A 43,557-nucleotide genomic window follows, 5' to 3' on the forward strand; every position below is an offset into this window, starting at 1 on the left:
CGGTTGGGTACCATTACTGATTGGTGCGATTGCCGTGACCATCTTAATGACATGGAAACGTGGCCGTGAGCTTACTTTTGCTAAGCTTGAACACGATACCTTGTCGCTCGATTTGTTTGTAAAAAGTATTGGTAATAGCGTGCACTGGGTGCCGGGTGATGCAGTATTTATGACGGGTACGCCAAACGTTGTGCCACATGCCATGCTACATAACATCAAGCATAACAAGGTGCTGCATCAGCGTAATATCTTGGTCACTGTAGTGATTGAAGATGTGCCTTATGTTGAACCTGAAGAGCGTATTACGACAGAAACATTAGCTGAACATTTCTTCCGTATTAAAATCTTCTACGGTTTTAAAGATGAAATGAATGTACCAAAAGCATTGATGCAAGCCTATGAACAGCTTGGTCTTGAGTATGACTTGATGCACATCAGCTTCTTCATTTCCCGTGATCGTATTGTGCATTCGGTGGGCGATGGTATGTCTCCATGGAGAGAAAAACTGTTTATCTCTATGCAGCGTAATACCAGTCCGGTGAGTGACTTCTACCAGATTCCAACCAACCGTGTAGTTGAGTTAGGTAGCCAAATCGAAATATAAAAATTGATGTAATAAAAAAACCAAGACATAAGTCTTGGTTTTTTTATGGCTCTGTTTATTGAGCTTGTTGCATAGGTGCATTTGCTGGTAAAGCACCATCTTTTGCCATCGGGTCTGCCGACTGACTTGGATCTGCCGGAGGCGGTGGAGTGTTCGGATCTTGTGGCGCTGGAGGCGCTTGGTTCGGTGCAGGTGGCACTGCATCAGTTGGTGCAGCTGGAGGAGCCATTTCACCGCCTGCTGGAGGTGCTGGTGGAACATCTGCTGGAATAGGAGCACCTGTAGGCGCTGCATTTGTTGGTGCAGCAGAAACTTGCTGTACTTGTCCGCTATTGACTAAATCGCTAATAGAGCCTGGTTGGCCATTTACTGTTGTGGTTACTTTTACTTTAGACAAACTTTCTAAAGTATCTCCTGGCTGGACTGCTGGTTCAGCCAAAGCGGCCATACTACATAATCCCGTGATTACGCCAATACCAATAATCTTTGAATGGATCATTAAGTGGACTCCGATTATATTTTTATCCAAATTTGTGGAGCTAACCATGTCATAAGCAAACAGTGCTTTTCAACGAAAGATACGCAATTGACGTAATTCAATAGCCAAAGCCTCTCATAATTCCAACAGATTGTTACGTAAGGGGAAATAGAGTTACAAAAAAGATGACCATGTTTTAACCATATGAAAGATAAGAGATATACTTAAAAAAGCAGGATTGTTAAGCTGCGTCTGGACAGTAGTATTGATAGAAACATGGCAAGTAAAAAACGCAGTAAAGGTAAAAATTCATTCTCTCTAAGTGAGCATTTTGGCAAGATTATTCTTGCTTGTATTGCAGCTGGAAGCTTTGTAATTGCTTTCGGTAGTGAAAAGATTTCGCAGTGGTTTTCGCCTTTAAGTACTAACTCGACTTGTCTTAACCAGTTTTATCGAGAAGTTCCGCCTGCTTTAAATAAAGACAGCCTAAAAAAAGACAGCTATCCACTGTGCTTTAACGGTTTTAATGTCCTCTATTCAGGCATTTCTAAAACACCATTATGGTCGGCTGAGCATTTAAATGCAGAACGTTTAAGTGTCAAAATTAAACGTGAAGATAACTTCCATGAAGAAACGCGTGTTCCTCAAAAGCATCGGGCACTGTTAAGTGACTATCGCGGTTCAGGCTATGACCGTGGGCATATGGCACCTAATGGTGATATGTCAAATAAAGAATCCCAATCTGATAGTTTCTCGCTCAGTAACATGGTGCCGCAAGCACCTAAAAATAACCAAGAAGTCTGGCGTAAGCTCGAAGAAGCGACCCGTGCTATTGCCACTAAACAAAAACAAGATGTTTATGTGGTGACAGGCCCTGTTTTTGAAGGCAAACGTCTTAAAACGATTGGGCAGGGTGTGATTGTACCAACCGCAGTTTATAAAGCGGTCTATATGCCAAAAACTGGCGCGATCGGGGCTTATTACGCACCTAACAATAACTCTCTACAAGTAAAAGTCGTGAGTGTTTGCTACCTTGAGGAGCGCTTAGGCGTTAACCTATTCCCGCAGTTAACCGAGCAACAAAAGCGTAATGTCTATCGCCTACCTTTAACAGCGAGTCAAGTTAAGGCAAATCAAAAGTTAGACTATTTACACTGGGATGGTGAAAGTCAGTGTGAACAAGACTTAAATGCCGAACAAATTCAAGCGTTACAAGACCAGTTTAAAAAGCAAAAAAGTGGCTCTACAGAACCGATGGAAGCAAAAGTTCCAACGATTGACGAAGAAACACGCCAAGCTATTGTGAAGCAACTGGTTGAAGCATTGGTGAACTACTTCTTGCAAATAATGAAATAAGCAGCTTTTTTTGATTGTTATTGCAACATGGTAATTGTTTAAAATAGAATCTATAGACAGATCTGTCTATAGATTCTATTTTTTTAATAAGGACAATAACAATGTTTGCCTCGATGTTTCTTTTTTCATTTGCAATGTCTATTACCCCAGGACCAGTCAATACAGTCATTTTATCGACCAGTTTAAATCATGGTTTAAAAAGATCGATTCCCTATATTTCAGGGGCCACAATTGGTTTTACCTTACTTTTAATTTTTATGGCATTTGGTCTTCAGAGTTTATTAACTCAGTTTCCTGTTGTGCTAAAAGTTCTCGCAGTTTGCGGAACGCTATTTGTTTGTTATATCGGCATAAAAATTATTCTTGCTGCCGCTAATATTTCCATTTCAAGTGCTCCTGTAGAGCAAATTATTATTCCTAATTTTAAAGATGGTTTTTTGCTACAGTGGCTCAACCCCAAGGCTTGGTTGGCTTGTGTGTCAGGCATTACCATGTTTACTAGCATTGAAAACCCAGAGTCGTTGCCGATCTTTATCGTTATTTATTTTTTCACTTGCTACGCGTGTTTGTTCTTTTGGGGACTATGTGGTGATAAATTTTCAGTGGTGCTTAATCAGGGCAACCGTTTGAAATATTTTAATATCTTGATGGGCGCTTTCTTAATTTTATCGGCACTTTTAATTTTGATCGATTTTTTTTAAATTGATCGTATTACACTGTGAAGATATAACAACGAGACAACACTTATGTTTAAGCCATTTGAAAAGGGTACAGAGTCTTCATCGATTGAAGACTTAACATTAGAAAATGATGTCGATTGCGTCAGTATTTATGGCAACTTGCAAATTACCAAAGACAAAGTCGGTTTAGAACAGGCCAAAGCCTTACAGAACTTTTTAAAAGATGTAGTTGCAGCTTTGGAAAAAGAAGAATTGCCTGAGAAAATTGAACGTCCATCTGAACAAGAAATTAATAATCCGTTTTTGTAATAACTATTATTTTACTCAGTTTGCTATCGCGACGGCGGCATGGATGCCGCCTGTTTCACTGCGTTACATGGAAGTAACGTCAGTGAAACGAATGAGTTTTGTCACTTTTGCTCACTCAAAAGTGAGGCATTACCTACACAACTACAACTTGAGTGAAAACGGTACTTGAGGTCGTGCAGTTAATCCTTATCTCCAGCAACCACCTTATAAATAATCGCACCAATTACAGCCATAGCCTTAAAATATGAATTTTTTATTTAATTTTGATCTCGCCATTGTTGTGGTGTTTGATGAGTCCAATGTTTAAATGCTCTCTGGAAGGCACTTTGTTCTGAATAACAAAGCAAAAGCGCAATCTCTTGTAGACTCAAATGTGGATCTTTTAAATACTCGGTTGCAAGCATAAACCGCACTTGCTGAACGCGTTCCTGAAAGGTGGTGCCTTGTTGCTGTAAGTGTCTTTGGAGCTGTCGCACAGATAAGCCTAATTGAGCAGCAATATGCTCAATTTGATATTGATTCTTTTGTAGACCAGTCAAAATCGAATGCTGTAAACGCTGATCAAGTTGGGTCGAATTTGGTAATTGTTCTAAAAGTGCTTGTGCTTGCTGAACCAATAGTTGCTGTAAGGTGTGGTCGGCGCTGCTAAGTGGCTTATGAATTTCTGTAATTGGAATGAGTAACTCTGTACGGGGCTGGCTAAAACGAACGGGACATTGAAAATATTGTTCATAGACTCTGATATTTTTAGGGGCAGCATTTAAGAAACGTACTTCATGTAAATGCACGTCTTCATGAGACATAAAAAGGCGTAAAAATTGAATAACCAGAGCAATGGCAATTTCATCGGTAAGTTGGGTAGGGTGTAGCTCGGTCGCTTCCCAACGAATAGAACCATATCTCCCTTGTAGCTCAACCACTAAAGGGCTACCGTCATAAATTAGGCGGTGAAAATCATGATAGCGAATTAAGGCTTCACCTACGTTGTCGCAAGAGAGCGCGAGATAAGCAATAATCCCTAAGTGTTTGGGTTGTACATATTTGGCAATTTCTAGTCCTAAACCCGGCTTCGGGTGTAGTTTATAAATCACTTCTAATAGGTCACGCCAAACCACATAGTCAAAGCGTTCCAGATTTTGAATTTGTTCTAATTGTTCTGGAATAGCTAATTCATTGGCTTCGCAATAAGCTTTTAAAAGATGCCCCAGTCCTCCATATACCGAGCCTGTATAATTTTTTAATTGTGGCATCCCTAACCACCTCTTTCTTGTCGTGATTTGTCAATGAAACCATAAATTCTGGTCAATACCTAGCATAACGAATTTTATATGCTGAATAAAAAGAAAAAGGAGTTAGGTGATGTTAAAAGGGTTCATTGCCGGAATTGCAGTTGCAAATGCATTTGAATGGGTAGCGCACAAATATATTTTGCATGGTGTACATCGTGCTGGAAAACCACGTTATAGTCCAGTGCCGAAAAGTATGGAGTCGCATTGGGCACACCATCGCGAAGTCCGTAAACAGCAATTTCATGATGATTGCTATGTGGAAGGCGTGGGAAACTGGCGAACTAAAAATGAGTTAATTTCGCTTGCTGTAGTGGCAACCGTTTCAAGTGCAATTTTTTACCCTTTTTCAAAAGGTATGGCACTCGCAGCTTGGTACAGTGCTGGAAATTATTATTATATTCATCGCCGTGCACATTTAGAGCCTGACTGGGCAAAGCGTAAAATTCCATGGCATTACGACCACCATATGAACTCTAATCAAGACGCCAATTGGTGTGTGACCAAGCCTTGGTTTGATTATGTAATGGGAACACGGGTGGTGTCTTCGGCAGATTTAAAAGAACAAGACCCTTTGGGTATACGGTTACCTACTGCGCTTGCTAGACCATTGTCTCAAGCTGTAGAAAAAATCTTTCCAACAAAATGGGTCGAGAAAAAAGAAAAGCCTCAATTGGTTAGTGACATAAATGCGGTAGATGGCGCTGCATAAAAAAATAAAGGGGCATATTGCCCCTTTAAATATAAATAAGCTTACAAGCGCATTTCGATGCCTTGTTCAGCCAAATATTGTTTAGCTTCTGGAATGGTGAACTGACCAAAGTGGAAAATACTTGCTGCCAATACTGCATCGGCACCACCTTGTAAAATACCGTCTGCAAGATGTTGTAAGTTGCCCACACCACCTGAAGCGATCGTTGGAATGGTAACGCGGTCATTAATGGCACGCATTAACGCAATGTCATAACCCGCTTTAGTACCGTCGGCGTCCATACTGGTAATCAGTAACTCACCCGCACCGTAGTCAGCCATTTTTACAGCCCATTCAATGGCATCAATACCCGTTGGTTTACGGCCACCGTGAGTAAAGATTTCCCATTTGTTATCGCCAGTTTTTTTGGCATCAATCGCAACCACAATGCATTGTGCGCCAAAGTGCTGAGAAGCTTCTTGAACAAATTCCGGATTAAATACGGCAGCTGAGTTAATACTCACTTTATCTGCACCTGCATTTAATAACGCACGAATATCTTCAACCTTACGTACACCACCACCGACAGTTAATGGCACAAATACGGTCTCGGCCATACGCTCAACAGTACGGTAAGTGGTATCGCGTCCATGATGTGTAGCGGTAATGTCTAAGAAAGTAATTTCGTCTGCACCTTGTTCGTTATAGCGACGTGCCACTTCAACAGGGTCGCCAGCATCACGAATATCGAGGAATTGAACGCCTTTAACTACGCGTCCGTTATCAACGTCTAGGCAAGGAATAATACGTTTAGCAAGCATAGCTTTTTCCAAAAATAATCGCCGTTGGTGAAAGTTCCTACACAGGCGCTACACCTTCATGGAGGGAAGAGGTATTCTATCAAACTTCACAGATGTTTTTTGCAGGTTTTCCATGTCGGTTTATACCCCGTTGAGTTTAGATGAAGTTCGCACCTTTGCTGCACCTTATGGATTAGAGGTGTTGGAGCTGAACCCAATTCAGGGAGGTATTCAAAACACCAATTATTTTTTGGTTGATGTAAACCGCAAACAATATGTATTGACTGTATTTGAAGAGTTAGATGCACAAGGGGCAGGTGAACTCATTCCTGTTCTTGAACAATTGGGAACACACGATGTACCCGTTGCCGTGCCATTAAAGCACAGCGGCCAAGCGGTTCATTTTATTGCGGGTAAACCTGCACAAATTGCACCACGTCTTATGGGCCACCATCCCATGCAAACTACAGTAGCCCAAGTTGCTGCAATTGCAGATGCACAGGCGAAGTTACATGTAGCTTTACAAGATTTTCCGCTTGAACGTGAATATCGCCGTGATCATCAATATTGGACAGGTGTTGCAGAGCAGCTTAAACCAAGCATGACGCAAGATGACCAAAATTTACTTGAGCAGGTCTATCAAGCATTTAATGCTAAAACAGCGCAGTATTCAAATCGACCAACAGGTTTTATTCATTCAGATTTGTTCCGAGACAATACGTTGTTTGAAGGTGAGCAATTACAAGGGATTTTAGATTTTTACGAACTCAATCAAGATGAATTGCTATTTGATATTGCGATTACCATCAATGATTTTTGTACCGAATATCCAGCAGCGCATTTAAACTCAGACAAAGTAGCAGTTTACTTAGCGGCATATCAAAAAGTTCGTGCGCTTACTTCAGATGAACTTGAATGTTTAGATGTATTCTTGGCAATGGCGGCGTGCCGTTTTTGGTCAATGCGTTTGCAAGTTGCTCAAAAAAATAAAGAAGAAGGACGTACCGGCGATGACATTTTGCAAAAAGACCCGCAAGAAATGCGAGCAATGATGCAAGATCGTTTAAGCCATGTAAAAGCATAAAAGGGAATAAAGATGCGAGATCAGGGGCGTTTAGTCGAATGGTTCGACGAAAAAGGATATGGCTTTATTCAGCCAGATGATGCTGAAAAAGAGCGAGTCTTTTTGCATATCAAAGATTTTGCACGCCCCGGACCTCGGCCAATTATTGGCTGTGCACTGGAATATCGGGTGATTCTCGACGAAAGAGGCCGTTTTCGTGCTCAGCAGGTCACTTATTTAAAGGCATCTCAAACTCGGAAAGCTTCAAAAATTGCAAAAGCAGAATCTTCATTTCAAGCCAGCCCATTGTCTGTAATGCAAATGGGGATTGTGTTTTATTTCGTTTTAATGGGCATTATGAGTTTTATTCATATTCTACCAGCTTATACTTTATTGTTCGTCTTAATGATGAATGTGCTGAATTATTGGCTTTATTCACAAGACAAAGAAGCCGCACAATTAGGTAATCGCCGTGTACCTGAACAAACATTGCACATTGTTAGCTTTCTAGGAGGTTGGCCAGCTGCATGGTGGGCACAACAAAAACTGAGACATAAAACACAAAAACAACCCTTTCGTAAGATTTATTTTTGTACCATATTCTTTCATTTACTTTTGATTTTGTGGCTAATTTCTCCCTTAAACGTATTGCGGGGCTCATAAAAGTAAATCGTTTTATTAAACTTGAGAGGTATAAAAATGAATAGTTCTATCGACCAAGATCCAAATCGTACTTTAACACTTATTTTATATGTACTTTATATTGTTGCCATTTTTACAGGTGGCTTACTTGCGGTTATTGCTCTAATTATTAACTACGTGAAACGTTCTGATGTGCAAGGTTCAATTTTTGAGAGTCATTTTACATGGCAAATCAGAACATTCTGGTGGTATCTTGCTTGGAATATTATTGCCTTTTTGCCGTTTATTTTCTTGTTCTTTACGGGTGAAAATCCTGATCTGTTTGCAGGGGTTGCAATCTCATCTACCGTATTCTGCGTAGGTGTAATTGGTGCTGCGTGGATTTGGATTGTATATCGTGCAATTCGCGGTTTGATTGCGTTAAATGATAACCGTCCGATGTATCAATAAACCATGATTATTGAACATGTGCATTTGAGCATAAAGGCTGGGCAAAGTGAGGCGTTTCTTGAGGCATTCGAGCAGGCCAAACATATTGTCTATCCAATGGAAGGCTTTAATGCTGTCCAGCTGATTAGACATGCAACTGATCCTCATCATTATATTTTAATGATTTTTTGGGATGAGATTGAAAATCATACCGAAGGGTTTAGGAAGTCTGAGGCTTATCAGGAATGGAAGGCATTGCTCCATCCATTTTATGACCCAATGCCGACGGTTGAGTACTACCAACCGTATACGTTATTGAAGAAAAAATAATAGATAGTAAAAAAGAGAGCATTAAGCTCTCTTTTTTTATTCTTGAATACTTTTATTTTTTTTAATTGGTAGTTTAATTTTTAACTCACTGATTAAAACACCTAAGACCACTAACGCCCCCCCAAAAAGGGCAATCAATGGCAAACGCTCCCCTGCAATTCGACCAATGATGCCTGCCCAAACAGGTTCGCCTGCATAGATAATTGCAGCACGTGAAGGATCAACCACACGTTGAGCCCAGTTCATAACAAATTGAATAAGTGCACTTGCTAAACCTAATGCAACAGCAATGAGTACTAGGGGCCATGAAAATGCAGGAATCGTATGTTCACCTACCATAGGCATGATGGCGAAAGAAAGTAGAGACGCCACACCAAGTTGAATGATTGTGACGCGGCGTAAATTTACCTTTCCGGCAAAGTAGCTAATAAAAATAATTTCTAAAGCAATCGCAAAGGCGCCGAGTACTGTTAAAAGCTGTCCAAAACTTAAGGAAATTTGCTTAAAACCATTTCCCGTCAATAAAACAAGACCAGTAAAAGCCAAAGCTGCTCCCACCCAAGTCATGATGTGTGGAGTTTTTCGAAAGATGAGCCACATTAAAATAGGAACAAGCGGTACATAAAGCGCTGTTAAAAAAGCGGATTCACTACTCGGAATGGTTTGTAGACCAATGGTCTGGGTGCCGTAGCCTGCCGCAATTACAAGACCAATCGCGCAACCCGCACCTAAGTCTTTTAAAGTGACACCTTTCATACTTTTTAATGAAATAACAAGCAAAGTAAGAGCTGCGACAGCAAAACGGCAGCCTACAAAAAACATAGGCGATGAAAAATTCAGTGCATACTGCACAGTAAGAAATGTTCCACCCCAAATGATCGTAATCAAAATGAGTGCTAACTGTGGGGCTTTGCTTGAACTCAGAGGAATTGGTGACATACTCAAGTTAAATTAAATTGTGCAATATACTGCACATATTGCGCTATTCTTGTATTTTGTGCAATATATTGCTCAAATTTTCTTGCTAATCCATTTTATGAGCCAGTCGAGTACCGTTTTACAGCACGTAGGCACAAATATTCGTTCCTTAAGAGATGAGCGAGATTTGAGCCAGCAAGATTTGGCAGATCGGGCAGGTGTGAGTAGACGTACCATTGCTGCTTTGGAAACAGGGCAGGTTAATATTAGTTTGGCCAAACTCGATGCGATTGCGGTAGTGCTGGGTGTGGATTTTAAAACGATTGTGAGTGCACCTGAGCATAAAGAACATGCCCTAGTAAATGCACTCGCTTGGCAGGGTGAAGATGAAGAAAGTAAAGCAACCTTACTCGCTTCAGTTCCATCTCGTTCCCAAGTTGAACTTTGGATATGGTCCTTGGTTGTAGGGGAGTCTTACGTTGCAGAAGCAGATGCAGATGGATGGCAGGAAATTATTTACGTATTAGAAGGTGAGCTGACCATACAATTTACAGACAGCAAAAAAATAATATCTGCTGGTTCATCTTTCATTTTTGAAAGTTCTGTTACTTATACCTATATCAATAGTGGTAACCAAGTGCTTAAATTTACTCGTAATGTGGTGTATTGATTTTAAAGTCTTTATAAAATCACATGAGTTATTAAATTTTCTATAAAGAATTTCTCTTATTTAAAAATTTGTAAGCTTAATTCTAAACAAAAAATAAGAAGAACAATAAATAAGGCAAGTTATAATATTTCTTGTGTAATGAAATTATTTTTAATTCGGTTTAATAGAAAAAAAGATACAGAAATGAAATTTTTATTAAGTTCGCAAGATATTCAGAACTATAAATTTATATGGCAGGTTTCTAAAGAAAATTATAAGAAACAGAAGAGTAGTATGTTTCTCATGTTTTTATTAGTGATGTTTTCAGCATTCTTTACAACATTGTTGCCATACCTGCTGAAAATTATTATCGACTATTCTGCACACGAATATAACTTTTTCCTCAATATTCAAATCCCATTTAATTTTTTATATCTACTCGTACTTGCTTATGCGACTGCATGGTTGGTGAATGAGTTATGCCATTGGACGCAAAATATTTTTAGTGCTTATTTGATGGTTGATTTCAAAGGAGCATTAATTTTTGCAGGCTTAAAAAATTATTTAAATCTTAAAAAAGATGAACAAGATCAAATTGAAGCTGGAACAGTAATCAGTGATCTCGCAAGAGGAAGTTCTGCTTTTGGTGAGATTAATTTAACTTTACTTCTTCATTTGGGGCCAATTATTTTTCAATTGGCGATGATTTTTGCAGTTCTATTTACCACCATTAGCCTAGTCTTTAGTATTAGCTTTTTATTAATAGCTATCATTATTTTCCTAGTTTCATTTCATATAAATAAAACAAGCAGTTCTTTATTCGATTCGATGTATCAACAAGATAATCAGGTAAATAGCCATTTGATACATCAGATCTCGAATTCATATGAAATTAAAGTAAAAAATGCAGTACCGTTCCAATTATCAAAATTTAATACCACATTAGACTCATTCATCAAAACAGCTAAAGATAGGAACAAGAAAATAGGGCTATTGATGATTTCTCAATTGTTCCTGATCTTTCTTTTTTTACTCTTTTTTATGTTATTTACCGTATTTCTTTCAACTGAAAAGCAGCTTACACCGGGTGCTTTTGTATTGATAAGTACCTATATTATTCAACTCACCAATCCATTTCTGGCAGTTTCCCAAAGCTTGATGCGTTTAAATGGCAACTTTGTCGCCTTAGCAAAATATCGAAAATACTTTGATCTCAATAAAGAAAATTATACGCATTCTATCGTTCAAGACTCTAACGTTCTCTTTCAATTTATAAATGCTAAATTTTTACTCGGGAAACGAGCCGTAGATCATTTTAATTTAAAAATATTACCCAATAAAACGTATGTCGTGATTGGGCAAACTGGCTTGGGAAAAACTTCTCTAATGAATTATTTAATGGGTGTCTACCAGATTCAATCAGGGCAGCTTTGCTATAAGAATATTGATATTAGCCAAAATTTCTCTAAGCATATTTTTGATGAGGTTGTTTACGTTGCACAGCAACCAGTTATTTTTCCTTATTCCCTTAGAGATAATTTAGTTTATAACTCCTCGCACATATATGAGGATTCTTACTTACTTCAGATGCTTGATCAATTTAATCTATTGCATATTTTGAAAAAGCATCAACTAACGCTCGATGATGATTTAACTGAAATTTATAAGAATTTTTCAGGAGGAGAAAAGCAAAGAATTTGCATTCTTCGAGGTCTTTTAGCTCGCCCGCAGCTTATCATCCTAGACGAACCGACTGCCGCCTTGGATGTAGATACTGCAAAAAATATACTTGAATATATTCAGCAGGTTGTTCCATCCGTGATCATGATTACGCATTCACCGTATGCGATGGAAATTGCGGATGAGGTAATCGATTTAGAAAAGTTATTAAACTAAAGATAATCAAAAAATAAAAAAGAGCCTAAAGCGGCTCTTGTTTTACATCTTAAAAATTAAAGACGGTTTTCATCCAACAAAAGCTGAGCTTCACGAAGATTTAAAGTACCTTCATAAATTGCGCGGCCTGTAATCGCACCTAAAATGCCCGGTTGACCTTTTAAGTTACGAACGTCATCAAGGTTGGTTACACCACCAGAAGCAATTACTGGTAAACCTGAGTATTGAGCCAAGTTTACAGTTTGCTCAACGTTTACACCTTGCATCATGCCATCACGTGCAATGTCCGTGTAAACAATGCTAGACACGCCTGCATCTGCAAAGCGTTTCGCTAAATCAGTTGCTTTCACATCAGTAACGTTTGCCCAGCCGTCAGTTGCAACCATACCATTCATGGCATCAATACCAACAATGATGTGACCAGCAAAGCGCTTACAAGCTTCTTCTACAAATTCAGGCTCTTGAACTGCTTTAGTACCGATAATGACAAAAGTCACACCAGCTTCTAAATAGTGTTCAATTGTTTCTAATGAGCGAATACCACCGCCAATTTGAATTGGTAATTCTGGCTGAGCTTTAGCAATCGCTTCAACAACAGGCTTATGAACAGGCGTACCTGCGAAAGCACCATTCAAATCAACCAAATGCAAACGGCGCGCACCTTCATTTACCCAATGCTGGGCAGTTGCAACCGGATCGTCAGAGAAAACGGTATCGTCTTCCATACGCCCTTGTTTTAAACGCACACATTTACCATCTTTCAGGTCAATTGCTGGAATGATTAGCATGCTTCCGCTCCTTGCTTCATCATGATTATGAAATTGTGCACATCTTAGCAAAGTATTGATCAATCGCTAAGCCTTAGAAAAGACTTTTATTACTTTACGCCTGAAGCACGGTTTGAATCGTTTGTGAAATGTGGACAGGTAATAGTTTTTGGTTTCTGAGCTCTTCAAATACGAGTAATGCAGCATAAGCATCAGTGGCGGCATAATTTATTTGCTGAGATGTAAGAGGCTTTCGTGCCCAGTTTGAAGTCCCGACTTTTTTCGACTTTGCCAGATATTGTCCAAATAACAGTGCTACCGCTTTTTGTAGACCGATCTGCTGTTTAAAACCAAAGTGACTAAATCCTTTGGCAAGGTCAACACAACTTTCTAGCTCTATGCCTTTTTTATGAAAAATGTGCTTATCATTTTTAAGGCCAAAGCCAACTTTAATTTGTTTTGGGTTAGATAAAATGGGCTGCAAGAATTTTAAAGTCGATGAATTGACATGAAATAAATAGGCTTTTTGTGCTGTAGCAAGTTGAATCAAGTGTGGCCCAGTTGAGATTTCACCCACTTTAAATGTAGGTTTAGACTCAGAATCAAATCCCAAAATTGCAGCGTTTTTTAATTCTTCTTCAATATTTTTGCATTGCTTAAAATTTTCAATCACCACAATATTATGGTGGTTAAGATTTTCAAAAGGAGGAAGCTGCTGAATAGAGGCTTTATCAAGGAGGGCAACGGCTTCGGACATATTTAATAGCGTACAAATGAATTGAGCTATTTACTTTATATATGAATAAAGCCTAGAGGACTAGGCTTTATAAATGTCTTTAAAAATTATTGAGATTGAGAAGGTGTACCAATGACCACACTTTCGCTTTTCTCAACATAGCCTTCATAGGTTGGAGCCATGATTGTAGCAACAATGGCAAAAACAAAAGCAAGTGGAATTAGGACAATATAAATCCAGCCTAAAACGCGTTCCCAACCAGGGGTAGGGCGCTGCGGACCATAATCATTATTGCCTTCCGTACCTTTTGCCGCAAAGAGATAAATCATAAAAATTAGGTTTACGGCAGGGATCAGCATCAGTAACGATAGCCATCCTGTATTATTGCGGTCATGCAAACGGCGGATAGTAAAGATAAAGCTTACATACAGGCAAACAATATAAAGAATGGCGATAACAATCATGCCTGCAGTAGAAAGGCCTGTTAGTTCCTGACTAGATGTAAATCCAAAAGTGAATGCGATGGCAACAACAACGATGCCGATGACGAGTGAAAATAAGAATGTCCAAGCAGCATAAGAGAGTCGTCCAAAACGACCACTAGCTTTAAAGGGTGAATCTTGTTGAAGTGGTTGATTTTCGAAAGGTGAATTCATTTTGTTTTCCTGATCATTTGGTTTTATTTAAAAGTATAAATATTCAATATTTTGTTGAATAAAACATCATTCTATAAATGACTAGTTATTATTGTAAATAAAAAAAAGATCAGGCCATCTAGACCTGATCTTTTTTAGTTTTAAATCAGATTAAATATTCCATTCCACAAAGTTTTTAAGTAACTGCAAACCCGCAGTATGACTTTTCTCTGGGTGGAATTGAGTCGCGAATAAATTATCTTTGTGAATGGCTGTGCAGAAATTCACACCATACTCACATGTGGCAGCAACTAAGCTTTCATCTTTTGGTTCGACATAATAACTATGTACAAAGTAGAAGCGAGCATCTTGTTCGATGTTGTTCCACATTGGATGGCTTGGGTCCATTTGGTGAACTTGGTTCCAGCCCATGTGTGGTACTTTTAAACCTTCCATTTGAGGGAAATGTTTTACTACGCCGTCAAAAATACCTAATGCGTCTACACCACCATTTTCTTCTGAACTTTGTAGTAATGCTTGCATGCCTACGCAAATCGCAAGAACTGGCTTATTAAAAGCAGCTTTACGTACGACTTCATCAATACCTGCTTCACGCATGCCTTGCATACAGTCACGCATTGCACCAACGCCCGGAAAAACAATTTTGTCGGCTTGTGCAATTAACTTTGGGTCATTGGTCACATCGACTGTAGCGCCCACATGCTCAAGTGCTTTAGCTGCTGAGTGTAGATTGCCCATGCCATAATCAAGCAATGCGATACGTGTCATTAGAGGCTACCTTTTGTCGATGCAATCGTGTTTTCTGCACGTGGATCAACTTCACATGCCATACGTAAAGCACGAGCAAGTGCTTTAAAAACACTTTCGATTTGATGATGGCTATTTTTACCTTTTAAGTTATCGATGTGTAAGGTCATAAGCGCATGGTTTACGAAGCCTTGGAAAAACTCGGAAAATAAATCGACATCAAAGGTACCGATGCGTGCACGAGTAAATGGAATATCCATGAATAAACCCGGACGACCAGATAAATCTACAACAACGCGAGATAAAGCTTCGTCTAATGGTGCATAAAAATGACCATAGCGTTTTAAACCTTTTTTATCGCCTAAAGCTTGGGCAAAAGCTTGTCCAAGCGTGATACCACAGTCTTCTACGGTGTGGTGATCATCAATCTCGAGGTCTCCATCACAATGAATATCGATATCAAATAAGCCATGTCGCTTGATTTGATCAATCATATGGTCTAAAAATGGAACTCCAGTGTTTAGTGTGCCTTGACCAGTACCGTCGAGATTTAAACGAACTCGAATTTTGGTTTCATTGGTATTTCTAACCACTTCACTGATACGTTGCGTCATGGACACGTTCCTCAAAAAACGTCAAAAATGATTGGATGTTAACGACAATTTCGCTGTGACGAATTCGTGACAGCATCATAGTTTGCTCAGGAGGGTTAATCAATGCCTATTACCGTACATGCTTATAGTTCTCTAGATAATTCAGAGATCCGCGATCAGCTTGAGCGACTGTATGATACAAGTCCGGAGTTTGGTGACGGGCACGATGCGATTGAACAACTTGAACAAGATTTACAACAGTATACCACGCTATACACTGCCGAATTTAACACCAAAATTATAGGTGCAATTTGGTCTTCAGGACAAGGCGAAAGCAAGGTCCTTGAATATATTGTTGTGCACCCTGCTAACCGTGGTCGTGGGGTAGCTGAGCGCTTAGTTGAAGAAGCTTGCCGCATAGAAGAGTCAAAAGGTGTTAAAACTTTTGAACCAGGCTGTGGCGCAATTCATCGCTGTTTGGCTCACATTGGTAAATTACATCACTAAAAGTTTCTATTATTTTGTAGTTGTGATTTAAAAATAATCACTTGTTACAAAAAACGCGGAAGTTGCTTGACGTCTTCTTATAAACATTGTTTAATACGCCCACTTCGGCGTGATAGCTCAGTAGGTAGAGCAACGGATTGAAAATCCGTGTGTCCCCAGTTCGATCCTGGGTCTCGCCACCATTATTTGTGTTTTCAATCCCTGATCCCATCAGGGATTTTTTTTAAGTATAAAAAATACTCATTTAAATCAGAAACTCAGGATAATTGTTGACTATTGTTCTGAGATACGGCTTAATACAGGCCATCGGCGTGATAGCTCAGTAGGTAGAGCAACGGATTGAAAATCCGTGTGTCCCCAGTTCGATCCTGGGTCTCGCCACCATATTCGAAAAAGCCCCATTCATAATGTATGGGGCTTTTTTCATGCCTGTTTATTTAATAAAAAGATTAAGACCTTACCTGTGTATAAATCTCATTTTATCCACAAGTAAAGAGGGTTATCCTCAATATCGCCTTAACTTTCTAAAAATGGCTCAACCGAAATGTGGTTCTAATCATGAGAACTATCACGAATAAGTCGTTTTCCTAAGCACACTGCTTCTACCTCGTCATAGCCAAGTTGTTCGTAAAAATTCAATACATTCAAATTGTCTTTACGGACTAATAATTGAAGTTTTGGGCAGCCTCGAGCGATGAGGCGCTTCTCAAGCTGCTGAACGAGCGCTGTAGCGATTCCTAAGCGTTGTTGGTGCGGGTGAACAGCCAAATAGTTGATCCAGCCTCTATGACCGTCGTAGCCGCCCATAAGCGTACCAATCAGTTGCTCATCTTTAATAGCAACTAAAAACAAATCATCCTGTTGTGAGACTTTTCTGAAAATATCGGTTTCAGGATTATTCCAAGGGCGGGTCAGTCCACAGCTTTCCCATAAAATAACAACATCATCCAGATCTGCATTTGTAAATTGACGAATAATAAACATATGGATTTCTACTTTTTGTTTTGATGTGCTCAAAAGATAAAATAAAAATTCGGGCTTGAGCAGTTTTTTATTAATAATTTAAACAAATAAAAAAGCACCCCCGAAGGAGTGCTTGGATTCAACCAGTGATTTAAGCTGATTTTGCAACTGGTGCTGCTTGAAGCATTTGACCTGTTTCTTCGAAGTTTGCATGCCAAGACAATGCTTCACGAAGTAAGTGAGGGGTATGTCCACCTTTAGCACATGCACGGTCAAAGTAGTCATTTAATGCATCACGATAAAGTGGGTGTACACAATTATCGATAATTGCACGAGCGCGTTCACGAGGCGCTAAACCGCGTAAGTCAGCTAAACCTTGCTCTGTCACTAAAATATCAACATCGTGTTCACTGTGGTCAACGTGGCTCACCATTGGCACGATAGAAGAGATATCGCCGCCTTTAGCAATTGATTTAGTTACAAAGATCGCCAAGTGAGCGTTACGAGCGAAGTCACCTGAACCACCAATACCGTTCATCATTTTAGTACCACACACGTGAGTTGAGTTCACGTTACCGTAAATATCAAACTCAAGCGCAGTGTTAATGCCGATAATCCCTAAACGACGAACTAATTCAGGATGGTTAGAAATTTCTTGTGGACGAAGCACTAATTTGTCTTTGTAAGCTTCGATATTGCCAAAAACTTTTTCACCACATTTTGCAGAAAGGGTAATTGAGCTACCAGAAGCAAATTTCATTTTGCCTGCATCAATGAGTTCAAAAGTACAGTCTTGTAGTACTTCTGAGTACATGATGAGGTCTTCAAAATCAGAATCTTTTAAACCTGTTAATACAGCGTTGGCAATAGAACCAATTCCTGCTTGTAATGGACCAAGGTTTTTCGGTAAACGACCTTCTGCAACTTCTTTATTAAAGAAAGCAATTAAGTGGTTTGCAATGCCTTGAGTCTCATCATCTGGAGGAGTTACTGTTGATGGTGAGTCATGTGTATCGTTAAATACAATACCTACAATTTTTGCAGGATCGATTTGGATTGCCGTTGTACCAATACGCTCATCCACTTTTGTTAATGGAATTGGAGTACGTGTTGGACGGTAAGTCGGAATATAGATGTCGTGCAAACCTTCAAAGCTTTCGCTTAAAGATGTGTTGATTTCAACAATAACTTTTTCGGCAAAAATAGCAAAGCTTGCAGAGTTACCCACAGAAGTTGTTGGAATAATGCCGCCATCTTCAGTAATCGCAATTGCTTCAATTACCGCAACGTCTGGACGTTTAAGTTGCTGGTTACGCATTTGCTCAACAGTTTCTGATAAATGTTGATCAATAAACATAACTTCGCCGTTGTTAATTGCACGACGTAAAGTGTTGTCTACCTGAAATGGCATACGACGAGATAAAACACCTGCTTCCGTGAGTTGTTTGTCTAAGTCATTACCTAAGCTAGCACCCGTAATTAACGTGATTTTTAACGGATTTTTCTTTGCATGCTCTACAAGTGCTTGTGGAACAGCTTTAGCTTCACCGGCACGAGTAAAACCACTCATACCAACAGTCATTCCATTTTCGATGAATTGCGCAGCTTGTTCAGCACTGATGACCTTGTCATGAAGAGAAGCTAGGCGAATACGACTTAAAGACATTGGACATCCTCAATATTGTCAAAACATACGGGATTTTAGCTATGAAAAATTGAAAAGTGCATAGGTGTTAGGCTAAGGTCTAATTTTGTAAATAAATGGCGGTATAAATTATATTTATAGTTTTTATTTAATTGATTTTTATTGCTTTTATTTATCATTAAAACAAGGCTTTTAATTGCTGATTGATCAAATTAAAAGCGCTCACTTAAAGTTTGTTTTATTTTTTCCAAAGGATTCGTCGTGGTATTTTCTTCGGTACTCGGTTTTGGGATTGGTAAAGAAATAATAACCTCTAAACCACCTTGTTCACGGTTATGAATTTGAATCTCGCCATGATGAATATCGACAATACGTTTAACAATAGCCAGTCCAAGACCACTACCTTGAATGGTTCTTGCTGAGTCTCCGCGAACAAAAGGTTGCATTAACTCTTCAATTTGATCTGCCGGAATACCTTCACCATGATCAGCAACGGTAATTAAAATAGATTCATTTTCAACTTTTGCACTGAGCTCTATCGGTTCAGCACCATAGCGTTTCGCATTATTAATCAAGTTGGCAATAAGCCTTTTTAAAGAAAGACTACGTGCCGGAATAATAGGTACATCCTGCATCTCGAAGTGAATATCGAGAGGTTTAAATTGCACAACAAGTTCTTGCAAAAGCATGTTGATATTGGTGTCTTTCAACTCCTCATCTGAGCCATCGCGCATGTACGAAATAAACTGATTAAGAATTGCATCCATATCATCTACGTCATAGACCAAACCTTCACGCAAAAACTCATCAGGCAGCATCTCTGCTGTTAAACGTATGCGTGTAAGAGGAGTGCGTAAATCATGTGAAATACCTGCCAACATAATACGTCGCTCACGCTCAGTCTGATCGAGTGTGTAGACCATACGATTAAAGGCTTGGTTTACTTGACGAATTTCTAGTGGTCCATGATTGGTATCAAGGTACGGCGCGGTTCCAGATTTACTGTATTCATTGGCAGCATTCTGCAAACGACGCAGGGGGCGGTTCATCTGTCGAACCAAAATTAAAATAATGATAGCCGACAGTAATGGAACACCCACGACCCAACCCACTAAAAGTTCAGGACTATAGTTGGCATAGGTTTTTAAAGGCTCACGAACCCAGTTCCCATGCATTTCAGGAGTTTGAATCCAAATGCGTGGGCTCGGTTTAAACTGGAAATAAACGGTAACGTCTTTAGTCCCGATCTCATTTGCCAGCTTTTTTTCGACGTGATTGGTAAAAAACTCGGCAATGACCTTTTCTCGGACACTTGGATATTCTTTTGGGTTGGTAATGTATTCAATTCCAACACGATTACGTAACCACTCATCAACATCGACTTCATTTTCACGATGAAAAATTCGTATATCAGGATTGTTGACGAGCTCAAGCTCAACCGCAAGATAACGGGCGTGCTGTTGAATTTCAGGTAAATAAAGAGTGCGCCAAAAGAACCATAACGACATAAATAAGCTAAAGAATACCACCAGCAGTACCAAAATAGTGGTACGCATGGCAGCAGAACGTGGCTTTATTTTGTCGAGAAAACGTTCCCATCGAGTCCGTTTACGCTCTGAGTAGGTCACGTAATCGGTAAAGTTCTGTGGAGCGATTGGTTCTAAACTCACTCTATTTTATCTCAAGCTTATTCAGCACCATCTGGAACGAACACATAGCCGACACCCCATACAGTTTGGATGTAACGTGCACGTGCAGGGTTATCTTCAATTAAACGACGTAAACGAGAAACTTGAACGTCAATTGAACGTTCCATCGCACCCCATTCACGGCCACGCGCTAAGTTCATCAGTTTATCGCGTGTTAAGGGTTCACGTGGGTGTTGTACTAATGCTTTTAATACTGCAAATTCGCCAGTTGTTAAGGTAACGATTTGTCCTTCACGTGTCAGCGTACGAGTAGACAAGTCTAGAGACCATGGACCAAAGCTTACAACTTCAACTTGTTGGCTTGGTGCGCCCGGAACTTCACGAACTTGGCGACGTAATACTGCACGGATACGTGCTAAAAGTTCATTTGGGTTAAATGGTTTTGGTAAGTAGTCATCTGCACCAGCTTCAAGACCTGCAATACGGTCTGAATCGCTACCACGTGCTGTTAACATGATTATTGGCGTGTCAATATTTGATTGGCGTAAACGACGGCAAATACTTAAACCATCTTCAACCGGTAACATAAAGTCGAGTACGATAAGTGAAAATAACTCACGTTGTAATAAGCGGTCCATTTGCGAAGCATCGTGGGCAGTTTTTACAACAAAGCCTTTATCTTCCAAAAAACGTTGCAAGAGGGTACGTAAACGCACATCGTCATCGACCACTAAAATACGTTCGACACGATCCGTTTCGTTGTGTACGGTTTCAGGATGTTCAGCAGGTACAACTAAACTCATGATGTACTCCCTTTTAAAGTCATAATTTATATATTATTGGGTCGGATAGGCTTATTGCCAACAAGCCCTCAGTATAATGCCGATGTTCTTGTTTAGACTATGTATCAATTTGCTCAAAATTACAATTTTCAAGGTGGTTTGAAACCAAAAAACAACATCTTAAGCCCATAATTTAGCAAAGATAGATCTAAAACAACAAATAGTTAAATTTTCAATAAATTTCTAATTACTCAATAGTAATAACTAATTGTTTCAAATCAGTTATTTGAAATAAATATAATAGGCTTTTGATTGTTGAATAAGATAAAAAAACTGAGTAAATAACAAATTAGAAGAATAAAGTAGTGCTCAACCTTAATATTTTTGTCTTTTGGGCTATGTATCAATATGATCAATTTCTCATAAATTATATTAATTTTTTTCCACGTTCATGACACAAGTCATACGTTTATATTTTTTAAAGATTAAAAGGGAGGGTTCGCTCTCAAATTTTTCATACTTAAATCACTGTTTTTATGTGCTCTAGTAGTCGTAAAAAGTATAAATATTCAGAGTCAATACAAAAAAACGTTTTGAATACGCAAACAAGTGTGGATTTTATGGGCTTGGTCTTTATAATCAGTGCTTTTAAACTTTATCCTTGTGGGATCAAACACGATGACTGACTTAGTTCAGCAGTTGGCAAGTGAGCTTGCCGTACGTCCAAACCAAGTAGAAGCTGCCATCCGCTTAATTGACGAAGGTGCCAGTGTTCCATTCATTGCCCGTTACCGTAAAGAAGTAACACAAGGTTTAGATGATACGCAGTTACGCCAATTAGATACTCGTTTAGCGTATTTACGTGATTTATATGAGCGCCGTGAAAAGGTCATTCAGTCTTTGCAAGAACAGAATAAATTGAATGATGACTTGTTGGCGCGGGTGAATGCAGCCGAAACAAAAAATGCTTTAGAAGAAATTTATGCACCGTATCGTCCTAAGCGTACAAGTAAGTCTTTTAAAGCAAAAGAAGCAGGTTTAGGACCAATTGCTGAAAAAATTATTGCAGAACAAGTTGACCCAACAGAAGCATTGGCTGGGTTTAGTCATGAAGACTATCCAGATGTTGAAAGTCAGTTAGATGCGATCCAGCATATTCTGATTGATGACTGGGCACAAAATATTGCGCTTACTACAGAATTAAAAGCAACTTTTGCAAAAACTGCGGTTTTAAAAAGTACAGTTGCTTCTGAAGAAAAGAAAGAAGTCGGTAAAAAATTCCGTGATTACTTTGAATTTTCTGAAGGTTTAAATAAATTACCTTCACACCGTTTATTGGCGATGTTACGTGGTCGTCAAGAAAATGTATTAGGTTTAAAAGTTGATGGTGAAGATGATGCACCATTAGCGCGTATTGAAACTGAATACAACCTTGAGCAAATTCAACCCCAAGTACGTCAAGATTTCTTAAAACAAACTGCAAAATTATTCTGGTTGGGTAAAGTTCGTCCTCAAATTGAGCATTCATTGCTAACAGAGAAACGTCTTACTGCCGAAGCAGAAGCAATGCAGGTATTTGCTGAAAATCTTCGTCATTTATTATTATCAGCACCAGCGGGTGGTCGTACTACTTTAGGTGTTGACCCTGGTATTCGTACTGGTGTGAAACTTGCGGTGGTAAGTGATGCAGGTGATGTACTTGCTCATAGCACGATCTATCCATTCGCGCCTAAAGAAGATAAAGAAGGTTCTATTGCTGAACTTGCACGTCTATGCCGTGAATATAATGTAGAGCTTATTGCTATTGGTAATGGTACAGCTAGCCGTGAAACGGAAGCTGTAGTGGCTGAAATGATGGCTGCTAATACAGACCTTAAATTAACACGTGTGACTGTAAGTGAAGCGGGTGCATCTGTTTACTCTGCAAGTGAGCTTGCAGCGGCTGAACTTCCAGAGCTTGATGTTTCAATTCGTGGTGCAGTGTCGATTGCTCGCCGTTTACAAGATCCACTTGCTGAACTTGTTAAGATTGATCCGAAATCAATTGGTGTAGGTCAATATCAACACGACGTAAATCAAACTGGTTTGGCTAAAACGCTTGACGCAGTTGTTGAAGACTGTGTGAACGCTGTTGGTGTTGATGTAAATACGGCGTCACCAGCAATCTTGGCTTACATTGCGGGTTTAAACAAAGCAATTGCTCAGCAAATTGTTGAATACCGTAAAGAGCATGGCCGTTTTGATAACCGTCAAGCTTTGAAAAGCGTACCACGTTTAGGTGAGCGTACTTTTGAACAAGCGGCTGGTTTCTTACGCATCCAAAATGGTTCTGAACCTTTAGATGCTTCTGCTGTTCATCCTGAAAGTTATGGTCTTGTTGAGAAAATTGTTGCAGCAAAAGCGACAACTGTGAAAGACATCATTGGTAATACTGAAATCATTCGCCAAGTAAAAGCTGATGAATTTGTTGATGACAAATTTGGTTTGCCAACAGTACAAGACGTATTAGCTGAACTTGAAAAACCGGGTCGTGACCCGCGTCCAGAGTTCCGTACTGCTAAATTCCGCGAAGATATTACTGAAGTGGGCCAATTAACTGAAGGTATGCAACTTGAGGGTGTGATCACTAATGTCACAAACTTTGGTGCTTTCGTTGATATTGGTGTACATCAAGATGGTTTAGTTCATATTTCTGAATTAGCGAATGAGTTCGTTTCTGATCCGCATAAAGTTGTAAAACCGGGCCAGATCGTACAAGTGCGTGTTATGCAGGTTGATGTTGAACGTAACCGCGTGAACTTAAGTATGCGTGCTGAAGGTTCTGCACCTGTAAAAGCACAGCGCCCACCACGCCGTGAACAAAATACAGAACAGCGTTTTGAGCGTAAGCCTCAAGGTAAACGTCCTCAACCACGTAAAGATCAAGCTGAACGCCCTCAGCGTAGCAAACAGGAAAAACCACAAGAACAAAAGATTGGTGGTTTAGGTGCATTGTTACTACAAGCGGGAATTAAAGGTTCTAAATAAGAGTCTTTAATTGATAAAAAGGCCTCCAATTGGAGGCTTTTTTTATGGGTTAAAATATTACTTTTTTAATAATTATATAAAAGCGAAATAAGAAAAAAACAGTCGTAAAGATGAGGTGAATCTTAAGATCAACAAATCATTGTTAAATACACAATTAAATACACAACGTTATAGCATAACTAAACTTTAATGATATTCAGTTGTTCGACATCATCAACCCAGCCTTGAAGTATTTACTCACTTTCAGGCTGTAATAGTACAACTTTGCTTATTTCTTTTTATTATAAATGGTTGTTTTATGTCGGTTTTAAACCTGAAAAATAGATTTCATTTAAAAGACCTCTTATCCGGGGTTGTCGTATTCCTCGTGGCATTACCGCTGTGTTTGGGTATTGCTTTAGCCTCAGGTGCTCCCATCATCTCTGGTATTATTGCAGGTATTGTGGGCGGCATTATTGTGGGTTTACTAAGTGGTTCTCACATTAGCGTTGCAGGCCCAGCGGCAGGGCTGACTGCTGTCATCCTTGTACAGTTAGAACAATTAGGCGGCAATTATGCCGCCTTTTTATTATGTATTATTTTTGCCGGTGTCCTACAAATTCTATTTGGATTATTTAAGTTAGGTTTTTTTGCGAACTTTATTCCAAATAATGTCATTTTGGGATTACTAGCCGCTATTGGCGTGATTCTGATTGCCACGCAATTACCTTATCTGTTTGGACTTTCTGATTTTTCATGGAAACAGGTTTGGACTTCAACACCAGATGCATTCCTTCAACGTTTTGATGGAGGTGCTGCGCTTATTGGCTTGCTCAGTTTATTTTTAATTTTAGCGTGGGATAGCAGTCCGCTTAAAAAATTAGCTTTACCTTCCGCTTTGATTGCGGTTGTACTAGCAGCAGTTTTAAATTTTATTTTAGTGAGTATGGGCTCTTCATGGGCAGTACAAATTGATAACCTCATTCAATTGCCGAATATATTACAGGCACCCGAAAAAGTATTAATTTTCCCTGATTTTAGCTATTTAGCTGAGCCTATGATTTACACAGGGGCAATTACTCTGGCTGTTGTGGCATCTTTAGAAACGTTATTGAATTTAGAGGCAGCAGATAAAATCGATCCTCAAAAACGTTCTTCTCCGCCGAACCGTGAACTCTGGGCACAAGGTACAGGGAATATCGTTTCGGGCTTAATAGGTGGCATGCCCGTGACTTCAGTGATTGTGCGTAGTTCGGTGAATGCAAATACAGGGGCGCGTAGTAAATGCTCTACCATTATTCATGGCGTATTATTGCTACTGGCAGTTTTGTTCTTTGTGCCATTAATGAACATGATTCCTCTGTCTGCATTGGCTGCGATTTTAATCGTGACAGGCTTTAAGCTTACTCATCCAAAACTATTTAAACAGCTTTATCAAAAAGGTTGGAAACAGTTTTTACCTTTTATTATTACTTTAGTTGCAATTTTATTGACCGATCTTTTAATGGGAATCTTAATTGGCCTGTTCACCAGTAGTGCCTTTATTCTCTATGGTAATTTTAATAAAGGTATTCGTGTTTATAGAGAGAAGCGCTTACATGGCGTAGTGACTCGTATTGAACTCCCATCACAAGTTACCTTTCTTAATCGTTCTGCGCTTATTTCGGCATTAGAACATGTGCATAAACATCAACAACTCATTATTGATGCAACTCAGTGTGATTCGATCGATCCTGATATCTATCAAGTTATTCAAGATTATCAAAGTGAAACAGCTATTAAACGTCAAGTAAACCTTAAATTGGTTGGATTCAAACAGCACTATCAAGACGTTGATGATGCGGTACTTGATATTGATATTAGTACACATGATTTGCAACAAAAGCTGAGTCCACAACAGGTCGTTAACCTACTTAAAGAAGGGAACGAACGTTTTGTAAAAAATGAACGCCTTCAACGAGATATTTACCGACAAATTCGTGTGACTGCAGATGAAGGGCAACATCCGATCGCAGCAGTCCTTGGGTGTATGGACTCACGTGCTCCTACCGAAATGATTTTTGATGTGGGTATTGGTGATCTGTTCAGCTTGCGAATTGCAGGTAATATTGCTGGGCAAAAAGTATTGGGTTCACTTGAATTTGCGTGTCAGGCTAAAGGTTCTAAAGTAATCGTTGTTTTAGGACATACTGATTGCGGTGCGGTGACGAGTGCATGTCAATTGCGTTTAGAACAAAAACAAGTATCTGATGTGAAGGAAATGCCACACATTCAATATGTGCTTGGACCATTAATGCATTCGGTTGATAGCGTATATGACATTATGCAACCACGTGAATTAGGTAATGCTTTTATTAGTCAAGTCACAGCAATGAATGTTCATTACAACATCCAGTACATTATTAATAATAGTAGTGTGCTTAAAGATATGGTTGATCGAGGTGAGATCGTAGTTGTGGGTGCAATTTATGATGTAAAAACAGGGCACGTTCAGTTTCTTGATTGATCAGTTCTTTAGTTAAAAAAAGCGCCTTATTTAAGGCGCTTTTTATTCGTTATGCGATTGACTCAAAATTACCAGTGTTCACCTGGGAAAATACGTGCATATGCTTTTTGTGCCCAGTTTAATTTCTCGGTTTTTTGTCCCTTCGCTGCATCTGAACTTGGGAATAAACGGAAACCAATCGACATGAACATATTATTAATGCCTGGCGCTACAGAATAAGTCATTGAAGCTAAGCGGCCTAAGTTAGTTGCCATACGTTTTGGACGTTTCACAATTGCATAAGCAATTAGGTCAGCGGCCTGCTCAGGTGAAAGTGTTGGTACATATTTATAAATTTTAGTTGGTGCAATCATTGGAGTACGAACCAATGGCATATAAATTGAAGTAATCGCAATTTTGTGTGCATGAACTTCGGCAGATAGGCAGCGGCTAAATGCATCAAGAGCGGCTTTAGATGCGACATATGCAGAGAAGCGAGTAGCGTTTGCTAAAACACCAATCGAGCTAATATTAATGATTTGTCCGTCTTTACGCTGAATCATATGCGGCAAGATATTGAGAACTAGACGAACCGCGCCAAAATAATTTAATTGCATTGTGCGTTCAAAGTCATGAAAACGATCATAAGATTCATGTACAGCACGGCGAATAGAGCGACCTGCGTTATTAATTAAAATATCAATGTGATCAACAGTCGCTAAAATTTCTTTAGATACTTGGTCAATCATTTCCATATCGTTAAGATCACACGGGAAAATTGATGCCTTACCGCCACGTTTTTCGATATCTGCTTTTACTTCTTCCAAAGTTTCTTGAGTACGGGCAACCAGTAAAACATGGGCACCAGCATCAGCAAGTTTGTTTGAAATCGTTAATCCGATTCCACTCGAGGCGCCTGTCACCAAAATGACTTTATCTTGTACCTTTTCCTGGAACAGAGCTTCTAATTTTTTATTCACAGCATTTTACCTAAGTAGGGGCAGGGACTATTTATTCCGGTATGTAATTTTTATTTTTTACAACCGTAGGTTCATCCAAATGAACTCATAAATGTTGTTCTTATCTTAATAGATGTTTAAAAATTGTCTAGTCTGTAAATATATGAAATTTAACAATTTATTTAGAGTAAAAACTCTAAAATAGTATCTTAATCCATTAATTATTTTAGTTATATAATGAACAAAAATATGAAAAAAGCCTCTATTTCCAGAGGCTTGATAAATAGTTTAAAAGTTATACAGCTGAAAGTGCTTGTTCTAAATCGGCAATTAAGTCATCAATATGCTCAATTCCAATGGAAAGACGAACCATATCTTCACTTACACCAGCAGATTTAAGTTCTTGTTCATTAAGTTGACGGTGAGTCGTGGTTGCAGGGTGGCAAGCCAAACTTTTAGCATCGCCAATATTAACAAGACGAGTAAATAGCTGGAGTGCATCGATGAATCGAGTACCTCCTTCGCGCCCATCTTGCACCCCGAAAGATAAAATTGCAGAAGGTTTGCCTTTTACATATTTTTGAGCAAGCTGGTGCTGTGGATGATCTTTTAAACCTGCGTAGTTCACCCATTTTACTTTTGGATGGGTCTGTAAATATTCCGCAATTTTTTGCGCATTTTCAGTATGACGTTCCATGCGGAGGTTTAGAGTTTCTAAACCTTGTAAAATTAAGAAAACACTCAGTGGGCTAATTGCCGCACCTGTATTACGTAATGGCACTACGCGAGCGCGTGCTATATAGGCAGCCTCACCCAATGCTTCGACATAATTAACCCCATGATAGCTTGGGTCTGGCGTGTTCAAAACTTTAAAACGCTCTGGATATTTACCCCAAGGGAATTTGCCGCTATCGATAATTGCGCCACCAATGCTATTACCGTGTCCACCAATATATTTGGTAAGAGAATGAATAACGATATCGGCGCCATATTGAAATGGTTTTAATAAGGCAGGGGTGGCAACCGTATTATCGACGATGACAGGTACGCCATATTCATGTGCAATTTTTGAAATTGCTTCTAAATCGATTATATTTCCGAGTGGATTCCCAATTGACTCAACAAAAACAAGTTTAGTTTTATCATCAATTAAATTACGTAAGCTTTCAGGCTGCTGATAATCAAAAAAGCGAACTTCAATGCCTTGTTTTGGTAAAGTGTGGGCAAATAAATTATAAGTTCCGCCATATAAAGTTGAGACGGAGGCAATGTTGTCTCCTGCTTCTGTAATTGTTTGGACAGCATAGGTAATCGCTGCCATTCCAGAAGCCAAGGCTAAAGCACCAATTCCGCCTTCGAGTGCAGCAAGACGTTGCTCAAGCACAGCAGTGGTCGGGTTCATAATACGGGTATAAATATTGCCCTGAACTTTTAAATCGAAAAGGTCAGCACCGTGCTGTGTATTATCAAATGCATATGAAGTGGTTTGATAAATAGGGACCGCAACCGCTTTTGTTGTTGCTTCGGGTGAGTAGCCAGCGTGAATTGCTAAGGTTTCATCTTTATAAGTCATGATTACTTCATCTTCGTGAGTTAAATATTGAGCGAGTCTAGCCTAAAATTTATGTACAAAATTGCAGAAATTCTGGTTTGTTTTCTAATTTTAGGAATAAAGATAGAAAAATATACGCTGAAAAGCTGTATAAATCTTATCCATAAACATTTTGCAACTTATTGAAAAAGAAAATTGTTTGATAAATCCGTACGATGGAAATCATAACTTCAAGTTGTTGGGGTTTTCAGCGTATAATACGCGCGATTATTTATCGCTTATGCGATGTATTGGTTTTTCAATTGAGGAGTCCTGCGTGGCCCAATATATTTATACGATGAACCGAGTGTCTAAGATGGTTCCGCCAAAGCGCGAAATCTTGAAAGACATCTCTTTATCATTTTTCCCGGGTGCCAAAATTGGTGTGCTCGGTTTGAACGGTGCAGGTAAATCTACCTTGCTTCGTATTATGGCTGGCGTAGATAAAGATTTCTCTGGTGAAGCTCGTGCACAACCTGGAATTAAAATCGGCTATTTAGAGCAAGAGCCACCTCTTGATCCGACTAAAGACGTTCGTGGTAACGTTGAAGATGGCGTGCGTGAAGCTTTAGATGCTTTAGAACGTCTTGATCAGGTATTTGCAGAGTATGCAGACCCAGATGCTGATTTTGATGCACTTGCAAAAGAGCAGGAAAAATTAGAATCAATTATCCATGCTTGGGATGCACATAACTTAAATAACCAGCTTGAAATCGCGGCAGATGCCTTGAACCTTCCAGCTTGGGATGCAGACGTAACTAAGCTTTCAGGTGGTGAGCGCCGTCGTGTAGCGCTTTGTCGTTTATTGCTTTCGAAGCCAGACATGTTGCTTCTTGACGAACCGACGAACCATTTGGATGCAGAATCTGTATCTTGGTTAGAGCGCTTCTTGAAAGATTTCCCTGGCACAATCGTTGCGATTACGCATGACCGTTATTTCTTAGATAACGTTGCCGAGTGGATCTTGGAGCTTGACCGTGGACACGGTATTCCTTACCAAGGTAACTACTCTTCTTGGTTGGAACAGAAAAATGCTCGTTTAGAACAAGAGCAGAAACAAGAAGAATCTTTTGCTAAAGCATTGAAAAAAGAACTTGAATGGGTTCGTTCAAATGCGAAAGGTCAGCAAAAGAAAAACAAAGCGCGTATGGAACGCTTTGAAGAGCTTAACTCTAAAGAATTCCAGCAACGTAATGAAACGTCTGAAATCTACATTCCACCTGGCCCTCGCTTGGGTAATAAAGTTGTGGAAGTGGAAGGTATCAGCAAATCATTTGACGGCCGCGTATTATACGAAAACTTATCGTTTACTGTACCACCAACAGCAATTGTGGGTATCGTTGGTCCAAACGGTGCGGGTAAAACGACTTTATTCCGTATGATGACTGGCGAACAGCAACCTGATACAGGTACTGTGACTTTAGGTGAGTCAGTTAAAGTGGCTTACGTAGGTCAGATTCGTGACACCCTAGACAATAACAAAACTGTTTGGGAAGAAGTGTCTGGTGGTTTAGATATCTTGAAAGTGGGCGATTATGAAATTGCTTCACGTGCTTATATCGGCCGCTTTAACTTTAAAGGCCAAGACCAGCAAAAACGCGTAGGCGAATTGTCTGGTGGTGAGCGTAACCGTTTACAACTTGCGAAAATTTTACAGCAAGGTGCAAACGTTATCTTACTGGATGAGCCATCAAACGACTTGGATATTGAAACTTTACGTGCGCTTGAGGATGCAATTCTTGTATTCCCTGGTACGGTAATGGTGGTATCGCATGACCGTTGGTTCCTTGACCGTATCGCGACCCACATCTTGTCATTTGAAAATGAACAGCCAGAATTCTACACAGGTAACTATGCAGAATATGAAGCGTATCGTCAGTCACGTTTAGGTGAAGACGCTGTTCAAAAACGTACTAAATACAAAAAAATTAGCGGATAATCTCTGTTAATTTAAAAAACCAGCCTAAGGGCTGGTTTTTTTATGAAAAAGCGAGTTTACTAAAAGCTTCTTGTAAGCAATGCTCGGCATCGGGATGTCCCTGACTTGCTGCTTTTCTAAGCCATTTTTCAGCTTCGTTATAGTTTTTATCTAATCCAAATTGACCATTGAGATAACCAATACCAAGCTTAAAAGAAGCATCAGAGCTACCACGTAAAGCTGCTCGTAAGTAGCACCACATAGCATTTCGGTCATTAGGAGTTACATCTAACCAATTTTGCATACGTTCATGGTCTTGCTCAGCTAACTCTTCAAAGCGTAAACCCTGTTCAATTTCATCAACTGCTTGCGAATGCATATCAGAAGGTAAGTTTTCAAAAGCAAACAAGTGATTAAGTCCATGCTTGATTGATTTCATATTCATGATAGTCTCCCTTGTTCCTCAATTTGATTGAATTGAATCACACTTTTAAGCTAGTCCCTTATATTGAAATATTATGTTTTTTTTTGTAAATGTGATATAGCGTATTTGGATGAAAAATAGTGAAGTTTTGGCTTACATAAAAGTTACACGTGTTTTTATGCTAAGTGAAATTAATCTAGCTCTTCTCTATATACTTTATCTATAGCGGTGTTTTGATAGCTAGAAAATCCTCATTTTTTGATAACGTATCTATTTTCTTTGATCAAAAAAGCATGAGTAAAAATTATAAATAACAAACAAAAGATAAATTTTTAAACAAAACCAGCTTAAGGGCTGTTTTTTTAATTAAGGACTTGGAAATATTAATTATTAAATTCGCCACGTAAATCAGCCCACATCAGTGATGGAACGACCGTAATCACATCGAAGGTCATGGCAAATGGATAGAGCACCATACGGGTCGCCTTTTTCAAAGGATGTTTTTTGGACCTTTTTAGCTTCCTGTGATTGATAAAGCTGGCCTTTAAAGAAAATATTGATATAAGGATAAGGTGCCGTTTGTTGATTTTGAATGATATTGAAATTTTGTCTAAAGCCGAGAGACTTTAATAAATTTTTTTGCGAGTCATTTAAATCAACCATACGTGTGTTATAGCGTATTTGTAAAACGCCATGAAAATGATTGGGGGTCATCCATGGTCAGTACTAGTGGGGATGGACTGGTCAGACTCCGTTGGTCTGCCGGGATTGCATGAAGAAGTTTTGATAGCTCAGCGCTTCCCTCGGTCATTAAATAGCTGAAATCTTGGCCTACAAATACGATCCCTTGTTCTTGCTGGTTTTGAACAGCTTGCCCTAAAGCAATGATTTGATCTTTTGCTAAAATGATCTTCTCGATTCTTGTGGTTTCATTAGGAAGAGCTTCTGAAAGTAATGTCGTGGCACAAGCACTCAAATTTAAACAGACGATAACGATTAGGGTGGAAAATAGTTTATACATTGCAGGAACTCAAATAAGAAAATAATTTTTCTAAAGAAAAAACTTTTTTAAAACAGCGATAAATTGACAAAAAATTATTTTGTAATTTTATTACATTGGTATCGCTTGCTATAGTGACTTTGTACAATTTCTAATTATCACGGTGTACGGTTGCCACGTTCTACAATTTTTATGTCCGTCTTGTTTAGCTTGCTCATATTCCAAAGCTTATGGAATGTGGCAGCGGCATTTTGCGTGCATGAAAATAGGGGAGCGGCATTACAACATTTCGGTCATCATGCAGATTTAAATGTGTATCAATCTTCAGACCATATGCACACTGAACATATTGGTAATGTAGAAAATTCTGATAATGCTCCATTAAGCTGGCAGGATCATCATGATCATTTACCTTCGTGTTTTCATGTAGTGATGACTGAAAACGCGAAACAAGCTCAAGAACCTATTGTACGTGTACATGAGCTTTCACAAATCTATTACTGGTCTAATTCTTATCAGTCTCCGCATCTTGGCTCTTTAAATCCCCCTCCTGTCTTAACCCTGCTATAGGTGGGGTAGCCGAAAAATAACCCACCAGAAATTTATTTATTTCAAAGGGTTATTTTATGCTTAATTATATGTGCAAACAAAGCGCAGCAATCTTCTATGTAGATTACTCGCTTAAACATTCACGTCTTTATGTTAATGACAAGGCGGGATATAAGATTCTGTCAAATCTTTCCGGAAAACAAAAATATCATTTTAATGAATCGGTTATCTCATCTCTGATGATTCACAGTGATGGAGGTTTATGGAGATGAATATTTTATTTTCCCCCCGCGTTAGAACTGTGAGCTCCCGAGTGATTGGGTTTATTTTAGCTATTATTCTCGCTTTCAGCTTTAGTAAATGGCATTTTCAGGCAGCATTCGTGGAACATATTTTATGGTTCTTTGGATGGTTTTTTGTGGGCATTGGAGTAATGGGAAGAATATGGTGCAGTCTTTACATTTCTGGATTTAAGAATGCCAAGTTAGTAACCGATGGTCCCTATTCTTTATGTAGAAATCCACTCTATCTATTTAGTTATCTGGGTGGAGTCGGGATCATGTTGATTACAGAGACGTTTATCTTCCCAATATTATTCACGCTTTATTTTCTCTGTTACTACCATTATGTCATACGCCAAGAAGAAGCATTCCTGAGTGAAAAATATGGAACTGCATATTCAGATTATATAAAGACAATTCCACGCTTTTTACCAAGTTTCAAAAATTTTAAAGAGCCTGAGTTCTATCAGGTTTCGCCGAAGCATTTCCGCATTTTTTTGACGCAGGTGGTGTGGTTTATCTGGGTTGCGGCCTTAGTCCAACTTTTTGATGAGTTGCGACTACACGGTGTTCTCCCTTCATTGTTTAGTTGGTTCTAAAAATGAAATGAAAGTATATCCGCATGCTTCTTAGAGACTCAGAAGTTTTGTTCTGAGTTGATTAACTAAGGCATGCGAAAAATTAATTTTATTTCTGGGTTAAATCCTTAAATAAATTCGGAATATTTAGATCAGGTGATTATTATGTCTATTAAACTAAATAAAAAATCAGTTTTGATGGTTTTACTTCTTTCAACAAGTTTGGCTCATGCTGATGGAGGGTTAATATTCCTCGAAAAGAATATTAAGTCTCAGCAAGAAACAAAAGCTAAAGCTGAAAAAAGTAAGAATCCTCATTTAACTTGTAAGCGTAAATAATTTTTATTTTTTAGGAAACTAATTACTTAATAATTAGTTTCCTATGAGTAAAGATAAAAATTCTTAATGATTTATTCTTATCTTTACTCAGGCGAGATTAGGATCGCTTCTATACTGCTATTTATAGATGTAATTTTATTACATGCCGATAGCCTGCTATAGTGGCTTTGTTCAACTTCTTAGTTTAATGGTGTGCTGTTGCCACGTTCTGCACTTTTCATGTCCGTCTTATTCTGTTTGCTTATATTCCAAAGTTTATGGAATGTGGCAGCGGCATTTTGCGCCCATGAAAATCAGGAAAAGGCATTACATCATTTTGGTCATCATGCAGCGTTGAGTTATGAAGCTTCACAGCATAGCCATACGGAAAAGACAGATATCGTAGGAACTACTCATAAAGCTCCTTTAACCTTGTCCGATCATCATGACCATTTACCTTCATGTTTTCATGTTGTGATTGTAGAAGCACAAGAAAAACTTGTTTCACCGTTAATACTGTCATCTGAGCCAAAACAACAATATTATTGGTCCAATTCTTATAAGTCCCCTCATATTTCTAAACAAGACCCGCCTCCTGTTTTAACCCTGCTATAGGTGGGGTAGCCGAAAATTAGCCCACCAGAAATATTATTTATTTCATAGGGTTATTTTATGTCTATTTTTTTATACGAAAAGCGTTTCGTTAGTCTGAACACATCTTGGGTACTGAAATCATTAGTTGTTGCAGTTGCGCTTTCAACTAGTGTTGTAACAACTGTTGCTAGTGCAAATCAGAACCTCACGCAGAATACTCAATCGCAGCAGGTACAGAATGTTTTAACGTTTGAGCAGGTGCTTGATCAGGTTAAGCAATTTCAGACTCAAACAGGAATTTGGCAAACTCAACAAGATATTGCCGAGAGCAATATCAAACAGAGCCAGCTATGGGAAAACCCGACGGTTTCTGTACAGCAAACGGGTTTTAAATCTGGAAAAGATCAGGAATTAGAACTCGGAATCTCGCAAAAACTAGATATTTTTGGTGTACGTTCCGCAGCAAAAAAACTAGCAAGTGTTCAGCAAAATCAAGTTGAGTTAAATCAGGTTTTATATGAGGCTCAACTGAAGCTGGCGGTAAAATATTTATGGTCACAAGTATCTATTTTAGAGCTTGAACATGAAGTTGCTAAAGCCCAGTTAAGAACGAGTAAAAATCTTCTTGATGCTACCCGCTTACGCTTTCAGGCCGGCAGTATTGCTCAGGTTGATTTAGATCGAACTCTTATGACGCATGTTGAAAATCAGCGTTTATATCAGGAAGTTGAATTATCACTGAGTAGTGCTAAAAGAAAATTGGCTAACTTATGGGGTGAGACAGAAGATAACTTCACCTTACGCCCGGATATAAAAAGTGCGTGGCCTTTAAAAAATGAAAGTGATATCGACCAATATCTAAAACAGAATTTGTTAGAACAGTCCCTACAGCTTCAAGCAATACAACAAAATTCTGAAATTAATTATTTAAAGGCAAAAAATCGGCCTACGCCTACTGTAAATATGGGCGTGGTTCGTAGTAAAACCGCAGAAACGAGCAGTACCGAAAATCAGATTCGAGTCGGTATTGCAGTTCCTTTAAATATTTTTAATCGCCAGCAATATGCACTCAAAGTTGCTCAAAGCAAACTCGATTTAATTGACCAGCAGCAAAGCTTTTATAAAAAGCAAAGCGAGAATTCTATCCGTACTCTACAGTATGAGTTAGCGGGTTTAAAGCAGCAATATAATTTAATGAATGAGCAGCAAATCCCTTTATCAGAGACAGTACAAGAGAAAATGTTGCTTGGCTTTAAAGTCGGTAAATTTGCAATTACTGATGTCCAGCAATCTACCTTGCAATTACAAGAACAACGTTTGAAAAAAGTTCAACTACTTAAATCTGCTTGGCAAAAAGCAATTGAGGCAGAAAGTTTAGCTCTCGGGATTGATCCAAATGTGGTGATGTCTGGAGATGCATTAAATCAAATTAATCAAAATTTATGGCAAGACACCTATAACTTGCCGACAGTTGGAGGGGCAGAGTAATGTCAGTTAAAAAAATGAAAAACCAATGGTTTATTGCTATTCTGCTGCTGATTGTCTGCCTTGCTTTAAGTGCTTGGTTATTTTTCTCTGGAAAAAAACAGCCTAATACTGATGAAGGTGAAGAAGAGCATGCAGAGGGTGAAGCTGATCATGAAGAATCTGGAAAAGAGGAAGGGAGTTTAAACCTCACGTCTAAGCAACTGGTTGAATATGGAGTGAAGTTAGAGCAAGTAGGACGTGGAGAAGTTGAGCAGAATCTCTCGTATCCTGCCAAACTTGTTGTAAATACAGACCAGCAAGCACATGTCTCTTCAACTTTTTCTGCGCGTGTAGATAGTGTAAATGTTGCGTTGGGACAACAAGTTGAAAAGGGTCAGGCGCTTGCGACTTTATTTGTGCCGGATTTGGTTGATCAACAAGCTAACTTAAGCATGGCACAAGAAGCACTGACATTAGCCCAGCAAGATTATCAGCGTGAAAAACAATTGTGGGAACAAGGGGTTTCAGCACGTCAAGATTACCAGCGTGCTTACAATGCTTATCGTCAGGCGCAGATTCAGGTGCAGGCTGCAAATAGCCGTTTATCTGCATTGGGAGCAAATCGCTCAAGTAAAGGCCGATATGTTTTAACTGCACCTTTAAGCGGTGTAATCAGTAGTAAAGATATTGTCATTGGTGAGCAAATTGGTCCTGAAAAACAGTTATTTGTTATTGATCGCCTAGATCAGTTATGGGTTGAATTTGTGCTACCAAGTGCAAATACCAATATTCAGCCTAATCAGGAAATTGAATTTAAATCACTGCAAACGAATAATATTTTTAAAGCACAGGTACAAAGTTTAACTTCAGAAGCGGACAGTCAAACTGGTCGTCTACAGGTTCGTGCCAAGGTACTCACACCTTCAAAAGAATTACGTCCTAACTTAATGGTCAATGTGTTACTGAAACAAAATAATGCAGCGACTGTATTACGAGTTAACAAGACAGCGATACAACAGATTGATGGCAAGAATGTCGTCTTTATTGCAAAACAAGAGAAGGACAAAATTCATTTTGCTCCTGTTGCAGTTGAGTTAGGTAATTATTCTTCAGATGCACAATGGGTCGAAGTTAAATCCGGAATTACTGAAAAGCAGCAATATGTGACTCAAGGTAGTTTCTTGCTCAAGTCCGAACTTGAAAAAGGGGAGGCTGAGCATGGACATTAATAAACCTGATTTGCCAAAGGCTGAAGGTTTGTTTGATCGAATCATTCAGTTTTCAATTAACAACGCCATTTGGGTCATGATGTTTGTCGTGGCTTGGATTGGTGTCGGAATTTATAGCTACCAAAAACTTTCAATTGATGCCGTGCCTGATATCACCAATGTACAGGTACAAATCAATAGTCAGGCCAATGGTTTTACAGCACCTGAAGTTGAGCAAAGGATTACTTATCCGATTGAAAATGCCATGTCCGGTATTCCAAATCTGGAACAGACTCGTTCAATTTCCAGATATGGCCTTTCTCAGGTCACGATTATCTTTAAAGATGGCACAGACATTTACTGGGCAAGACAGCTGATTAACCAGCGTTTACAAGAAGCAAAGAGTGCTTTACCAGATAGCATTGATCCGCAAATGTCTCCAATTTCGACTGGACTCGGTGAGATTTATCAATGGGTGGTAAAAGCAGAGCCCAATGCTAAAAAAGCAGATGGTTCAGCCTATAGCGCGATGGACCTGCGTGAAATCCAAGACTGGATTATTCGGCCCCAGTTACAACGTGTACAAGGGGTGGCGGAAGTTAATAGCATTGGTGGATATAACAAAACCTATGTGGTCTCTCCAGATCTGACACGGTTACAACAGTTGCAAATTCCACTCACTGATTTACAGGATGCGCTTCAAAATAATAATGAAAACCGTGGTGCTGGATTTATTGAAGAAAATGGCCAGCAACTCACAGTTCGTGTTCCCGGTATGCTGGCATCGATACAAGATATTCAGAACGTTACGGTTGCCACTAAAAACGGTTTACCCATACGGGTTGCAGATGTTGCATCAGTATCGATTGGTCATGATTTGCGTACAGGTGGTGCTACCTATAATGGACAGGAAACTGTTTTAGGTATCGCCATGATGATGATGGGTGAAAACAGTAAAACCATTGCCAAGGCCATTGACGACAGAGTTCAGGAAATTCAAAAATCACTTCCTCAGGGCGTTGTGATTGAAACAGTCTATGATCGTAGTAGTCTCGTAGATAAAGCAATTAAAACAGTAGCTAAAAATTTAATTGAAGGGGCGATTTTAGTCATCGTTATCCTTTTTATTTTTTTAGGAAACTTTCGTGCTGCTTTAATCACTGCTTGTATTATCCCATTGGCAATGCTTTTTACCTTAACAGGTATGGCAGAACAAAAAATCAGTGCCAACCTGATGAGTCTGGGCGCTTTGGACTTCGGGATCATTGTTGATGGAGCAGTTGTTATTGTTGAAAACTGTATTCGGCGTTTAGCTGAAGCGCAGCATTTAAAAGGTCGCTTATTAACACGTTCAGAACGTTTCACTGAGGTCTTTCTAGCCGCTAAACAGGCACGCCGGCCATTAATATTTGGTCAGATCATCATTATGGTCGTGTACTTGCCAATTTTTGCTTTAGCAGGCGTAGAAGCAAAAATGTTCCATCCTATGGCAATGACCGTCGTTTTAGCGTTATTGGGTGCAATTATTTTATCTGTGACCTTTGTGCCAGCAGCTGTCGCTTTGTTTGTTACAGGTGAAGTGAAGGAAAAAGAAAGCCGCTGGATGATGTCACTGAAAAAAGGTTATGCAGACTTACTCGATAAAGCATATGCCTTCCGATATGTTGTTGTCACAGCAGCGATCAGCATCTTGATTTTGACAAGTGCTATTGCAACACGAGTGGGAAGTGAGTTCGCACCTCAACTCAGTGAGGGTGATTTTGCACTACAACTCATGCGTGCACCGAGCACAGGCATAGAAGAGTCACTTAAGATTCAGGAGAATGTAGAGAAGCAGTTACTCAAAGCTTTCCCTGAAATTAAAGCCATTTTTGCAAGAACAGGAACAGCCGAGGTTGCGACCGATGTCATGCCTCCTAATATTTCCGATGGCATTGTTCTATTAAAACCGCACGATCAATGGCCAAACCCTAAAGAAACGATAGATGAATTGCGTACCAGAATGCTGCAATTTGTGAACCAGATTCCTGGTAATAACAGTGAATTCTCGCAACCCATCGAACTACGTTTTAATGAACTCATTTCAGGTGTACGTAGTGATATTGGGGTGAAAGTTTTTGGGGACGATATGCAGGTCCTCAATCAGGAAGCGGAAAAAATAGCCCAACAGCTACGTAGCATTCCAGGTGCCAGTGAAGTCAAAGTTGAACAGACTGACGGTTTGCCATTACTCAATGTTGATGTTGATCATGCTCTGGCTGCCCAATATGGATTATCAGTCAAGTCTATTCAGGATATTGTCGCTGCGAGTATTGGAGGACAAAGTGTAGGGCAAATTTTACAGGGTGATAGACGTTTCGATTTTGTGATTCGTTTGCAGGAAGACATGCGTACGCCTCAGCAGCTAGCACAATTACCGATTCGCTTACCAAACGGCGGTCTGATCCAGTTACAAGACGTTGCCAAGGTTGAGAATATTCTGGGCCTTGCTCAAGTGAGCCGTGAAAATGGCAAACGCCGAGTGATTGTGACAGCAAATGTGCGTGATCGTGACCTTGGGTCTTTTGTACAAGAGATGCAAAGCAAACTGGCGCAGCAAAAGCTACCTAGCGGTTATTGGTTGGGTTATGGAGGACAATTTGAGAATCTTGCTTCTGCCACTGCAAGAATGCAAATTGTTGTGCCGATGGCGCTCATCATGATCTTTGTATTGCTGATGGCGGTATTTAGTAACTTTAAAGATAGTTTACTTGTATTTAGCGGGGTTCCTTTCGCTTTATCTGGTGGATTAGTAGCTTTATGGCTGAGAGATATTCCGCTTTCTATGTCTGCTGGAGTCGGGTTTATCGCTCTATCAGGTGTTGCGGTATTGAATGGTTTGGTCATGCTCACATTCATTAAAGAGCTAAGAGCAACTCTAGATGTTCATGCTGCAACTTGGAAAGGTGCTGTACTGCGATTACGCCCTGTATTAATGACGGCATTCGTTGCTTCCCTCGGTTTTATTCCAATGGCTTTGGCAACTGGAACGGGTGCAGAGGTACAACGACCTTTGGCAACGGTAGTAATCGGTGGCATTATTTCATCTACGATACTAACGCTGGTTTTATTGCCAGTCATTTATCGATGGATGAATGAAAGCAAGACGAATAAAGTTGAGCATTCATAATGTCATCGATTTGAGATATCTTTTTTGATGAAAAAGTTTGAGTCAGAAAAGTATTTGAAACAGGTAAAGGTAAACATGAATTCATGGTTACTTTTACCTCACCATAAAGATAAATAATAAGGAGTCCGCAAAATGGGTGGACAACATGGTCATGACCATAGTCATGCTGTAGTGACTGAAGGTAATGCCAAGAAACTAACGATTGCCTTGGCGCTTACTACGACATTTTTAATTGTTGAAGTCATTGCAGGTTTAATCACACAAAGTCTGGCATTGCTCTCTGACGCTGCGCATATGTTTACAGATGCAGCTGCTTTGGCAATTGCTCTGGTCGCAATTCAGATTTCAAAACGTCCTGCCGACAATAAACGTACTTTTGGTTATCAGCGCTTTGAAATTCTGGCCGCTTTATTTAATGCACTCATGCTGTTCGTTGTGGCAATTTATATTTTATATGAAGCCTATATCCGTTTCTCTAAGCCACCCGAAATTCAAAGTGTGGGCATGTTGATCGTGGCAACCATTGGTTTGTTGATTAACCTCATCTCAATGAAAATCCTGATGTCGAGTGCCAATAACAGCCTAAATGTGAAAGGTGCTTATCTAGAAGTATTGAGTGATGCACTAGGTTCAGTAGGCGTTATTATTGGTGCAATTATTATTTACTTCACTAATTGGTACTGGATTGACACGCTTATTGCAGTACTGATTGGATTTTGGGTATTACCAAGAACATGGGTTTTACTTAAGCAAAGTATTAACATTTTGCTCGAAGGTGTGCCAGAAGAGGTCGATATTGAGAAGCTACGTGCAGATTTACTTTCTTTAAATGGTGTGGAAAGTATTCACCAACTCAAAGTATGGGCGATCACTTCTAAAAATATCCATTTAACCGTGCACTTATTTGCGCCTGAAGCTGATCGTACCAAGTTGTATCAAGATGCTGTTGAAATGCTTTCTCATGAACATGGTATTGGTGAAGTGACATTGCAAATTGAGGACGATGCCGAGATCAATTGTCAGCACATTGCTCAGCATGCTTCGCATAAACATGATGATGCAGATAATGCACATTCACATCAGCATTGAGCTGATGTGAACAGTTTTTTTAAATTTCCCATTCGTTATTGCAGTCACGGCATTTCCAGTGTTTTTGTGACTGTATAAATGCTTGCATAGAAAATTTGAAATCAGGCAAATCACGCCAGAACATAAAACCTGCCCCTACGGTAACCACAAATGCAACTACTGTTGCGATTTGAAGAGAACTACCTGCACCATTGCCAAAAATCCACATAAAGATGCTAATGACTACTAACAGTAAAAGCACAAAAATTGCAGGAATCAAGATAACCAGACTTTTAGGAACGACAGGTTTTGCGCTGTTAACGCCTTGGCTCACAGGCATAATTTTAACACTTTGACATTTAGGGCAACGATATTGCATGGGAACTCCACATTTAGTTTGAATCTATTCTAACGGAAATGTGCAGAAAGAAAAAAATTTGTAAGATATCGATGAAATGCATTGAGTTAGCAGAAAAATTACTTATGGATAAACAAAGAAATATAAAAAACGGATGATTTATTCGTACACATAAAAAATAAAATAATATTGTAGAGCATGCTAATCTACAGAAAAATGAAGTGTGATTAGCACAATAAATGAGCTTAAATACTCGAATAGGATGTGGGATAAATATAAAAAGGAGAGAGGGACTTGGGTCAACAAGATGACAATAAGTCGCAGCCTACAACGACAGCACCGGTTTTAGCTACCCCAGATACTGCTAAACCGTCATTATCTCGTCGATTACTGCATAAGACATTGCAACATGCTCAAGATGCAGTTGGGTTTGCTAGCGACACGACACGTAATATTGCAGAGGTTGCCGATGCTGCTTTGGACGCGCTCGATCAAGTAACTACGCATACACGACGTGGAGTTGTCGGAATGACAAATCTGGCAGCAGGTACTGTAAGAGATATGGTGTCTGAAACCAGTGAAACAGCACGCCAAGTCGCATTGATTATGGCGCGAACTTTTTTGGGCAAAAGTACCTTAACGTTGTACTTACCCGAAATGTTATTAAATAATCAAATTCGTAAGCGTATTGATCGCTCCGAAATTGATGATATTAAAATCAAGTGCGGCAATGACAGTTTCCAAGTCGAGATCGATGGGCATTATCATCGCTTCATGTATCGTTTGAGTTTAGATTTTAAAGTATTGGAATGCCGTATTGGGCAGGAAAAATTCTTACGCTTGCGTCAAATGGATGAAAGTCTCGATGTGCAGATTCGTCATGGCGGTACCTTGTCAAATTGGGCTGTGCGACGTATTGGTCGAGTTGGTTTCGAAGTGGTAAATATGTTGCCTATTCCATCACTTATTAATCATTTGATTGGTGATATTCCCGGAATCCAACGCGATGGGCATCGCATGTGGTTTATTGACCTAGAGCAAGCAGGATTTATTGACTTTATTAACAACCGTTCATGGATGGTTGAAAAGCTTCTGAGTTTGACTGATTTTAGTATTTTACCGGGCTTGAATATTTTGAGAGAAAGTCGCGAGCTTGTGCAGCAGCTCGTAGATCAGTTTGAAATTAGAGGACTACGAGTGCAGTCTGGTCGTCTTGAAGTACAAGTAGGAATTGCGAGTTGATAGAGCATATAAAAAGTTAATCATAGATTGGCTTTTTATTTTTTAGGCAAGAAAAAAGCCACTGACGTTATGCAGTGGCTTTTTAGAATTTGGCGTCCCTACGGGGATTCGAACCCCGGTTACCGCCGTGAAAGGGCGATGTCCTAGGCCTCTAGACGATAGGGAC

43 protein-coding genes, 3 tRNA genes and 1 pseudogene (1 of these 47 cut by a window edge) are annotated in these 43,557 nt (G+C 39.3%); 27 read left to right on the plus strand and 20 right to left on the minus strand.

Features of this window, described 5'->3' with window-relative positions; translation table 11 throughout:
• Positions 1-604 carry the 3' portion of a potassium transporter Kup gene (locus HJG58_RS04445; RefSeq protein ID WP_170248054.1) on the plus strand. Its footprint begins 1,274 nt before the window's first position, so 604 of the gene's 1,878 nt are visible here — the last part of the coding sequence; the start codon falls outside the window, past its left edge; its stop codon occupies positions 602-604.
• Between the two features lie 55 nt (positions 605-659).
• On the opposite strand, the gene HJG58_RS04450 is transcribed toward HJG58_RS04445, so the two are convergent.
• Positions 660-1,103, minus strand: coding sequence for a hypothetical protein (locus tag HJG58_RS04450; RefSeq protein ID WP_170248055.1), 444 nt, complete (start codon positions 1,101-1,103; stop codon positions 660-662).
• Positions 1,104-1,358: 255 nt separating this feature from the next.
• On the opposite strand from HJG58_RS04450, the gene HJG58_RS04455 reads away from it, so the two are divergent.
• The 3 genes from HJG58_RS04455 to HJG58_RS04465 all read left to right on the plus strand — a co-directional run bounded on the left by HJG58_RS04455 (position 1,359) and on the right by HJG58_RS04465 (position 3,427).
• On the plus strand, positions 1,359-2,438 hold the full coding sequence (locus HJG58_RS04455; RefSeq protein ID WP_216076503.1) for a DNA/RNA non-specific endonuclease: 1,080 nt from the start codon (positions 1,359-1,361) through the stop codon (positions 2,436-2,438).
• A 101-nt stretch (positions 2,439-2,539) separates the two neighbouring features.
• Positions 2,540-3,139 (plus strand): LysE family translocator, encoded by a 600-nt coding sequence (locus HJG58_RS04460; protein ID WP_031949549.1) that lies wholly within the window; start codon positions 2,540-2,542, stop codon positions 3,137-3,139.
• Positions 3,140-3,184: 45 nt separating this feature from the next.
• Positions 3,185-3,427, plus strand: coding sequence for a hypothetical protein (locus HJG58_RS04465; RefSeq protein WP_170248056.1), 243 nt, complete (start codon positions 3,185-3,187; stop codon positions 3,425-3,427).
• Positions 3,428-3,684: 257 nt separating this feature from the next.
• Here HJG58_RS04465 and HJG58_RS04470 read toward each other — a convergent pair whose 3' ends face one another.
• The gene (locus HJG58_RS04470) at positions 3,685-4,677 is read right to left on the minus strand and encodes an AraC family transcriptional regulator (protein ID WP_170248057.1); all 993 of its coding nucleotides are present in this window, start codon (positions 4,675-4,677) and stop codon (positions 3,685-3,687) included.
• Positions 4,678-4,786: 109 nt separating this feature from the next.
• Between HJG58_RS04470 and HJG58_RS04475 the strand changes: the two genes are divergently transcribed.
• Positions 4,787-5,425 (plus strand): hypothetical protein, encoded by a 639-nt coding sequence (locus HJG58_RS04475; RefSeq protein ID WP_170248058.1) that lies wholly within the window; start codon positions 4,787-4,789, stop codon positions 5,423-5,425.
• Between the two features lie 41 nt (positions 5,426-5,466).
• On the opposite strand, the gene hisF is transcribed toward HJG58_RS04475, so the two are convergent.
• A complete protein-coding gene (hisF, locus tag HJG58_RS04480; RefSeq protein ID WP_044119127.1) occupies positions 5,467-6,225 on the minus strand; it encodes an imidazole glycerol phosphate synthase subunit HisF in 759 nt (252 codons plus the stop codon).
• Between the two features lie 112 nt (positions 6,226-6,337).
• On the opposite strand from hisF, the gene HJG58_RS04485 reads away from it, so the two are divergent.
• From HJG58_RS04485 to HJG58_RS04500, 4 genes are read left to right on the plus strand one after another with little or no spacing between them, the layout of a single operon-like run.
• A complete protein-coding gene (locus tag HJG58_RS04485; protein WP_170248059.1) occupies positions 6,338-7,288 on the plus strand; it encodes a homoserine kinase in 951 nt (316 codons plus the stop codon).
• A 12-nt stretch (positions 7,289-7,300) separates the two neighbouring features.
• A complete protein-coding gene (locus HJG58_RS04490) occupies positions 7,301-7,930 on the plus strand; it encodes a DUF1294 domain-containing protein (protein ID WP_170248060.1) in 630 nt (209 codons plus the stop codon).
• A 36-nt stretch (positions 7,931-7,966) separates the two neighbouring features.
• Entirely contained in the window at positions 7,967-8,359 is a 393-nt protein-coding gene (locus HJG58_RS04495; RefSeq protein WP_170248061.1) for a DUF4870 family protein, read from the plus strand.
• Positions 8,360-8,362: 3 nt separating this feature from the next.
• On the plus strand, positions 8,363-8,668 hold the full coding sequence (locus HJG58_RS04500) for an antibiotic biosynthesis monooxygenase family protein (protein WP_170248062.1): 306 nt from the start codon (positions 8,363-8,365) through the stop codon (positions 8,666-8,668).
• Positions 8,669-8,704: 36 nt separating this feature from the next.
• On the opposite strand, the gene HJG58_RS04505 is transcribed toward HJG58_RS04500, so the two are convergent.
• Positions 8,705-9,607, minus strand: a complete 903-nt coding sequence (locus HJG58_RS04505; RefSeq protein WP_170248063.1) for a DMT family transporter — start codon at positions 9,605-9,607, stop codon at positions 8,705-8,707.
• Positions 9,608-9,704: 97 nt separating this feature from the next.
• On the opposite strand from HJG58_RS04505, the gene HJG58_RS04510 reads away from it, so the two are divergent.
• Entirely contained in the window at positions 9,705-10,256 is a 552-nt protein-coding gene (locus HJG58_RS04510) for a helix-turn-helix domain-containing protein (protein ID WP_216076506.1), read from the plus strand.
• Positions 10,257-10,439: 183 nt separating this feature from the next.
• Positions 10,440-12,131, plus strand: a complete 1,692-nt coding sequence (locus HJG58_RS04515) for an ATP-binding cassette domain-containing protein (protein ID WP_170248065.1) — start codon at positions 10,440-10,442, stop codon at positions 12,129-12,131.
• 56 nt (positions 12,132-12,187) lie between these two features.
• Here the strand turns inward: HJG58_RS04515 and hisA are convergent, their stop codons facing one another.
• The 5 genes from hisA to hisB all read right to left on the minus strand — a co-directional run bounded on the left by hisA (position 12,188) and on the right by hisB (position 15,651).
• Positions 12,188-12,919, minus strand: a complete 732-nt coding sequence (hisA, locus tag HJG58_RS04520) for a 1-(5-phosphoribosyl)-5-[(5-phosphoribosylamino)methylideneamino]imidazole-4-carboxamide isomerase (RefSeq protein ID WP_170248066.1) — start codon at positions 12,917-12,919, stop codon at positions 12,188-12,190.
• Positions 12,920-13,013: 94 nt separating this feature from the next.
• Entirely contained in the window at positions 13,014-13,655 is a 642-nt protein-coding gene (locus HJG58_RS04525; protein WP_170248067.1) for a 3'-5' exonuclease, read from the minus strand.
• Between the two features lie 86 nt (positions 13,656-13,741).
• Positions 13,742-14,290 carry a DUF805 domain-containing protein gene (locus HJG58_RS04530; protein WP_170248068.1) on the minus strand — a complete coding sequence of 183 codons (549 nt, stop codon included), beginning with the start codon at positions 14,288-14,290 and terminating at the stop codon, positions 13,742-13,744.
• 150 nt (positions 14,291-14,440) lie between these two features.
• Entirely contained in the window at positions 14,441-15,058 is a 618-nt protein-coding gene (gene hisH / locus HJG58_RS04535; protein WP_086264771.1) for an imidazole glycerol phosphate synthase subunit HisH, read from the minus strand.
• A complete protein-coding gene (gene hisB, locus HJG58_RS04540) occupies positions 15,058-15,651 on the minus strand; it encodes an imidazoleglycerol-phosphate dehydratase HisB (RefSeq protein WP_002116767.1) in 594 nt (197 codons plus the stop codon). The genes hisH and hisB overlap by 1 nt, the downstream gene beginning before the upstream one ends.
• A 102-nt stretch (positions 15,652-15,753) precedes the next feature.
• Here hisB and HJG58_RS04545 point away from each other — a divergent pair, with 102 nt between their 5' ends.
• The 3 genes from HJG58_RS04545 (at position 15,754) to HJG58_RS04555 (ending at position 16,521) form a co-directional block, all read left to right on the plus strand.
• Entirely contained in the window at positions 15,754-16,137 is a 384-nt protein-coding gene (locus HJG58_RS04545) for a GNAT family N-acetyltransferase (RefSeq protein WP_002116928.1), read from the plus strand.
• 106 nt (positions 16,138-16,243) lie between these two features.
• Positions 16,244-16,319 (plus strand) — tRNA-Phe (locus HJG58_RS04550).
• Positions 16,320-16,445: 126 nt separating this feature from the next.
• Positions 16,446-16,521, plus strand: a tRNA-Phe gene (locus tag HJG58_RS04555).
• A 168-nt stretch (positions 16,522-16,689) separates the two neighbouring features.
• Here the strand turns inward: HJG58_RS04555 and HJG58_RS04560 are convergent.
• The 5 genes from HJG58_RS04560 to ompR form a co-directional block, all read right to left on the minus strand.
• On the minus strand, positions 16,690-17,121 hold the full coding sequence (locus HJG58_RS04560; protein WP_002116887.1) for a GNAT family acetyltransferase: 432 nt from the start codon (positions 17,119-17,121) through the stop codon (positions 16,690-16,692).
• Positions 17,122-17,251: 130 nt separating this feature from the next.
• Positions 17,252-18,766: an acetyl-CoA hydrolase/transferase family protein gene (locus HJG58_RS04565; RefSeq protein WP_002116671.1), complete on the minus strand. Its 1,515-nt coding sequence runs from the start codon at positions 18,764-18,766 to the stop codon at positions 17,252-17,254.
• Between the two features lie 35 nt (positions 18,767-18,801).
• Positions 18,802-18,924, minus strand: coding sequence for a hypothetical protein (locus HJG58_RS04570; RefSeq protein WP_081410534.1), 123 nt, complete (start codon positions 18,922-18,924; stop codon positions 18,802-18,804).
• Positions 18,925-18,957: 33 nt separating this feature from the next.
• Positions 18,958-20,415, minus strand: coding sequence for an ATP-binding protein (locus HJG58_RS04575; protein ID WP_170248069.1), 1,458 nt, complete (start codon positions 20,413-20,415; stop codon positions 18,958-18,960).
• Positions 20,416-20,432: 17 nt separating this feature from the next.
• Positions 20,433-21,197, minus strand: coding sequence for an osmolarity response regulator transcription factor OmpR (ompR, locus tag HJG58_RS04580; RefSeq protein WP_000060753.1), 765 nt, complete (start codon positions 21,195-21,197; stop codon positions 20,433-20,435).
• Positions 21,198-21,854: 657 nt separating this feature from the next.
• On the opposite strand from ompR, the gene HJG58_RS04585 reads away from it, so the two are divergent.
• Both HJG58_RS04585 and HJG58_RS04590 read left to right on the plus strand, forming a co-directional pair.
• Positions 21,855-24,203, plus strand: a complete 2,349-nt coding sequence (locus HJG58_RS04585; protein ID WP_170248070.1) for a Tex family protein — start codon at positions 21,855-21,857, stop codon at positions 24,201-24,203.
• Between the two features lie 298 nt (positions 24,204-24,501).
• Positions 24,502-26,688: a SulP family inorganic anion transporter gene (locus tag HJG58_RS04590; RefSeq protein WP_005067022.1), complete on the plus strand. Its 2,187-nt coding sequence runs from the start codon at positions 24,502-24,504 to the stop codon at positions 26,686-26,688.
• A 68-nt stretch (positions 26,689-26,756) separates the two neighbouring features.
• Here HJG58_RS04590 and HJG58_RS04595 read toward each other — a convergent pair whose 3' ends face one another.
• Both HJG58_RS04595 and HJG58_RS04600 read right to left on the minus strand, forming a co-directional pair.
• On the minus strand, positions 26,757-27,647 hold the full coding sequence (locus tag HJG58_RS04595; RefSeq protein WP_002116932.1) for an SDR family NAD(P)-dependent oxidoreductase: 891 nt from the start codon (positions 27,645-27,647) through the stop codon (positions 26,757-26,759).
• Between the two features lie 274 nt (positions 27,648-27,921).
• Positions 27,922-29,199, minus strand: a complete 1,278-nt coding sequence (locus tag HJG58_RS04600) for an O-acetylhomoserine aminocarboxypropyltransferase/cysteine synthase family protein (RefSeq protein ID WP_017481748.1) — start codon at positions 29,197-29,199, stop codon at positions 27,922-27,924.
• A 295-nt stretch (positions 29,200-29,494) separates the two neighbouring features.
• Between HJG58_RS04600 and ettA the strand changes: the two genes are divergently transcribed.
• A complete protein-coding gene (gene ettA, locus HJG58_RS04605; protein WP_005067029.1) occupies positions 29,495-31,156 on the plus strand; it encodes an energy-dependent translational throttle protein EttA in 1,662 nt (553 codons plus the stop codon).
• A gap of 40 nt (positions 31,157-31,196) precedes the next feature.
• On the opposite strand, the gene HJG58_RS04610 is transcribed toward ettA, so the two are convergent.
• Positions 31,197-31,580 carry a tetratricopeptide repeat protein gene (locus HJG58_RS04610; RefSeq protein ID WP_216076504.1) on the minus strand — a complete coding sequence of 128 codons (384 nt, stop codon included), beginning with the start codon at positions 31,578-31,580 and terminating at the stop codon, positions 31,197-31,199.
• A gap of 362 nt (positions 31,581-31,942) precedes the next feature.
• A pseudogene (locus tag HJG58_RS04615) lies at positions 31,943-32,580 on the minus strand (hypothetical protein).
• Positions 32,581-32,730: 150 nt separating this feature from the next.
• Here HJG58_RS04615 and HJG58_RS04620 point away from each other — a divergent pair.
• From HJG58_RS04620 to HJG58_RS04655, 9 genes are all read left to right on the plus strand, one after another.
• Positions 32,731-33,129: a cation efflux protein, CzcI-like gene (locus tag HJG58_RS04620; protein ID WP_216076505.1), complete on the plus strand. Its 399-nt coding sequence runs from the start codon at positions 32,731-32,733 to the stop codon at positions 33,127-33,129.
• Positions 33,130-33,185: 56 nt separating this feature from the next.
• A complete protein-coding gene (locus tag HJG58_RS18980; protein WP_235944459.1) occupies positions 33,186-33,380 on the plus strand; it encodes a hypothetical protein in 195 nt (64 codons plus the stop codon).
• Positions 33,371-33,988, plus strand: a complete 618-nt coding sequence (locus HJG58_RS04625; protein ID WP_170248071.1) for a methyltransferase family protein — start codon at positions 33,371-33,373, stop codon at positions 33,986-33,988. The genes HJG58_RS18980 and HJG58_RS04625 overlap by 10 nt, the downstream gene beginning before the upstream one ends.
• 144 nt (positions 33,989-34,132) lie before the next feature.
• On the plus strand, positions 34,133-34,306 hold the full coding sequence (locus HJG58_RS04630) for a hypothetical protein (protein ID WP_199977048.1): 174 nt from the start codon (positions 34,133-34,135) through the stop codon (positions 34,304-34,306).
• Positions 34,307-34,504: 198 nt separating this feature from the next.
• Positions 34,505-34,900 carry a cation efflux protein, CzcI-like gene (locus HJG58_RS04635; RefSeq protein ID WP_328704248.1) on the plus strand — a complete coding sequence of 132 codons (396 nt, stop codon included), beginning with the start codon at positions 34,505-34,507 and terminating at the stop codon, positions 34,898-34,900.
• A 57-nt stretch (positions 34,901-34,957) separates the two neighbouring features.
• On the plus strand, positions 34,958-36,367 hold the full coding sequence (locus HJG58_RS04640; RefSeq protein ID WP_170248072.1) for a TolC family protein: 1,410 nt from the start codon (positions 34,958-34,960) through the stop codon (positions 36,365-36,367).
• A complete protein-coding gene (locus HJG58_RS04645) occupies positions 36,367-37,575 on the plus strand; it encodes an efflux RND transporter periplasmic adaptor subunit (protein WP_170248073.1) in 1,209 nt (402 codons plus the stop codon). Before HJG58_RS04640 ends, HJG58_RS04645 begins: the two co-directional genes overlap by 1 nt.
• Positions 37,565-40,723, plus strand: coding sequence for an efflux RND transporter permease subunit (locus tag HJG58_RS04650; protein ID WP_170248074.1), 3,159 nt, complete (start codon positions 37,565-37,567; stop codon positions 40,721-40,723). The genes HJG58_RS04645 and HJG58_RS04650 overlap by 11 nt, the downstream gene beginning before the upstream one ends.
• Before the next feature lie 132 nt (positions 40,724-40,855).
• Complete coding sequence (locus tag HJG58_RS04655) at positions 40,856-41,812, plus strand: cation diffusion facilitator family transporter (RefSeq protein WP_057085355.1); 957 nt, start codon at positions 40,856-40,858, stop codon at positions 41,810-41,812.
• Between the two features lie 19 nt (positions 41,813-41,831).
• Here HJG58_RS04655 and HJG58_RS04660 read toward each other — a convergent pair whose 3' ends face one another.
• The gene (locus HJG58_RS04660) at positions 41,832-42,170 is read right to left on the minus strand and encodes a hypothetical protein (RefSeq protein ID WP_170248075.1); all 339 of its coding nucleotides are present in this window, start codon (positions 42,168-42,170) and stop codon (positions 41,832-41,834) included.
• Positions 42,171-42,443: 273 nt separating this feature from the next.
• Between HJG58_RS04660 and HJG58_RS04665 the strand changes: the two genes are divergently transcribed.
• Positions 42,444-43,391, plus strand: a complete 948-nt coding sequence (locus tag HJG58_RS04665) for a hypothetical protein (RefSeq protein ID WP_170248076.1) — start codon at positions 42,444-42,446, stop codon at positions 43,389-43,391.
• A gap of 90 nt (positions 43,392-43,481) precedes the next feature.
• On the opposite strand, the gene HJG58_RS04670 is transcribed toward HJG58_RS04665, so the two are convergent.
• Positions 43,482-43,557: transfer RNA gene (locus HJG58_RS04670), tRNA-Glu, on the minus strand.

It is taken from the genome of Acinetobacter geminorum, from assembly GCF_013009345.1.
GTDB classification, from domain to species: domain Bacteria; phylum Pseudomonadota; class Gammaproteobacteria; order Pseudomonadales; family Moraxellaceae; genus Acinetobacter; species Acinetobacter geminorum.

Excerpts from the sequence above, each read along its gene's own strand:
- HJG58_RS04450 (WP_170248055.1), bottom strand. The coding sequence starts at position 1,103 with ATGATCCATTCAAAGATTATTGGTATTGGCGTAATCACGGGATTATGT.
- HJG58_RS04455 (WP_216076503.1), top strand. The coding sequence starts at position 1,359 with ATGGCAAGTAAAAAACGCAGTAAAGGTAAAAATTCATTCTCTCTAAGT.
- HJG58_RS04460 (WP_031949549.1), top strand. The coding sequence starts at position 2,540 with ATGTTTGCCTCGATGTTTCTTTTTTCATTTGCAATGTCTATTACCCCA.
- HJG58_RS04465 (WP_170248056.1), top strand. The coding sequence starts at position 3,185 with ATGTTTAAGCCATTTGAAAAGGGTACAGAGTCTTCATCGATTGAAGAC.
- HJG58_RS04470 (WP_170248057.1), bottom strand. The coding sequence starts at position 4,677 with ATGCCACAATTAAAAAATTATACAGGCTCGGTATATGGAGGACTGGGG.
- HJG58_RS04475 (WP_170248058.1), top strand. The coding sequence starts at position 4,787 with ATGTTAAAAGGGTTCATTGCCGGAATTGCAGTTGCAAATGCATTTGAA.
- hisF (WP_044119127.1), bottom strand. The coding sequence starts at position 6,225 with ATGCTTGCTAAACGTATTATTCCTTGCCTAGACGTTGATAACGGACGC.
- HJG58_RS04485 (WP_170248059.1), top strand. The coding sequence starts at position 6,338 with ATGTCGGTTTATACCCCGTTGAGTTTAGATGAAGTTCGCACCTTTGCT.
- HJG58_RS04490 (WP_170248060.1), top strand. The coding sequence starts at position 7,301 with ATGCGAGATCAGGGGCGTTTAGTCGAATGGTTCGACGAAAAAGGATAT.
- HJG58_RS04495 (WP_170248061.1), top strand. The coding sequence starts at position 7,967 with ATGAATAGTTCTATCGACCAAGATCCAAATCGTACTTTAACACTTATT.
- HJG58_RS04500 (WP_170248062.1), top strand. The coding sequence starts at position 8,363 with ATGATTATTGAACATGTGCATTTGAGCATAAAGGCTGGGCAAAGTGAG.
- HJG58_RS04505 (WP_170248063.1), bottom strand. The coding sequence starts at position 9,607 with ATGTCACCAATTCCTCTGAGTTCAAGCAAAGCCCCACAGTTAGCACTC.
- HJG58_RS04510 (WP_216076506.1), top strand. The coding sequence starts at position 9,705 with ATGAGCCAGTCGAGTACCGTTTTACAGCACGTAGGCACAAATATTCGT.
- HJG58_RS04515 (WP_170248065.1), top strand. The coding sequence starts at position 10,440 with ATGAAATTTTTATTAAGTTCGCAAGATATTCAGAACTATAAATTTATA.
- hisA (WP_170248066.1), bottom strand. The coding sequence starts at position 12,919 with ATGCTAATCATTCCAGCAATTGACCTGAAAGATGGTAAATGTGTGCGT.
- HJG58_RS04525 (WP_170248067.1), bottom strand. The coding sequence starts at position 13,655 with ATGTCCGAAGCCGTTGCCCTCCTTGATAAAGCCTCTATTCAGCAGCTT.
- HJG58_RS04530 (WP_170248068.1), bottom strand. The coding sequence starts at position 14,290 with ATGAATTCACCTTTCGAAAATCAACCACTTCAACAAGATTCACCCTTT.
- hisH (WP_086264771.1), bottom strand. The coding sequence starts at position 15,058 with ATGACACGTATCGCATTGCTTGATTATGGCATGGGCAATCTACACTCA.
- hisB (WP_002116767.1), bottom strand. The coding sequence starts at position 15,651 with ATGACGCAACGTATCAGTGAAGTGGTTAGAAATACCAATGAAACCAAA.
- HJG58_RS04545 (WP_002116928.1), top strand. The coding sequence starts at position 15,754 with ATGCCTATTACCGTACATGCTTATAGTTCTCTAGATAATTCAGAGATC.
- HJG58_RS04560 (WP_002116887.1), bottom strand. The coding sequence starts at position 17,121 with ATGTTTATTATTCGTCAATTTACAAATGCAGATCTGGATGATGTTGTT.
- HJG58_RS04565 (WP_002116671.1), bottom strand. The coding sequence starts at position 18,766 with ATGTCTTTAAGTCGTATTCGCCTAGCTTCTCTTCATGACAAGGTCATC.
- HJG58_RS04570 (WP_081410534.1), bottom strand. The coding sequence starts at position 18,924 with ATGATAAATAAAAGCAATAAAAATCAATTAAATAAAAACTATAAATAT.
- ompR (WP_000060753.1), bottom strand. The coding sequence starts at position 21,197 with ATGAGTTTAGTTGTACCTGCTGAACATCCTGAAACCGTACACAACGAA.
- HJG58_RS04585 (WP_170248070.1), top strand. The coding sequence starts at position 21,855 with ATGACTGACTTAGTTCAGCAGTTGGCAAGTGAGCTTGCCGTACGTCCA.
- HJG58_RS04590 (WP_005067022.1), top strand. The coding sequence starts at position 24,502 with ATGTCGGTTTTAAACCTGAAAAATAGATTTCATTTAAAAGACCTCTTA.
- HJG58_RS04600 (WP_017481748.1), bottom strand. The coding sequence starts at position 29,199 with ATGACTTATAAAGATGAAACCTTAGCAATTCACGCTGGCTACTCACCC.
- HJG58_RS04610 (WP_216076504.1), bottom strand. The coding sequence starts at position 31,580 with ATGAATATGAAATCAATCAAGCATGGACTTAATCACTTGTTTGCTTTT.
- HJG58_RS18980 (WP_235944459.1), top strand. The coding sequence starts at position 33,186 with ATGCTTAATTATATGTGCAAACAAAGCGCAGCAATCTTCTATGTAGAT.
- HJG58_RS04625 (WP_170248071.1), top strand. The coding sequence starts at position 33,371 with ATGGAGATGAATATTTTATTTTCCCCCCGCGTTAGAACTGTGAGCTCC.
- HJG58_RS04630 (WP_199977048.1), top strand. The coding sequence starts at position 34,133 with ATGTCTATTAAACTAAATAAAAAATCAGTTTTGATGGTTTTACTTCTT.
- HJG58_RS04640 (WP_170248072.1), top strand. The coding sequence starts at position 34,958 with ATGTCTATTTTTTTATACGAAAAGCGTTTCGTTAGTCTGAACACATCT.
- HJG58_RS04645 (WP_170248073.1), top strand. The coding sequence starts at position 36,367 with ATGTCAGTTAAAAAAATGAAAAACCAATGGTTTATTGCTATTCTGCTG.
- HJG58_RS04650 (WP_170248074.1), top strand. The coding sequence starts at position 37,565 with ATGGACATTAATAAACCTGATTTGCCAAAGGCTGAAGGTTTGTTTGAT.
- HJG58_RS04655 (WP_057085355.1), top strand. The coding sequence starts at position 40,856 with ATGGGTGGACAACATGGTCATGACCATAGTCATGCTGTAGTGACTGAA.
- HJG58_RS04660 (WP_170248075.1), bottom strand. The coding sequence starts at position 42,170 with ATGCAATATCGTTGCCCTAAATGTCAAAGTGTTAAAATTATGCCTGTG.